The following is a 50423-nucleotide window of genomic DNA, read 5'->3' as shown; positions in this document are numbered from 1 at the left end:
AAGGCGTGGGTCTCGAACAGTTCGACCGGCGGCTGGACGGTGCAGGTGTCGCACACGAGGTCGCGGGTGATGGAGGTGGTCACGCGCGTGCCCAGGACGCGAGCACGACGCGGTCGGTGGCGGCGTGCTGGTCGAGGTGGTCGAGCGCGGTGGTGAGCAGGTCCCGCAGCCGGCGGGCCTGGTCCGGCTCGAACGACAGGTCGCCCCAACCCTCGCTGTCGGTGAACGCGACGTTCACGTAGCCGTAGACGCCTTCCGTCGGGTGGGCGTGGCGGCCGGCCTGGACGGCCGTGCTGTGCGCGCCGAGGTTCATCTGCGCGGCGGTGCCGATCTCGGTGAACGCCGAGCACTCGGCGACCGCGTCGTCGACGCCGAGGTGCCGGCCGTCGCAACCGGTGATGCACCGGCGCAGGGCAGCAGGTATGGAGATAGGGTTCGTCACGGGTCCGCTCCTGTGTCCGCAGGTTGTGGATCAAGGCCCTCGGTTGGTGTGTCAGCACTGCCGGGGGCCGTTTGGTGTCCGGCCTATTTTGTCAACTCAGTTCCGGACATGGTTGACGGTAAGCCTGCCTGGGTGAGACTGTCAACTATGTTCGCAACTCGGTTCGCAAGCAAAGGTCGTGACATGATGCCCGGCGTGGCGCGAGACGAGATCCCCGAACTTCGGGCACTGCGGGACGAGTACGACCGGGCGCGCGAAGCCCTCATGCAGGGGATCGAGAAGTACCTCGCCAACGAGACCAACGCGCGCATCGCGCGGTCCGTCGACTGGACGCGTGAGTACATCGCACGCCTTCGCAAAGAGGCGGGCGAGGGTTAGTCGAGGGGGACCTCGTAGACGAGCTGGTAGCGCTCGCCGTTCATGACCATGTCGTTGATCTCGACTGGGTCGCCGTCCGTCGTGTAGGCGATCCGGGTCACCTCGAACACTGGCGCGCCCGGCTGGACACGGAGCAGCGCCGCCTCGTCGGCCGTGGCCGGACGGGCGGAGACGTACTCGACGCCGTGCTGGAGCCGATGGCCGAGCTCGTCGAGCACCCCGTAGGAGCCGCTCCGGCCGGTGTCGACCTCTTCGATCCGAGATCCTGCGGTGATGCTGCGCGGAAGGCGTGAGGTGGCGAGCTGAACGGGCACGCCGTCCGCGCTCATCACCCGTGATCGGACCACCACCTCCTGTCCAGCCGGGATGCCCAGCGCTGCGGCGATCCGTTCGTCGGCCGGTTCGAACGTCACCTCGGTCTCGCTGGTGGCGGTGAACCCGCTGTAGCGGGCGTCGCCGATGAACGCGCCCTCGCCGGCTTCTCGGTTCGCCCGTCGGAGCCGCTCCAGGCCGCGCCGCTGGACGGTCGGCCGCTCGCGCACGAACACGCCTGCCCCGGCCCGACCCTCGGTGATGCCCTCCTGGTGAAGGAGGTTGAAGGCGTTCTGCACCGTCTGGTTCGACACTCCGTGCGTCTTTTGTAGGGCAGCGGTGCTGGGGAGCTGCTGGCCCGGGCGGTAGTCGCCGCGCGCGATCTGGGCGCGCAGGTCGGCGGCGATTTGGCGCGCGTTGGGCTTGGCTGCCTTGGCGTTTCCGCTGGTGTCTGCTCCCACACGTAGAGCGTAAGGGTGATCTCCCTAGGTAGCTCATGCGACTCCTGAAACTCCTGCTACAGTGCTATGTGCATAGACCTACCCACATAGCTGATAGCGAGGCTCGCATGAGCAGCCCTGGCGAACAGCCGCGGGTCACCGTCGCGGCACTGGCGCGGGAGCTCGGCGTGTCCCGCTCGACGATCTACCGCGCGGTCTGGTCCGGGGCGCTCCCCGCCGACCGCACCGGCGTCGGCCGGGGCTCGATCGAGATCCACCCGGCGGCGTGCGCCGAGTTCAAGAGCCAGTGGAGGCGACCCGCCGCCACCCCTTGACCCGTGTCGCGTCCGGTGACCCCGACCCTGGGCGCGACACGGCCCCACTGATCTACCGGACACCCCACCTGACCTGGAGGACACCGCGATGACCGCCCCAGCCCCGACCGGCCCCGGCTACGAGGCCGCGATCGGGATCGCCGACGCCTACCTGTACTGCCGCACCGTGCTGGCCGACCTGGAGACGACGTGGGCGGGGCTGCGTGACCCGTTCCGGCCGTGGCCGCAGACCGCGATGCGCCTGGCCGACCAGCACGTCGTCCTGCGGTCCGCCGCCGCCGTCGTCCGGCGGGTGCTGGCGGATGCCGCCCGCGCCGATCGGCAGCCCGGGTTCGAGGTCGGCCTGCGGGAGCGGGCCGGTGACCTCGGCGCGCTCGTGACCACCACTCCGGAGGGCACGCGCTACCTCCTCGCGGCCGACGTGGAGCACTACCTGCGGCGCGACGGCTCGACGGTGTGGCGGGTGCGCGACGCCGTCGACGGTCTGATCGACAGCCGCCGCGCCTACATGCGGGATGCGCTCGCCGCGTGCCCGGTCGGACAGGGCGGCTGAGCCGTGGCCGTCAGCGTCCCGTGCACCGCCCGCTACGCCGACCCCGCCCAGATCCGGAGGACATCCCGATGATCGTCAGTTTCGGTTTCGGCCACCACGACGACCTGCCCCGCGCCCTCGTGACCTTCGATCTGCGCGACGAGCTGCGCGACCCGGGCCGCATGTCCGACGACCTGCGCGCCATGACCGGGTTGTGCCCCGGCGTGCAGCGGGTCGTGTGGACCACCCCGGGCGCACCCGGACTGGCCAACAGCATCATCACCGTCGCCCGCAGCCATCCCGGCCGGACGATCCTGGTCGGCTGCGGCGGCGGCCGGCACCGGGCGCCGGCGGTGGCCGAGCTGGTCGCCGCCCACTCCGGCCACGAGGTGCGGCTCCTGCACATCGCCCGGGATCTGCTGCCCCAGTCCGACCGGCCCGGTGGTGCCCGGTGACCGCGCGGCTGGAGGACCGGTTGGCGGCCGCGGCGGCGCGTTGGTCGGCGCACGCGGTGACCGGTGTGCTGCTCGGCCTGCCGGTCGTCGAGGCGTGGATCGGCGTCGACCGGTCCTGGTTCCGACGGCGGATCGTCGGCGGTGTCGACGCCGGCGACCCGCTGGTGGTGTCGGGTGTCGACGCCCGCCTGGTCGCGACGCTGGCCGGGCTGGAGGCGCTGACCCGCCACCGCACGGGCGCGCCGGGCCGGGTGGACGTCCTGGCCGGGCACGCCGAGGTGGCGGCGGCGTGGGCCCCGGCCGGCGACTACGGGCTGCTGGCCGACGCCCACGGTGACGCGGTGCTGCTGCTGGACCGCTACCGGGTCGAGGTGGCGGAGGTCGCGGCGGTGCTGGCTTCGCGGGGTGTGGCCGGCGGCGACGAGATCGACCGGATCCTCGACGGGGGCCGGTCGTGAGCCGCGCCGGCACGAAACTCGACCGGCTGGTCGAGTTGAACGCCGCGTACCACGAGATCGGGCACGCCTTCGCCGCGGTGGCCGGCGGGCTGCGCCTGGTCGGCTGCCGGTTGGCGCGCGCGTCCGACGGGGTGGCCGCGGTCGGGGTCACCGAGATCGACGTGCCCGACCCGGCCGATCCGGTCGAGGTGTGGGACGGGTTCGCGGTGTTCCTGTTCGCCGGGATCGCCGCGCAGACCCTGCATGCCGAGCAGGTCGGGTGCCTGGACCGGGGCGCGGCGCGCCGGATCGAGCAGGCGGCGGCCGGGGACCTGGAGGCGTGGCGGGGCGCTCGCCGGCGCTGCTCGCTGTCCGAACGCGACGCCCGCCGGGCGGCCGGGCGGGTGGTGGGCCGCCGGTGGCACCGGTTCGGCCCGCTCGCGGCCCGCCTCGTCCGCAACCTGTGGCTGCCGGGGAGCGCGCTGTGACCGGGCTGACGATCCGTCTGCGTGCGGCCGGGTGGTGGCTGGCCTACCGCGGCTATCTCGCCGTGCTCGGTGTGCTGGCCGCGCTCCGCTACCTCGCGGTGGCCGCCGCCCTGCTCGCCCACCGCGCCCACACCGCGGTCGCCGCCCACGGCCTGGTCGTCGCGGACACGCTCGACGCCCACGACTTCACCGAGACCACGCGGCCGAGCCCGGAGCGCTACCGCCGCCTCATCCGACTCATCCTCTCCCCGAAGGACTTCTCGTGACCCGCCACCCGTTCGAAGAGCTTGCGGAGATGGAACTCCGCGACCCCGAGGCGCTCTACGCGTTCTGCGACACCGTCCGGGACGCCTGCAAGGGCTTGTCGTGGGCGTTGCAGTTCCAGGCCGAACTGTTGGAGGGCGACCTGTCGACGGTCGCGCCGCCGGGCATGGAACCGGAGTCGATGGCGGCCCGCAAGGCCGCGCGCCGCCGCGCGAAGGCGGTCTCCTGGTGCCTGCGGCAGTCGGCCGACGCGGTGATGCACGCCGGCCGGCTGTCGGTGAAGTGCTACAGCCTGTTCAAGCGCTACTACCTGGTCCGGGACGCGAAGCCGGCGCAGCCGCGTTTCAAGCTGCCCGCCTGATCCCGCCCGCCCGATCCGAACGGGGAGTCCGTGGTGTCCAAGAGCAACGCGGTGGTCAAGGCGACGACCGAGCGCGTGGTCAAGCACACGGCCAGCCGCGCCGGGGTGGCGCTCGGTCCGGTCGCGGCGCTGTCCGGCGAGCTGGGGTTGTCGGTGGCGCTGCACGCCGCGGCCTCGCCGGAGTCGCTGCCGTGGATGACCGCCGCGCTGGCGCTGTCCGACGCGGGCCTGGCGGCGCTGGTGTGGCAGGTCGGCCGGGACCGCAGCGTGGTGGGCCGGGTGCTGTCGGTCGGCACCACCGTGCTGACCGGCGTGCACCTGGTCGCCGCCAGCATCGCCGGGCCGTTCAGCTCGCCGCTGGTCGGCGTGTGGGGATGGCTGGCCGGTACCGCGGCGGCGGCGTGGATCGTGCGGCTGTGGATCGCCCGCGGCAACAGCACGGTGGACGAGGGGAAGCAGCGGGTGTCGCTGTGGGACCAGGCCGCCGGCCGGGTCGGCGGCGCGCTGGAGGGCTCGTCGTTCCGGGTGAAGGAGGCCAGCGGTGACCGGCTGGCCGGTCCGCTGGCGCTGGAGGCGGGCGAGACCGTGGCCGACGCGCAGGCGACATTGCCCCGGCTGGCGTCGGTGCTCGGCCTGCCGCCCGGCGCGGCCCGGCTGACCCCCGACCCCGACGACGCCTCCCAGGGCGAGCTGACCCTGGTCCGGCGGGACATGCTGCGCGCCGACGTGGACTACGCGGAGCCCTCCGCGGTCGGGTCGACCTCGGCGTTGCCGGCCCGGGTCGGGGTCTACGAGCACGGCGGCGAGGCGTGGCTGCACCAGCACCGGCCCGGCTGGGGCGAGGTGCACCTGATCATCATGGGGATGACCGGAGCGGGGAAGACCTACGGTGCCTACACCCTGTTCGGCGAGGACTTCACCCGCGTCGACCAGTACGAGATCTACGTCGACACGGTCAAGGGTGCGCAGAGCCTCGGGCCGATCGCCGCCGGCCTGAAGTGGGTGATCTCCACCGAGGCCGAGGCCTTGGCCCTGATGAGGGCGATCAAGGACCGGCTCGTCCCGGCCCGCGCGAACTTCCTCGGCCGGCAGCGGCTCAAGGCGTGGGAGCCCGACTGCGGCATCCCCCGGATCGTCGTGCACGTCGAGGAGGGCGCGGGCCTGTTCCTCGGGTCCAAGGACTTCATGCGGGTGATGGAGCGGGCACGCTCGGTCGGCATCCAGATCAGGCTCTCGGCGCAGCGGTTCTCCTACACCAGCATCGACGTCGCCGCGCGGTCGCAGTTCTCCGGGGTGTGGTGTTTCGGGGTCTCCGACGACGACGACGCGGCGTTCGCGATGCCCGAGTCGGTGCTCGACGCCGGCGCGAACCCGGCGAAGTGGCAGAACAAGCGGCCGGGCTGCTCCTACCTGGTGGACCCGGTGGTCGACGAGCGCGAGCACACCGTCCCGCTGCGGGCGCTGCGCATGGCCGACGAGCAACTGGAGCTGCTGGCCGAGTACGCCCGGATCCACGGCGCCGACCTGCACCAGATCGACATCGAGGCGTTCGGCGAGCTGTACGCCTCGCGCGTGCCGGTCGAGCAGCTGCTCGCGGAGGGCACCGTGGCGACCGCCCCCGACGAGGACGAGGAGGACGAGATGGTCGACGAGGACGAGCCGTCCCCGCCTCCGGCGTGGAAGCCGGCCGCCGACGACCCCGAGCCCGGCCTGCAGCCCGACATCGACGAGCCGCTGGAGCGGCCGGGCGCGTCGTTCCGGTTCGGCCAGGACCGCCCGGAGCCCAAGCCGACGCCGGAGGAGGCGGCGGCGATGATGACCGCCCGCCTGGTCGCACTCCAGACCGGAGGCGCGACCGAGGTGCGCGCGCCGGACCTGGTCGAGGTCGCGCGGGCGGCCGGGCGGTCGCCGGCGTGGGTCTACAAGCAGCTGCACGCCCGCGTGGACTCGGGCCACCTGGTGCGCACCGACTCGGGGTTCCGGTTCGCGCGGACCCTCACCAGCGCATGATCAACAGCCCGGTGCGGGACGACCGCCGCCCACCCGCAGACCCGTCACCCCCGCCGACAGACCGCGAGTCCCCGGTCGGAGGGGGTGACACCGGGGTGAATCACCCCGGTGACAGCGGGGGTGAGACCGGGGTGACAAAGGGTGAGACGGGGGTGAAACCCCAGGTGAGAAGGGGTGACAGCCGGGGTGATTCACCCCTGCTCACCCCCGCAGGAGACCGGAAGACCGCCACGGAAGGACCCGTCGTGACCACCGCCAACCCCGCCCACACCCCCGGCTGGGCGGTCGCCGTGCTCGGCGTGCTGCTCCTGCCGCTGGCCGGCCTGGGGTTCGCCCTGTCGTTCCAGATGATGCTGCCCGTGATGGTCATCGCCGGCTGGTCGGTGGCCATCGCCTGGGGCGGGCCTGTGCTGGTCGACCTCGCCGCCGCGTCCGGCGCGCTGATGCAGATGGTCAGCAAGGATCCCGGCATCCGCCGCTGGGGAACCGGCGTGCTGGGCTTCAGCACGCTGCTGTCGATCTTCATGAACCTGGCCGGGCACTCGATCGAGCGCGGCGGTCACGCCCTGCCGGCCGAGTACGCGGGGATGAGGCTCGGTGGGGGATGGCAGTGGGTGGTGATCCTCATGAGCATCGCCACCCCGCTGTTCATCGCCGTGCTCGTGCACGCGTTCGGACACGTGCTGATGGCCTACCTCGCCGGACGATCGGGTCGGATCGGGTCGACCCCGATCGAGTCCGCCGACGTCGGGCTCGCCCCGATCGGCCCGTCCGCCGCGGACCCGATCAGGCCCCCGATCGTGGCGACGGATCGACCCCCGGCCGACGCGCTGAAGTCGATCCGATCGACCCCCGATCCCACCCCTGTACTGTCCTCGGTCGAGCTGCCCCGATCGACCCCCGATCGTGGCGACGACCAGCAGGAATCGGACCCGATCGGACCCGATCGACCCGGCCGATCGACCCCCGATCCCGACCCTGTCGCAACCGGATCGACCCCCCGATCCGATCCAACCGGCCGGCCCGATCCGACCACCCGATCGACCCGACCCGATCGACCCGCCACCCGATCGATCGACGACCTGGTGATCGAGGCGCACGCCGCGATCGATCGGGGCGACCTCGATCGGCAACCGTCGGCGGAGTCGATCCGCAAGGCCCTCTCCATCGCCCCCGCACGCGCCCGCGAGGTCCGCGACCGACTTCGCGGAGAACGCCCGCTGCGCGTCGTCGGACTCGACTCCTGACCGTTCCCACCGCTTGGAGACCGTGATGCTCGGCAGGACCCACGCCGCGACCGGGTGGTGCGCCGGGCTCGCCCTCGCCCCGCTGCTGGGCACCCACACCCTGCCCCAGGCGGTGCTCGTCGCCACCGTCACCGCGGGCTCGGCGCTCGTCCCGGACCTCGACCACCCCGGCTCCCGCGCCTCCCGGCTGGTCGGCCCGCTGACCGGCGTGCTGTCCGCGATCGTGCAGCTGTGCTCGCGCGGCCTCTACCAGCTCACCAAGGGGCCGCGCGACGAGCCGGTGTCCGGGGAGCACCGGCACGCCACCCACACGCTGGCGTTCGCCGGTCTGCTCGGCTGGTGGATCAACTGGGCGACCGGCTCGATGGGCCCGTGGGCGGTCGGCGTGGTCCTCGCGCTCGCGGTGCTGCTCGCGGTGGACGCGCTCGGCGACTGGGTGTTCGCCGGGGTCGCGCTCGTCGGGCTGCTGTGGTTCGCCAACGGGACCCCGGAGCAGGAGTTGGCCGCCGTCGCGGGGTGGATCGGGTGGGCGGTCGCGGCGGGGTGCCTGACGCACTGCCTCGGCGACGCGCTGACCCTGTCCGGCTGCCCGTTCCTGTGGCCGATCCCGATCGCGGGGGAGACCTGGTACGAGATCCGGCCGCCCCGCCTGCTGCGCTTCCGCACCGGCGGCCCGGTCGAGCAGTTCCTGGTCCTGCCGACGTGCGTCGTGGCGGGAACGCTCCTGCTGCCCGGCGTGTGGCCCGCCGTCCACGACCTGATCACCTGATCACCTGAACACCGACCGGAAGGACAGTCATGACCCGCAAGCCCGCCAACGGCGACCAGATCGTCGCCGCCGTCAACAAGGCCACCATCCTGATCGCCAACGGGAAGCCCGGCGCGGACGCCGCCGCGCTCTCGGCCGCCGAGGAGATCCGGGCCGCCGGCCACCCCGCGCTGGCCGACGCCATCACGCCCCCGGACCACCGGTAGCCGGCCCCGGCCGGGGCTAGCCGGCGAGTGCGAGCAGGTGCCGGTCGAGGCCGCCCAGGCGCAGCGCGGCGGCCCGGTCGGCGGGCGTGAGGTGCCGCTGGTCGGACTCGGCCCACAGGAGCACGCCGCCCCGGTCCGCGAGTTCGGCCAGGGCGGCGTCGACCACGGCGCGGGAGTGGCCGTAGCCGGCGAGCACCTGGCGCAGGCGGGCGAGGCCGACCGGGGCGCCGGGGCGGGCGGCGAGCAGGGGGTGCAGGTAGCGGATGTCGCGGGCGGCGTCGGCGGGGGTCGTGGCCATCGGGTGCTCCTCGGGTGCGTGCGGTGCGGGGACACCAAGCTAACACCCATGAGTACTAGATAGCAACACCCATGGGTGTTACTGGTTCGAGCACCGCCGACCCACGCCCTCCCCACGATCGACCCACGATCGCGCGGCACGGTGGTCGACATCGGATGGCAGCACGACGAGGGAGGACTCGATGAGGACCACGCACACCACCCCGGTGCCCGCCGCGTGCGACAACTGCGGACACGAGGAGTGCACCTGCGTACGCGAGTGGGTGGACCCGCGCCGGCGGTAGCCCGCCGCGCACAACGAGAGGCCCCGCACCGGAACGAGCCGGTGCGGGGCCTCTCGCCGTCGTGGGCGGTTCAGTCCTCGTCGGGGTCGGACGGGTAGACCTCGTCCTGCTCGTCGTACATCCGGACCGAGCCGTCGTTCACGTCGAGGGTGCAGCCCTCGGGGCCGTCGTGGGTGTCGTGCGAGGGGACGGGGGTCGGCGTGTAGTCCATCGGTCTCCGATCGGGATCGTGGTCAGGGGTGGAGCGGGGGTGAGCGGGGCCCGCCGGGTGGCGGGCCCCGTCCGGTCAGGCGCGGAAGGCGACCAGGTGGTTTGCCTCGCCACCGAGCCTGATCGCGGCCTCGACCTGGTCGACCCGGTTGCGGGCCGGGGTGGAGTCGGAGGCCAGGACGGCCTCCCCGTGGAGGTCCAGGCTCAGCAGGGCGGCATCGACCTGGTCCCGTCCGGCCGGGACCAGGGGGCGCAGGTCCGAGAGGCGTACCCAGTCCTGGGGCTTCGTGGCCAGGCGCAGGTAGGCGTCGCGGACGGCGGCTTCGGTGGCGGTGAGCCGGCGGTCGGCCATGGGGTCCTCCTCGGTGCGTGGTGACACCACCATAGCACCCATGGGTATTAGATGGCAATACTCATGGGTGTTACACTCGGTTCCCTGCACGCCACACACCCGAGGAGCACCGTGACCAGCCCCGACCCCACCACCCCGCTCGACGACGTCCTGCACTGGCTGCACACCCTCGACCCCGTCACCCGCGCCCGCCACCTCACCGCCCTGCTCGACCGCCGCAACCAGACCCTCCTCGCCGCCGTCCGCGTCGCCGCCGTCCACGAGGCCACCCGCACCACCACCCACGCCGAGGTCGCCCGCCACCTCGGTGTGACCCCCTCCGCGGTCAACAAGGCCATCACCCAGCACAACGCCAGGTCGGACTGAGCCGGCCGGGTCATCCGGGGACCGGCACGTGCAGCCCGGCCAGCCGCTCCCGGGCGTCCGCCAGCGTCACGTCGCCGAGCCCGTTGCGGGCCAGCCAGTACCGGGCGAGCGCGTCGACCAGCGCCCCGGGGTTGTCGACCACGCTCCACGGCGTGTCGCACTCCAGGCACCAGTGGTGGCGTCGGCGCGGGCCGGGAGACCAGCCGGAGAGGACCCGGCCCGGGTCGAGTCGGGCGCCGCAGTGCGGGCAGCGGGGCCGGAGGTGCGCGGCCTGGTGGATCGTGCGGCGGCCGTCGAGCGGGGCGGCGACGAGCACGTCGGTGCGGGCGACGCCGGCGACCCGTACCCGCTCGATCACAGGTCGGCCTCGATGTCCACCCTGCGGTACCGGGTCGTGTCGTCGAGGTCGGCCTGGGTGAGGATCGCGGGCTCCGGGTTGCCGCCGGGGCCGACGAAGTACAGGTCGACAAGATCGACCACGCCGGGCAGGACGTACCAGTGGCCGCCGGCGACCGCGACCCGGCCGTCGCCCGGCACCTCGGCCGCGCCGGCGGCCTGGTCTGCGTCGTCTGGCCCGGCCTGTCGGTAGACGGCGGTGGCGGTGTCGAGCCGGGCGAGGACGTCGGCGCGCTGCCGGTCGGTGAGGTGCGTCCACATAAGTCCGGAGTGTAGGTTCGCTCAGGTTTGCGGGGAAGCTGGGCTGTCCGGTCCGGCGCTGGGGGTTCGCCAGCCCGGGCACGCTGTCGTCACCGACATGGTCCCCACCTCCCGTAGTCCACCGACACCCGACCGTAGCCACCGGGACCCGGCGGACGTCACGCCCGATCGGGTAGGCCGCCCGGACATGCCGACGCCCACGCCCCGCCCGCCGGTGGCGGGGCTACGCGGCGGCCAGGACGAAGGTCCGGCCGGCCTCGTAGTCGGTGACCGCGAACCGGTCCTGGCGGAAGGCGGCGGCCATCCGCACCAGGGCCGCCGTCGTCCCGGCCCCCGTCTCCACGACCGCGCCGACCTCGTCGTACCACTGGACCTCCCCGTCGAGCGGCCTCGCCGAGACCAGCCGCGCGGCCCGGCAGCGCCACCCGTCGCCGTGGCCCGCCAGGAGGCGCTCGACCTCGTCGAGCGTGTGCCGGGGCGCGGTCGGCTCGTAGCCCTCCCGCAGACCCATGCCGACCAGCACGCCCCGCCGGGCCGGGTCCCGCGCCGCGCGCCAGCCGCTCTCCCCGGCCAGCCGGGCGGCCAGCGACTCGTACTCGCCGACCGCGGGACACCCGCGGGTGCGGCTGGGGTCGCGCACGAGCAGCAGCTCGTCGACCGGGTCGCCGTCGCCGCCGGACACGTACGCGGTGACCGGCGTGCCGGTGGCCGCGGCCAGGTCCGCCAGCACGGTGTGGACGGTCCCGATCGGGGCTCCCGGGACCAGCAGCCGGGCGCTCCACGCGCCGGGCGCGGAGGCCACCTCGGTGTAGGTCGTCGTGGTCATCGTCGTCCTCCGTTCAGGCGGGGTGGTGCGGGTTCAGGGCCGCGAGCATCCGGTCGAATCCCTCGACGGGCTGGGTGGTGTGGCGCAGATACCGGCCGGAGTCGTCCAGGTATCCCCAGTCGCCCCGGACACCCCGCCCGCAGACCATGAGGCTCAGCGTCCGGCCCGGGTCGTGGATCTCGCGCACCTCGTGGAACACGTGTTTGGCGACACGGTTGGCGGTGCCGGTGGTGTGCCGCGCGCCGAGTTGGTCGACGACGCGGCCGAGGTCGGTCATGTCGCTCTCCGACGCGCTCAGGCGTTGCTGCGAGACCGGGTGCGGGCGTTGCGGCGCTTGAGCGCGCGCCGCTCGTCTTCGCTCATCGCGCCCCACACCCCGTGGTCCTGGCCGGTCTCCAGCGCCCACGCGAGGCAGTCGGAGACGGTGGGACAACGGCGGCAGACGGTCTTCGCCTCGGCGATCTGGAGCAGCGCCGGGCCGCTGTTGCCCACGGGGAAGAACAGCTCGGGGTCTTCCTTGCGGCAGATCGCGCGGTGTCGCCAGTCCATGGTGTCCCTCCTCAGATCAGCGCGGTGAGCAGGGCGGACACGAACAGGCAGGCGAGGTGCAGCGCTTGGTCGAGTGGATAGGCGCCGGTGAACGCGGGGGGCGCGTCGATCGGAACCATGTCGGTCTGGAGTTCGGGGTGGTACTGGCCGGAGGAGGTGGGGACGAGCACTGTGTGGAGGGCCTGCACGGTGTAGTGGCGTGGCCGTCCGCGGTCGTGGAAGGCGGCCTTTCCGGCCAGGTCGGCCAGTACGGCGAGGGTCCACCGCCGGTCGATCAGGTAGTGGGTGATCGCCGACCAGAGCTGCCCGGCGGCGAACCCGGTGGCGGTGATGCGGAGGTCGTCGGCCAGTGACCACAGGGCGGCGACGGCGAGCGCGGTGGTGGCGGTGTAGGTCGCGACGTGGCGTGCGCAGGCCCACTGGCCGGCGCGGTCCCGGTCGCCCTTGTGGGTGGCCTGGTGGTCTGTCTGGACCCAGTGATCTGCGATCCAGTGGGCGGTGAGCAGGGCGGCGAAGACGGCGGCGAAGGTGGCGGTGTGCATGATGGTGGTGCTCCGTCCTGGTGGCGGGGTGGAGGGGCCGGGCCCGGCGGCGGGCTGTCCAGGGACGTCGCCGGGTGCCGGTCAGGGTGCGAGTCGGCGGGCGTGGCGCAGCACGGCGTGCTGGTCGGCGCGGGAGAGCGTCGGCCACACCCGGCGCAGGTCGGGTGTGGGGTCGGGCAGGTCGCCGCCGGGGTCGAACAGGTCTGCCAGGTCGATCCGGTAGAGGCCGGCGAGTGCGGCGAGTTCGATTGCGGCGATGGTGCGGCGGCCGGTCTCGATGTCGCTGACGGCGCTGCGGGGCAGGCCGGTGGCGTCGGCGACGTCTTCCTGGGAGAGCCCGGCGTGGCGTCGGGCGTCGGCGAGGCGTCGGGCGAGCAGGTCGGCCAGTGCCATCAGGCCACGTCCCGGTCGGGCGGGGTGCCGTAGCCGGCGGCCCACAGCAGCGGGACCAGCCCGCCCAACTCCATGCGGACCGGCGCGTCGCAGCGCCGGTGGTCGGCGGCGGCGAGACCGAGCAGCGTGTTCGCGGGCAGCCACACCCACCACCGGCCGGGGTCGGCGTGGCCGCGGCGGCGGACGACGAGCAGCCCGATGTCGGCGGCGGCGTCACGGCGCTGCTGTTCGGTCTCGGCCAGCCAGCTCGGCACGTCTTCCTTCGCGACGTACTTGGCCTGGGTGACGATGCCGGGCATGCCGGTGATGTCGCCGGGGTCGGGGAGGCTGCGGTCGGCGGCGGTGAACGCGGTGCGGACGGCGCGTTCGGCGCCGGGCCAGCCGTGGGCGCGGTACCAGGCGGCGAGGAGGCGTTCGGTGTCGTGGCCTTTGCGGCGGTTGGCGCGGCCGCGAGAGGACGCGGTGGCGGTGGTCATTGCTGCCTCCCTGGTGGGTGGAGACGCCCGAGGGCACGCCGTGCGAGGGCGTCGGGGTAGGGCGTGGTGTCGACGTGGGAGCGGCCGGCGGAGACGTACTCCAGGACGGCCAGCACGTCCGGGTCGGTCGGGGTGCCGGAGGCACCGCCGCGGAGCGGCCCCGCGTCGGGCATGGCGAGCACGGCGCGGGCCACCACCGCGTGACGGCGCGCCCAACTGCTCGCAGTCATGAGGTCGTTCTCGGACCGCACTCGCTCGAATGTGGCGGTGTGGACGATCCACGTGCGGGCCAGGTCGTCGGCGAGTTCGACGGGCAGGCCCTTCGAGCGGGCGCGGGCGATGCCTCGCTGGAGTGTGATGTCGTCGCGGGCGGCGTCGAGGGTGTCCGACTCGACGCGGCCGGGATCGGACCAGTCGAGCGTGATGCCGGCCTTCGCCGCCAACTCGTTCGCGTGCTGCATGAACATTTCGCGGTCTGCTGGGGTGTCAGGGGAAGCGTCAGCCACGGGGCACCTCCCGTGCGCAGCAGTCGGCGATCCAGTTCGAGTCCTCGGCGGACATGCTGCCGATGTCGCCGCGCATCCGGATCGCGGCACCGACGGCGAAGCGCTCGCCGCAGCGTCCGCACGTGCCGGGATACTGGGCGGCAAACCAACGCGGGTCCGGTCCGCCCAGCAGGCGTGCACGGGACCTTGCCTGCTCGGCTTCGGCTTCCTCCTGCGGGGAAAGACCGCCTCGGTGCTCGGTGCAGGCACACTGGGCGACGAGCAGGTCGGTCCGGTCGCAGCGGGTCTCAGGCACGGCCGTCCTCCTCGTCGTACCAGACGATCCGGGTCTTGCCTTCGTGGCCGTGCACGCGCTCAACGGCCTCGATGCCCTTGGGCCAGGAGACCTCGGACGCGTACTCGCCCAACCACTTGACGGTGACGGCCCCGTCCGGCCAGAGCACGCCGTCTGCGACGTGCCCGGTCCCGGAGAAGCCGGTGACGTCCTCTCCGCGCACGAGGCGGAACAGGCGGGGCGGGTTGGGGGTGTGGGGGTCAGTCGGCATCGGACACCGCCGCCGGAGCCGCGTGGGTGATGCCAGCCTGGGCGCAGGTGCAGCCGTCTACCGGCCCCCACGAGGGGCACAGGTTGGTGTAGTCGGCGATGTGCCCGCAGGGCTGGTTGGTGATCGGCGAGTAGGTGACGTGCGTGACCTGCGCGGTGCAGGTGTCGCAGGCCAGCCACGGGTTGGCGAACGTGTCGTCGCCGGGCGGGATGCGGGTTGCGGTGCTCACGTCTGGTTCCTCTCAGTGGGGGCGGGCGGGTAGACGCCGGTCAGCTCGTGGGAGTAGGCGGAGGTTTCGGTGCCGTCGTCGAGTTGCACCAGCCATGCGCCGTCGTCGTACGGGTCGGGTCCGATGACGGTCCCGGCCTCGTTGTGGTCGAGGCGGCTGCCGTCCTCGATGGCGACCCGGTCGCCGCTTCGCCAGGCGGGTGCGGGGTAGACCCAGGTGTCGTCGGCGGTCATCGGTCCCCGCCTTCCCTAGAGGCGGCGAACGGCAGTCCGGCCGAGAGTCGGGTGGCGGTGATCTCGCAGTACCGCTCTTCCAGTTCGACGCCGATCGCGCGCCGGCCGGTGATCTGCGCGGCCAGCAGCAGCGGCCCCGACCCCGCGCACGGGTCTGCGGCGACGCCGGGCGGGCAGGTCTCCAGCAGGTGCACCATCAGCGCCGGGGGTTTCGGGGTGGGGTGGTCCGGGCGGTCGCGGGATTGGGAGTTGTAGCCCGGGATGCCGGTGATCACCGACCCCCAGCGCGCCGGGGTGCCGCCGTCGCGCCGCCGCCCGCCGGGCACGACGGGCGGCCAGGTGCCCAGGACGTAGACTTCCTCGTCGCCCTGGCCGAAGGGGAATGTGAGGTTGCCTTTGCCCGCCCCCTGCATCTTGTCCCAGACGCGTCGGGTGAGGGTGCCAGCCGGGCGGGGGATGTCATGGCGGCCGAAGCAGAGGGCCGGTTTGTCGGGACCCCACATGCGCAGAATGGTGTCCCGGACCGTGGTGTCGGTGTCGCCCTCGATCGTGTGACTGTGGTTGTGGTGGGCGTTGATCCCGTACGGAGGGTCGACGACGAGCACGTCGGCGGCCAGCCAGTCGGTGATCTCTTCGGCGCGCCCGTGGTAGAGGGTGACCAGGGCGTCAGAGTAGTAGGGCTGCGGGGTCACCGGTTCCCGCCTTCCTGGGAGACGGGAGCGGCCTCGAACACGTGCAGGACGAGGTGTTCGCCGTCGAGCAGGACCGTGCCGACGTGGCGAGCCGCCGCGTCCGGCACGAACTGGCCGGTGCCGACGAGGAAGAACGTCCGCTGTTGCACCGGCTGCGCGGGGTCGACACGGACCCAAGCGACGATCTGCCCGTGCTGTTCCGCGACCGTCAGGACTGTGCCGCCGGTAGGGATGTCGATGTCCGTGGCGACGTAGGGCAGTGGGTACTTCCAGATGGTGTCAAGCGTTTCGGCGGCCACGGCTCACGCTCCCTCGGTGTCGGTGGTGGGCAACGGGTCCGGCTGCGGCGTCTCGGCGGCCTCGGTCTCCTTGCCGAACCGGGCGAGGCTCTTGTGCATCCCCGCCCGCCATTCGGCCTGTCGGGTCGAGTGCGGCACGAGGGTGTTGGTGTCCAACTCCAGGACGTCGTTCATCACCTCGGGGTCGCCGTCGACCAGTACGGTCACGGCCATGTCGCGGTGCAGCAGCGACTTGAGGCGGTCCCACCACGACACGTGGAGCGTGAACCTGCCGAACGGGTCGGCGATGGGTTCCTGGAAGGTGACGGTGCGGTCGTCGAGCCGGTAGGTGACCCGGAACCGGGGGCCGGTCCTACGGCTGTCGTAGGTGGGCTGGATGGACTGGCGCATCTCACGCACGGCCGGTCTCCTCTTCTGTCACCGGCTCCCACCGGGTCCTGGTGACCTGGCAGGACACCAGGACCGCTTCGCCGCCGCACATGGCGAGGAGCCGGCGTGCGTCCTGCTCGTCGTCGGCGGGCTGCACCATGCCGCCGCAGGAGTCCGGGAACTCGACGCCCCACTCGGTGACGGTCGTGGACTCAGACACCCGGCACCTCCGAGTTCGCGATGTCCAGCAGCACATCGGCGTGACACGCCTGGTCGAGCGGACACCAGCAGGCAAGATCCCTGCCGGCCAGTTCCCGACGGACGGTCTCCTCCTCGCCGTCCAGCCATGCCCGGTAGAGCGCGACCGCGACCTCTGGTGTCCGCACGATCGCGCTGACGATCAGCTCCGAGGGGCCGAGGACGCGCCCGCCGTTCTTCGCCGGGTCGAGGGCGGGTTCGTGTGTGATCTCGAAGCCGTCGCCGACCGCCCACCAGTTGCCCCATCGGGAGGGTCGGCCGACGTAGACCGTGCCCTCGGGCATGCGCCACCCGGCGGTGCGGCGGCGCTGGATCCGTTGCGGCATCACTCCTCCTCGGTGGTGTCGGTGTGTGCGTGGCCGGCGGGCGCGAGGGTCTTGCAGGTGTCGCACCAGCGGGCCTCAGGCCGGTAGTAGTCCCCGATGGGGTCGACGCTCCCGGCGTCGGTGCGCAGCAGGTATCCGGCGGCACCGAACGCGTCCGGGTCCACCACGGGGTCGTCGGTGTGTGCGGCCAACCCGGACAGGCCGGCGGGCCACCGGTCGTCCGGGAAGACACCGGACAGCGGTTCCGCGTGGGCGACGCGGAAGCAGGTCTTGGGGCAGGAGTGGTGGCAGATGCCACCGTCAGGGCATCCGGTCGGCTCTGCCGGGGCCTGCGGCGCGGCGGGCTGCGCGTGGCCGTACTTGGCGCACAGTCCGTCGGCGCGCACCGGACTGCCGCACGGCATCCACGAGTTCGCCCAGGCGGGGAAGACGTGGATCGGGCACGCAGGGGGCTCGCTGTCCGCTGCGGGTGCCGGGTCCGTGGTGTCCGCCGGCCCGATCTCCAGCTCTCCGACCATGCCCGCCGCTCGCAGTACCCGCTGTGCGACGGATGCGGGGATGTCCGGGATCTGGGAGAGGTCGAGGGTGTAGGTGGGGGCCGGGTCCGTGGTGGGTGTGGACAGCCCGAGCACGTGCGCTCGCCACCACTCCATGCACGCCGCGTGGTTCGTCGGCGTGAGTTCCCCGGACCGCTCGCCGCACTCGCACGCGGTGCTGATCGTCGTGTCGCCGAGCTGCCACTCGGGCCGCTGCGGTCGGTGGCTGGCGTTCGCATGGTCCGGGCAGAGCAGGACGGGCATGCCGGTGCGGACGTAGATCCAACCCTTGCCGTCGACATCGTCGCGCGGTCCGGTCCGAACGTCGAAGCTGCGGAGGCAGTCCGTCCACTCGCACCAGCGCAGGTAGGCCCGCTCGTCCGCGTCGTCGGGCAGGGTGGGTGTGGACTCGGCGACCAGCTCGCGCAGCGCGTCGCGCTCCTCGCTGGCGTCGATCCACTGGTCGCGGACCGCCCACACGCGGCGGGCCATGCCGCGCACCATCAGCGAGAGCGCTGCGGCGCGGTCCCGGTACTGCCCGACTGCGCCCACCAAGTTGTTGGCGGTCGTGCCCAGCCGGACGGCGTCGGCGCGGGCCCGCTCGACGTAGACCTGCTCACGCGAGCCTCGGATGCGCTCCAGCTCGTCGACGGTGCGGGCGTACTGCTGCCGGGACAGAGCGAGGTCCGAGCGCAGCGACGCCTCCCGCCTGCCGATGGCGTAGTGCACGACGCCCATCACGTAGTTGGTGACAGGTTCGGCGGCGCGCGAGTCGTAGTCGGTGTCCCAGTCCTTGATGCCCCGGTGGGCGGCAGCGTGAATCAGGTCCCGGAGCTTGTCCGTGTCGGGAACGGACAGGACTTCCCGCTCGGCCAACAGAGGCACGATGACAGCCTCGACCGCGCGTGCCGACCACGACGACACGGTCTCGGCTGGGCGTTCGTCTGTGCCGTGGTCCCGGTGCAGGACCGAGCCGGGGTCGGAGATGGCCAGCCGGATGCGGTCCCGCAGTCCGTCTGCGTCGGGGACGGACGGAGCGGCGGGCTCGTCCGGTTCCAGCCAGCGGCGCACCGGCTTGCCGATGCGTTCGGCGTAGGCGATCTCCGCTCGGGTCGAGTCGCCGACGTAGTCCCCCGGGCACACGACCAGGACCTCGTCCGCTAGGTCGATCTTCGCCAGGTGCAGCGCGTCCAGCCCGGGTTTCGGGTCTGCGCCGGCGGGCAGGGTGACCGGCAGCGGGCGCTTGAGGTTGACGTGGGGCATCACCACGATGCGGCCCGCCACGGACTCCTCGATCGCGGCGAGGCGCATCTGCTCCTCGAACCGCATGGAGCCGGAGATGCACACGACGTGCGTTCGTGCGTCTGTGGTCTCGGGGTCCGGGGTGGAGGTCACCGGTGGGGTGTCGTCGGCGGCCATCACTCGGCCGTCCAGACGGTGACCGGGGAGTAGCCGGGCTTGCCCGCGTTGGCGTCGAGGTTCTCGGTGGTGTCGACGGCCCAGTCGATCCACCAGTACCCGGGCTGGATGAAGCGGCAGAAGTCGCAGTCCTCCCGCTTGCTTGCCGGGTTGTGGTTCGGGCACGACCACAGCAGCCGTGCCCAGGTGACTTCGGCGTCGTCGTAGTCCGGGTACATGTCCGGGTCGTTGTCGTAGCCCTCCTTGACCAAGAGGAGGGGCAGGAACGCCTTGAACTCGTCGCGGGTCGGGTGGCCGAGGAGGTCCACGAACTCGCCGTCGTCGCCAACCGTGGCGTAACGAAGGCCAGCGAGTTCGGTCGTGACGGTCACGAAAGCCATCGGGTACTGCTCGTAGCCGGGGGTGGGAGCGCCGGAGGCGCGCGGCGAAGCCGCCTGGTCGGTGTGGGTCTGGGTGTCGGGCATGTGGTCCTCCTCAGGCCGCAGCGGCGGCGGACACGTGGGCGAGCAGGTGACGGCCGAGGTACTCGGTGTAGGCGGGCGGGACGGCTTCGTTGAGGTCGTCGATGTCGCGCATCCAGTCGATGCCCAGCGCCAGCTGCGCCTCCACGACCGAGGGTTTGCCGCCGCCCTTGCCATACACGCCGTAGACGGTGGCGCGGCACCAGCGGTCGTGCAGGGGGCAGACGGAGGGTTCCCAGGTGCGCAGGCAGCCGTGGCGCCACCCGGCGGTGAGTTGTCCGCGGTGCGACGGGTGCGCCGGCATCGGCACCGTCCAGCCGCCGAGCTCCAGCGACCGATGGCGCAGAGTGGGCAGGCCGAACATCAGGCCGCAGAGCACGACGTCGGGACGGATGTGCCGCGACGGCCCGTTCTCGATGACGTAAGGGCGACGGGTTGCCTCCAGCGCGGCGCGGGTGTCGGGGAGGAGGTTGACGTGGTCGTCGGTCCAGCCCGGGCGCCCACGGTTGCCGGCGGTGATGGCGATCTGTCCCTGGCAGGGCGGGCCGGCGTGGACCGCGTCGTACTCCCGGCCGTGGGCGAGGATGAACTCGACCGCGTCGGCCTGCACGAACCGTCCGGGGTAGCCGTCGGCGTGGTCCTCGATGTCGACGCCGGTCACGTCCCAGCCTGCGGCGATGTAGCCAGCGGACGATCCGCCTTTGCGGCAGAACGCGTCGAGCAGCCGCGGCCTGGTGCGCGGGTGTGGTGCTCCGGGGAACGGGGGCGGGGTCACGACATGCCTCCGGTCAGTGAGAACAGGTGGGTCTCGAAAGGACGGTTGGACCACAGCACCTCGGTGCGGGCGGACCAGGTGCCGCCCTGGCCGGTGTCGGTGCGGCGGACGGTGGCGTGCCAGCCCGCGTACAGCTCGTCGTAGAGCGGCGAGCGGTAGCCGGACAGGACGACCGCGGCCCGGCATCCGTGCAGCGCGGCGGCGAGCGCCTCGTGCTCGGACTGCGTCTTCATCTCGTGCCGATAGCCGCCGCTGCTGCGGGTCGTCCCGAGGTACGGCGGGTCGACGTAGAGCAGCACCTCGGGGTGGCGTCCGTAGGCGGCGATCACGTCCAAGGCGGGCCGGCATTCCAGCGACACCGAGCGCAGCCGGTCGGCTGCGGGGGCGATGCGGGCGGTGTAGCCGCGCAGGTAGTCCGTCATCGAGGTGGAGCCGACGGGGCGGGAGTAGTGGCGCCACCCGGTGGTCGTGGCGACCGCGCCGCGGCCCTGTGTCAGCTGTACCCACACCCGGCGGGCGCGCTCCAGGTCGGGCAGGCCGGGGGCGTGGGCGCGGACGTCTGCCCCGGCCTGCTCGGCGCGGGAGTGCGGGGTCAGCGCGCACACCCGCTCCAGGTCGTCGGGTTGCTCACGCAGTACCCGCCAGAACGTCACCAGGTCGTGGTCGAGGTCGTTGACGGTCTCGTGCGGGGAGCGCGGTTTGGCCAGCAGCACGGCGAGGGACCCGGCGTAGGGTTCGACGTAGTGCTCGTGGGCGGGCAGGTGCTCGACGATCCACGGGGCGAGCACCTGCTTGCCGCCGAAGTACGGGATCGGCGGGGCCATCCGGGTCACCGGGTCACCGCCTTCGTGACCGGCTGCGGCTCGATCTCGGTGCCGCAGTCCTGCAGGGACACGCCGAGCGCTGCGGCGAGGTCGGCCAGGCGCAGCGTCTTCGCGCCGCGGCGTCGGTCCGTGCCGGACGAGACGACCTCGGTCAGGACTCCGCCGACCACGTCGTCCCAGTCGAGGTTCGGCCACGGCTGTCCGGGCGTCCACGGAGTGATGCCGTAGTCCGTTCCCTCGATGCGACACCAGGCCCACCCTTCCGAGGCGTAGGCGAGGTGGTCGGCTGAGCCGTCCTTGAGCAGCACGTCGCGCGGCGGCTCGGCGTCGTTCTTGCGCCACTGTCGGGGTGCTGGTGGTGTGTCCTGGGAGGACACACCCAGCGCGTCCGCGATCCGCTGCCGTGCCTGTCGCGTGAGTGCCCGCACGATTTCGTAGCGGCCAGCGGTGTCGTCGGCCTCCAGCGCGGACGCCCAGTCGAGCAGCGAGTGGATCGCGAGGCCCAGCTCGGCGGCGTCGTTGAACAGCGGGTCGACGCCGCCGTCCTCCTGCGCGGCGGAGTGTGCGGTCATGTGCTGCCGCACGACGTCGAGCCGGTCGCGGATGGCCTTGTCGAGGTCGCTCATGCCGACACGTCCCCTGCGGGCAGTTGCACATCCACCACGGGAGGTGCTGCGGGCTTCTTCGTGGTGGCGCCGAGCACGGTCAGCAGCGGCTGTGCGGCGTTCCACAGGTCGCGCCGGATGCCGTGCTCGCGGGCCTTCTTCCACGTCCACGGGCCGGTCTCGCGCTTGCGGTAGTCGATGGCGGGGAATTGGAACGCGGTAGAACTGCGGCCGACGTTGAGCAGGAGCACGAGGTCCGACGCGTCGGGGCCGCCGTGGATGGGCAGAATGTGGACGCGGTAGCTGGTGCCGTCGCCCGGGAGCCAGGTGGTCCAGCCCTGGCGGGCGAGCACGGCGACACGGAACGGGTCGCGGTCGAGGTCACTCACCCTGCTCACCTCGCAGGGCGGCGGCGCGCTCGGTCTTGGCGATGCCGTCGGATTCCAGCCAGGTGATCGCGGACAGGAGCCCGGCCGCGAGCTTGTACGCCACGGACGGCGCAACGGCCTTGCCGTGCAGGCGGAGCACCCCGTGGGCGTCCACGCGGACGTCGGTTCCGGCGAACTCGGCGCTGATGACCCATGGGGAGTCGTCGGGCCTGGTGCCCATGACGAAGTCCGGCTCGACATGCATCGGCACGCCGGCGGTCAGGTGCGGGAGGCCGGCGTCCAGCACCCGGTGGGCGGCGTGCCGGTAGGCGTCCTGCTGCTGCGCGGTGAGGAGTGCCCAGGCGAGTGGCTGGGTGTCGTCGTCGGCGTGGAGGAGGAGTGCGCCGGCGAGGACGGCGGTGTCGGTGATGGGGGTGTCAGCGGACATCGGCGTGCTCCTCCTCGGCGAAGTCGGGCAGGTGGACATCGACCACCGCCGGGGGAAGAGCGGACTTGGCCGTGCCAGCGGTCTCTTGCGCGGCCGCCATCTCGGCTCGGTACCGGTCACGCAGGTCGGCCACTCCGAGACGCAGCCACTCGCCTGGGCCCATCGACGACATCTCCAGCACGGCGTCGAGATCGCCAGCAGCCTTGGCGTAGACGGCGGCCCGGGTCCGTGCCGCGATGACACGCTTGGTCTCCTCGGTCATGGCTCAGCCCTCCTTGGTGGGGTTGGTGGCGGGGACGAAGCTCGCGTGCTTCTCGAACCCAGGCGCGGACCAGTCGTCCAGGCGCGGCTCGGAGCAGGACGAGCCGTTCCAGTAGGTGCGGGGCAGGAACGTGCGCTCCCGCTCGTAGGCCGTCCAGTTGTCGATGCCGTGCGTCGTCAGTTCGGCGGCGATGCCGGTGACGGTGTGGCGGAACACGAACGTCCACCGGCCGTCCGTGTCGCACTGGTCGGACGGGGGCACCAGTTCGATGTCGGCCTGCCCGTCCTCGCGCATTCGCGCCAGCCACTCGCGGGCGATCTGCTCGGCGCGGTCGTAGGTGTTGGTCCAGCCCGTCCCGGACGCGGGGACGCCGCCGGAGCCGGGGTTGATCAGCGCGTGCATGGTCAGGACTCCTGGGCGGGGACGTGGCGGTCGTAGTCGGCGGCGGCGCGGACCACCTGCTCCGGATTGCCGTTGGCGCTGATCCACGCGATCTCGTTCACCGCCCGCGCAGCCAGGTCGGTGGCGGTCGCGTTGCCGGGCGAGCCCAGCAGCGGGACCTGGCCGGCCAGACCGTCCAAGGTCGCGGCGATCTGGCGGTGACGGTCGGCGACGCGGAGCAGGCTCTTGGAGAGGAACCGGCCGTAGAGGTCGCGCTCGGTCGGGAGGTTGGTCATCGCGGTCAGTCCCTCTTGACGGAGGTGGTGGCCGGCGCGAGCAGCGGCTTGCATACCCACTCGACGGTCTCGACCTCGCGGGTGATCTCGACTGTCGGCACGGTGGCCAGCACGGCGGGATCGGGGACGGTCTCGGTGATGGTCTCGACGCCGGTGACGACCCGCTCGCACACTTCTTCGCGGTAGGCGACGGCGACGAGCTTGACCGCGCCGAAGTCCGCCTCCAGGTTGTGGAACGTGTCGCCCACGTCCTTGGTGGTGGTCGCGCCGTGTCGGCGGGCGGCTCGGGCGAACTCGGCCTGCTGCGCCGCCTTGTCGGTGCTGTCGAGGTGGACGCTGATCCCCGCGTCGCCGAAGCTGTAGTTCAGCCATCGCGCGAGGTGCGGGTTCTCCTCGATCATCCGCGCGATGGCGCGGAGGGCGGCGGCCTGCTGCTGGGCGAGGGCGTTCGTCACGGTGATCAGTCCTCCAGGGCGGAGTCGGAGCGGGGGTGGTGGGTGCCGTGTTTGCGTTGCGGGGAGCCGCAGTCGGGTGTGTGCCACGGGTGGGGCTGGCCGCAGCGTGGGCAGCGGATCCCGGAGGCGGGCATCAGCCCTGTCCTGCGCCGGCCGCCGTGGCGGCGTCGAGGTTGAGCAGGCCGTGGGCGATCAGCCAGCCGAGCACCTCCTCGGTCGAGGGGCGCGGCCAGGCGCGGATGTCGATGCGCCTGCTGCAGGCGGGGCTGGTGCAGCCGCACAGGTCGTCGTGCAGCCCCTCGGCGTGGGAGTCCTCGATCCGGTCGGCGAGCGGGGCCAGGTGCTCGTAGGTGTTGTCGGGCAGGCCGGCGAGGTCGGGGTTGTCGCGGAACGGGGCGTAGCTCACAGGTCTGCTCCGTCCGTGCAGCCGGGGGTTTGGTTGTCGGGGCAGCAGCAGCCGCACAGCGGGTGGTCGGCGTCGGGCCAGCCGCAGCCCGCGGATCCAGCGGCGCGGTCGATGCGGCACTCGTCGGGGTCGGGCCGGTCGGTGGCGATGTCGGGGTCGGAGCCGAGCTGCACGGCGCGGGCCGCGTGGTACTCGGCGAACGCGGCGAGTTCGGCGCGCATCCGCTCGGCGACGGCGGCGATCTCGTCGGGCCAGCCGGAGGTGGTCGTCTTCTCCAGGTCCCGCATGTGGTCCTGGAGGACGGCGAGGGAGACGGTCACGAGATCTCCAGCGGGGTGGTGGCGGTCATCGCGGTGGTGGCGGGGAGCGGGCCGGGCGGGTTGGGGTCCGGTCGGCAGGCGGTGAGCAGGGCGAGCAGGACCCCGGCGGCTGCGGAGACCGCGACCCAGACGGCGATGCGGGCGGCGGGCGCGCGCAACTTGCCGATCCACTGGACGGGGGCCAGGGCGAGGCCGAGGAGCAGTGCGCCGAGGTCGAGCGCTTCGGCGAGGTGCGGGTGCGCGATCGGCTTGGTGTGTGGGTGGGGTGCGGTCATGACTCGCCTCCGGGGCGGTCGTCGCGGGGCTCGCGGTCGGGGTGCGGTGCGTCCGGGTCCTCCAGCACCGCCCGGAAGCCGGCGTCGGCCCGGGTGTCGATCACGGTGTGGTGGGCGGAGCTGGCGGCCATGGAGGCTCCCGTAGGTCCGGGTGGTGTTCGCGTTGCCCAATTTACGCCCAATTTTGCCCAACTGCAAGCCTGTGGAGGACGGACCACCACAGCGGGCAGCCAATCCGCCAGATGTGACCCACCCTCTGACCTGCGGTTTGCAGGGGATGCAGGGGATGCCCCTGCAAATGCAGGGGATTACGAACGACGTGGAATGAACCTCTGACCTGCGGTTTGCAGGGGATGCAGGGGATGCAGGGGATGTTTCTGACCCTACGCATACACGCGCGCACACGCGCCCGCGCGCACATCTGGCTAACTCCGAACAACCCCCTGCATCCCCTGCATCCCCTGCAAACCGCAGGTCAAAGCGCCTGAAACGTGATCAACTAACCCCCTGCACCATCCCCTGCACCCCCTGCACACGACGACGCCCCGGCAGCCACCAGGCCGCCGGGGCGCACCCCCGTCGTCACACCACGACACCCTCATCCGACCACGACAACCCTGTACCGCCACGTCTTCGTACGATCCTTGTCCCGCACCAGCTTCAGTTGCCCCTCCGTCACCTCGCCGAGCACCGCACCCCTCTTGTCCGACAACCGCTTTCCCAACGCGACAGCCGATGTGAACTGGTCGATACCCAGCGGCAGTTCCGGCACCGTGCTCGACCCGTGCTCGGCCTTCAGCGCTGCCAGGATCTGACCGGCCGTAGCCCCCTCCGGAGAAATCTTGCCGATCTCCTCCAGCGCCGTGTACGCCAGCGCGAACTGCTCCCATGCCTGGGTTTCCTCATCGACTTCGTCGAGCTGCTCGATCCGGCCGTGCATCAGGCCCTCGACGCCGGCGTTGCGGAGGATCCCGTCGATCACCCGGCACCAGGACTCGAACGACGGCAGCACGGCAGTACCGTCCGGCATCCCGGCTACGATCCACGACCTGACCAGGGTCGCCAACGCGGCCTGGATCCGCCCCCGGTGCTGCTTCGCCCACCGGTCCAAGTCTTTGTGCCGCCACGAGGTGTAGTCCCGGGGGTGCGGCTCGATCCGCACGATCATCGAGCGCCGGGCCATCTCCGCCGACATGGACATGCCGTTGCCGGTCACGACCCACGCGGCAGGGCTGGCAAGCTCGATGTTGTCCGAGGTGCCGAGGATCCGGGCCTCCCACGCGGGGTACGCGGTGACGGCGGCTGCGAACGTGCCCGAATCGATGGTGTCCGAGACGTTGTCGAACACCATCACCGCGCGCCCCTTGCGGGCCTGTGACACCAGGGCCTTGCCCCACTCCTCACTGTTGGTGGGCGCCGTAGGCAGGGTGGAGTCACCAACGGCGTGCCCGGTGACCATGCGGGTCAGCTTGGTCTTGCCCGAACCGGCGCTCGGTGCATCGAGCACGTACAGGGGGCGGGGCCCGTTGATCAGCTCGGTGACCATCGGAGTGAGCATCAGGCCGAGCAGGGCTGCGAGGTCCCCTGCGGGGTTGGTCAGTAGGAAGTCGCCGAGCAGGTCGCGCACGAGCAGGTCGAGCGCCGCCCGGACGTCGTCCTCCGTGGGCCGATCAGGAATCCGGGGCGGCTGGACACCGGGTTCGGGCGCGTAGTACGTGGCGGATTCCCAGATATATCCGGGAGTGTCGTGGTAGCCGCCCTCCTTGTCGAAGAGCGGACACATGGTGACCTGCTTGAGCCGGGGTACCTCCAGCGCGTAGGGGCGTTCGTAGAGGCCGGACAGGTCATCGAGGCTGGGCTTGGCGGAGACGGGCTTGCCCTTCTTGGCGTCGACCCGCATGGCCTTGATCATCGCGACGATCCGGGAGCGGAACCCGGATGCGGTCATGTCGCGCAGGGAAGGGGCTTCGCCGTCACGTCCCAGGTCAACTTCGACCAGGCGGCCGGAGCGGATGTAGACCAGCGGGTGGCCGCGCTCGTCGACGTTGCGCTCTTGGATGTGCTTGGCCAGCTCAAGTTCCAGTTCGTGGAGATCTCGGTCGGTGAGCATGACGACTGGCCGCCCTTGGGGGTTGGTGCTGGCGATGTGGAGGGTCATGCGGCACCGACCTCTCGGACGGGGTTCTCGCCGAGTGCGGTGCGGTGGCGTCGCCAGAGGTCACGGAGTCGGTCGCGGTCGCCGAGGACCCGTTCGTAGTCGTCGAGGCTGGCGTCGTGCGCTGCCTGCTGGATACGGGTGGCGTAGTCGATGCCGGCGCGCCGGTAGGCGTCCTCCAAGACGACCCCGGCGAGGTAGTCGGCGTTGGGCAGCGGTGCGCCGAATTTCGCGTCGATGAGGCGCTTGGCGAGGAGTTCGAACTGCGCGCGCGTGGTGCCTGTGGTGCGGGCGTGAGCGAGGACGGTGGCGCAGGTGGGAGTGACGCCGCGGGCTACGAGGTCGCGGATGAGCATGAGGGCGTGCTGTTCCAGCGCGTCTGGGAGGTCGTCGTCGTGGACGAGGTCGAGGATCGGCGCGGCGTCGGTGGGGCTGGCTTGGAGGAGGCAGCCGAGGAGTTCGGTGCTGGGGGTGAGAATGGCTGGCTCCGGGTTGGGGTGGCGGGTGGGGTCGGGGTGCGCGATGGGGCCGTGGGGGTTGGCGGTGTCCCGCGTGGGGGTGGTGCTGTTGGGGCGGGGCACTGCGCACCTCCTGGGTTGGGGGTGCGGCGGGTGTCGGGGCGAAGTCGACACCCGCCGCGTGGGCTAGCTGGTGGCGTCGGGCCGCTCGATGGCGCTGTTGTCGGACATCAGCAGACCTCCTCGAATACCTGGCCCCACACCGCGTGCCGGACGGCGCGCACGGTGCGGACGATCAACGCGACCTGGGGGTGGATCGCTGTGTGACGGGGGTTCGCGCGGTCCCAGAACTCCATCGCGCCGGCGATCTCGGCGAGCGCGCCACGGTCGCCCCAGAACTCCGCCCAGAACCGCTGGTGGTCCTGTGCGGCCTGGCGTCCCCAGCCGGGATGGAACCGCTCGAAGAACCGACAGCGTGGGCAGGTGGGGCACTCCGGGCAGCACGGGCCGCAGTCGTCTTGGTCGCAGCACGCGCCGAGCGGTCCGGCAGCGTGGCTGCCGCAACAGGCCGTCAGGACCCTGCGCGCGCGCCCGTCCGGGCCGGTCGGTATCGCGACGACCCCGGTCATGACGCCTGCTGCGCCAGGTAGCGGCGGATGTCGTCCACCGACGCAGACCCCGGGGCCACCCCGGTGACACGCCCGAAGTCCGCTTCGACGTCCTCTGTGGACCAGTCCTGTGGTGCCTGCTCCAGCACGGAACTCCAGAGCGAATCCGCGTCGGCCCCGTCCGTCTCGACGTGCCCGCGCAGTTGCGCGGCGCGCTGTGCGAACGCCTGTTGCAGCGCGGGCGTCATCTGTGCCCCGGCCCTGGCGGCTCCGTCGTGCACCTCACGGAGCCCGTCCACGGAGGTGGCGGCGGCGATGCTGGCCAACAGCGCGTCCTCGCTCGGCGGGCGGCCTGCGGGCAGCGCTGCCGGGGCGGGCACCCGCTCCAGAGCAGTGGGGGTAGTGTCGGACGGCAGCCCGATCTCCAGCAGCTGCGCCGGGGTGATGTCGATCTCCAGCGTCGGCACCATCCAGTTCCGGGTCTTGCCGTCCCGCTTGGCGGTCCGTGCCTCCAGTGACAGCCAGCCGGAGATGTAGCCGCCGGCGCGCGCCAGGAGTTCGGCGGCCTCGGGGAGTTCGACGGCGGCGTAGTAGCCGTGTGATTCCAGCCGCCAGACGCCGATGCCCTCGACGTCGCGCAGGACGACGTTGAGCCGGGTTGTGGGCTTGCATTCGCGCCGCGTCGGGTCCGGGTCGCACAGGCACGGCTGCTCGGTGAGGACTTCGCGTTCGCCGTCGCAGCGGCGCGCGCAGCCGCCACCGGACCACAGCTCGAACCACTGGGTGATGGGCTGTGGTGGGACGAGGATCGGCAGCCGAGTGGCGGTGGTGACGACCTCCCACTGGTTGGGGCCGCCGCCCTGTGGAGACCACGCTTGGACCCGGCCGCCGTAGAGCGCGGAGACCCTGTCCAGCAGCTCCCGGGAACTGCTGGTGAGGCGGAACCGGTCCAGCTTCTCGGGCCGTTTCCGCCCGTTGCTGCCGGTGGTCGTGACGCCGATGCGGATGCGGCCGAGTTCACGGATCTTCTTCTGCAGCGTGACGATGGGCATCAGGCCACCTCCGGGTATGCGGAGTCGGGTGGGGTCAGCGGGTCGCCGATCGCGCCCCGCGCGAGCGTCTTGTAGGCGTTGGCGGCGTCGCGCGCGGCGAGGAACCAGGCGTAGTACGGGTCGCTGGTGTCGGCGTCGAGCAGTGCGTAACCGCGGTCGGGGTAGTAGTCCGGGCGGATGTGCAGGACCACCGCGTGCTCCGCGCTGGGAGGGGTGACTTCGGTGCCGTCGCGCAGCCACGCGACTGTGCCGCGCCGGTAGGCGGACAGCTGGACGGCCGTCTCCGGATACGTGCCCTTCTTCCTCCGCCTGTCGGGCTTGCCGGTCTTGGAGTCGCCCAGCACCAACACCCGGCCGTGCAGCGGGTGCTGGATCCGCGCCCACCAGTCCCCGGTGCCGCACCAGCGATCCTCCGGGTGGGCGACGACCAGTTCGGTCGCCTCCCACTCCGGCCGCCAGTCGGCGCAGAACCGGTCGAAGGCGTCAAAGTACGGCTGCTGCTCCTCGGACAACTGCGGCCTGGGAGCACCGAGGATGTGCGCGTTGATCGCATCATGGATCGCGGAGCCCTTGTCGGCGGCGTCGTCGCGGATCCGGGTGGCGGCGTCCCGGATCCATTCGAATGCCTCGACCCGCGCGGCGTCCGTGCGAGCCCGCACGAGCATCGGCACGTTGTCCAGAGCGCAGTGCGCAGCTTCGATCCCATGCCAGATCTGGAGTTCCGGCTTGGCGATCCCGCGTTCGATGATCGTGGTCACCGACAAGAACCGGCCGTAGGGGGTGTGGTAATAGCCGAGCCGGTTGCGGCGCGGGGCCTCGGCCAGCGCGGTCATGCGACCGCCGCCTCGGCCAGTCTCAGCGGCCACTGCCGATCGATCTGCACCTCGCTGGCCGCCCGGTCTCCGGAGCCGTCGAGAGCCGGGCCGCATCCGCACAGACCGTCGGGGTCGGCCCAGGTCCGGCACGGCAACCGGTGGCCGGCGGTCGCCCACCACTCCCGGTTGGTCTCGTCGCGCACCAGGCCGCGTCGGTATTCCTCGTAGTGCGCGGCCCACTCGCGGTGCCACGCCCGCTGCGACCGCCACAGGTCGCCGAGGTCCCGACGGCCGACCTTGAACCTGTGACGTCGGGCGATCGCGAGCATGAGCCGTGCGGCTGCTTCGGCGTCGGCCGAAGAGTTGTGGGCATCCTCTTCGGACAGTGGGACGCCGTAGTGTTCGCATACGGCAACGAGTTTGCGGCTCCCTTTGCGGTAGCGGTCCACGCCGCGGTCGATCACGAGCGGGTCGAGTACAGGGCCTGTGATCTCCATCGGGACGCCGGGTTGGCGGCGCAGTGCGCGGTCCAGCACGGTGAAGTCGTAGCTGGCGTTGAATGCGACGACGGGGTAGCCGGCTGTCCAGGTGTTGACGAGGTCGTCGTACACCAGGAGCGCGACGTCGGCGACGGGTTGGCCGTGCGCGCGAGCGTGCTCGGTGGTGACTCCGTGGACCTCGGTGGCCTCGGTAGGGATGTCGATGCCGGGGTCGGCGAGGTAGCTGCGGGTCGAGACGACCATGCCGGTGACCGGGTCGAGTCGCACTAGGTCGGCGGTGACGATGAGCGCGGTGTCCGGGTCGGGCCCGGTGGTCTCCAGGTCGTAGCCGACCAGGTGCCGCTGTTGCCATGAGGTGGAGGTCATCGCTGGCCTGCCAGTTCCGGCGGGACGGTGACGGCGATGCCGCACTGCCGGGCGGTCTTGATAGAGCCGCGCGTACCGCTGGACTTCTTGTGCGGCGACGGGAATCCAACCAGTTCGTCCGCTCCGAGGGCGATCATGTGGGCGTTGCGGCGGGGCCCGGCGGCGGGGCAGTACTCCTGGCCTTCCGGGCTGGTCCGGCGGTGGCCCGGTTCGCAGGTCGGCGTGCAGGGGCCGGACCAGTTCGGGATGTGCACGTCTTCGACGACGTCGGGGTGGGCGCGGCACCACTCGCTGGCGTACCGGTCGGCTCCGGTGCGGCAGCCGCCGTGGCGGACTTCGAGCCACCATCGGGTGCCGTGCTGTGTGTTGTGGCTTGCGACGTGAGCGCGTCGCGTGTCGAGTTCGCGGTGGACGAGGCGGCGGCCGGTGACCTCGTGGAGGCGGCGCGAGCCGGTGACGATCACGACGTATGGGCGTGTGGTGGGGTCGGTGACTTCAGTGGTAATCAAGGATTGACCTCGCGATCGGGTCGGGAGGACGGGGAAGCGGTGCTCAGACGTCGACGAGGACGAGGTACTCGACGACGATGGGTGTGTCGTCGGGCGAGTCGTCCAGGGCGGTGGCGATCGCGGCGGGCGCGTGATGGAGGCAGGTGTAGAGCTGGCCGAACTGGTGGAGCGCGGTCCAGGTGACGGCGACCTGCGCGGCCGCGCCGCAGGTCTCGTCGTCGTGTTCGCAGTCGTACGTGAGCCGGGTGACCTCGACGGTGTGGGGCTTGGTGACGCGCCACTGGCTGGGGGCGAGGTCGGGGACGACTGCGGTGGTCATGCCGTGGTCCGTTGTGTGGCGGTGCTGTCGGTGCCGTCGAGGTAGGTGAGGATGGCGCGTCCGCTGGTGAGTGGCCGGGTGCGTTTGAGGTCGGGGCGGAGTCGGCCGGACCAGGCGAGCCGGTTGGCTGCGTCCTCGGAAATGCCCAGCAGGACGCCGATGTCGACTGCGGTGTAGGAGGCGTCGGCCTGGATGTGGAGCCGGTGGTCGCGCAGGGTGGGGTGCTCGGCTTCCGTGGTGCCGAGCAGGTCGAGCAGGAACCCGCCGGCGATGATCAACCGTTTGCCGGTGTATCGGGCGGGGAAGTCGCCGCAGCGGTAGAGGCGGTGGATCCGGGTGGTGGGGACGTCCAGTGCCGTCGCGGATTCGCTGGCGGTGTAGGCGACGCGAATGGGGGCGACGATGGCGTGTCCGAAGACCAGCTGGCGCACGGCGGCGAGGTCGGCGGGCATCACGCCACCTCCGGGCTGAAGACCTCGGCCTCCAGGCGAGCCACTCGGTTGACGAGGTCGGCATCGCTGGCTTGGAGGACGCGCCGCAACCGCCTGCCTGACCGGGGCGTGACGATGCCGCCCATCTCGATGGAACAGATCGTGTTGCGGGCCAAGTCTGCCAGGTCGGCGAGCTGCTGTTGGGTGAGGTGCGCATCCAGTCGCCGTGTGCGCACCCACTCGCCTGTGATCGTGGCGGGCTCCTCGCTGGAAGCGCCCGCGGCGGGCTGATCGGGTCGCTTGATCATGTGCCCAACTTACGCCCAATTTTGCCCAACTGCAACATTGGTCTTATCCCGTGGGAACCTCATGTTGGTGCCTGATCAAAGGTGCGGAATCATGCGCGTCATGACTCACGGGGAGCGCGACCTCGGTGAGCTGGCTCAACGTCTGGACGCAGCCATGAAGAGTGGCGGCTGGTCGACGAGGAAGCTGGCTGAGGAGGCGGGTGTCGGCCACGGCACCATCGACAACCTGTTGGCCGGACGCAAGACGGGCAGACCTGAGGATGATTGGAGGCCGCGGCGTCAGATCGTGATAAAGGTCGCTCGAACTCTTGAGGCCCCGGTTGAAGCGTGGCTCGAACTGGCTGGCTATCCAGCGTCGGAGCGCAAACGCAGGGGGAGCGACCTCGATGCGAGGATCGCGGCAGGTGCTGCGGAGCTGAACATCTCGGACAAGGAATTCGTGGCGAGGATCGTCGACGTCCTGCGATCCCAAGGGCATGTCGATCCGGCGTCCGGTTCGCGTCCGGCGGGGAACTCGGAGGCGGCGCACGGCCGTGCCCGCGGTGGTGCGCCCGAACGTGGGCGGGGGACCACCTCCGCGGGCGATGATGTGCCCGATGTGGCGGAATCCTGAGCTGCGGCTCAGGCGATGTGGTGGATGTTGTGGTGTCGCTCCGCGCGGGAGTCGTCGAGCGCGTCGGACAGCAGGCCGCGCTCGCAGCTCGGGTCGAGGGCTCCGAGCGGGTAGAGGCGGAACAGGCTGTAGACCGGCTCGCCGGAGATCTCCTCCAGTACCTGGGCGAGGGTGAGTCCACGGACGACGATCATCCCTGGACGCCAGAGCCCGCCTGCGTGGAGTTCATCGCTGATGTGGGCAGACAGTGCGGTGTGTTGCGGGTTGTGGTGGTTGGGTAGCTCCATCTGGTAGGCCCCCCGGCGGCAGCAGCTGGGACGGAAGATTCCACCTAAGCAGGACATTCGGAGGGTGTCTGTGCCCTCGCGAGGGTGATCTCCGTTCGGCCGAATGGCGTCACTCGTTCGGATTATCGCCGTCATGTGAAGACACTTCATGTTGGGGTGATCGTGTCCGAACCGCAAGATTGCGGCCGTAACGTCGGGCGTCCCTGATCGTTGGGAGCGATTCCATGTCACTGGTGGTCACGCTCCGCACGCACCCGCGCCGACCCGTTCCGGCCCAACGGAAACCCAACGTTTTGCCCCACGGGAAGCTGTACGCCAGGCGCGGCACCATGCATCCCCACGCGGCACTGCGCGGTCTATCGTGAACACCACACGGGGTACGACCTGGTGTAGCGCGGCAACCTGAATCCCCCGACGGGGCGGACCCAACACCCGTCCAGTGTCAGTTCGACTCTGACCGGGGGCACCAGAAACCCGCAGGCCGCCTCAGGCGGCAGGATCCCGTTCACGGCCGCAGGCCGGCCGCCGCGCGCGTCGGTGCGCGGGTCGACCATTCCGGGCAGCGGCCGGAAAACGGGCCGCCGCACCACCTTCCCGGCCGGCTCCGTCGCTCCTCGTCGTGTTCGTCGACGACCAGGGCGATGGCGACGCAGCGCGAGCCGCACCCCACCGGGTAGGGCGTACAGGGCGCGCTCGCTGTGAACTTTCCACCTGAGTTCCGGGTTTTCGGTCACCGAGCCGACTTTGTGGCATCGGCCCGGTCGTGGAGTTCCTGCGCCGCGCCGAGCTGATTCGGGCACGATTTCCGGCCGGTGGGCCGACTCGCCGAAGAGTGGGTGCGGGCGCGGTGGTTCGTGATCGCCGGTGGGACGTGGTGGCGTTTCCCGTGCGCCGAGGAGTTCCGGCGGCGGCTACAGGACGTCGTGCGGTTGGAGTTCGACCGGTGGCGGCAGCGGGGTGGCGGGGTCGGCGTGGCCGGCCCGGAACGAGTCGAGCAGGAAGGCCACCAGCCGCCGGGACGCCGCGCCCGCCGTCTCGGGCGGGCCGGTGGCCAGGCCGTTGTTGGCCATGAGCACCAGGAGCAGGTCGGCGGGGGCGAAGTCCGGGCGCAGGTCGCCCGACGCCTTGGCCCGGTCGATCAGCTCGGTGAGGTTCGCCAGGCCCCGGCGGCGTTCGCGCTCCACGTCGACCGCGTGCGGGAACGCGGTCAGGAACGCCGCGCTGAAGCCCCGGTCGGCGATCTGCATGGCGCACACCTCGGTCACGACGGCGCGGAAGCCCCGCCACGGGTCGGGGTCGGCCAGGGCGTCCTCCACGACCGCCGCGCACGCCGTGAACTGCTCCGCGAACACCTCCGTGACCAGCGCCTCCTTGGTCGGGAAGCGGCGGTAGAGGGTGGCCACGCCGACGTCCGCGTGCCGGGCGATGGCGGTCATCGGGACGTCCAGGCCCCGTTGGGCGAACAGGGTCGCGGCCACCCGGACGATCCGGTCGCGGTTGTGCCGCGCGTCCGAGCGCAGGCCCGGTGCGGGCGGGTGCGAGGGCTCGGCGCTCATCGGTCTCCCACCGGGCGAGTGGACGGGGGTGCTCCGGCTCGGGTTGCCCGCCGCCGCTACCGGGACACCCGGCCCGGCTCGGCGGCCAAGGTCTCCCGCAGCCGGGTCAGCGCCCGGTGCTGCGCCACCCGCACGGCCCCCGCCGTCGAGCCCACGGCGTCGGCCGTCTCCTCCGCCGACAGCCCGACGACCACCCGCAGCAGCACGATCTCCCGCTGCTTGTCGGGCAGCACGCGCAGCAGGTCGGCCATCCGGCGGGTCAGGTCGTCGGCCATCGCGCGCTGCTCGGGGCCGAGCCCGGAATCGGGGCCGTCCGGGAGTTCCGCGACCGGCGTGGACCGGTTGCGCGCCGCCGACCGGTGGGCGTCGGCCACCTTGTGCGCCGCGATCCCGTAGACGAACGCGAGGAACGGACGCCCCTGCACGCGGTAGGACGGGAGCGCGCTGAGCACCGCGAGGCACACCTCCTGCGCCACGTCGTCGGCCGTGGCGGACGACCTGCCGTCGCGGCCCAGCCGGGCCCGGCAGTACCGCACCACCAGCGGTCGCACGGCGGCCAGGAGCTGCCCGACCGCCTCGCGGTCGCCGGCCACGGCGGCGGCGACCTGGTCGTCGGACACCAGCGGCGCGGGCGTCGGGCCGGGCGCGGTGGCCGGGTGGGTGTGCGCGGTGCGCTCGACTACCGCGCGGGCCGCGTCCGGCTTCACCCGCGCGGCGATCCCGGTCGAGACCTGATCGGCCACCGACGAGCCGGCCACCTCGGCGGGCGAGGCAATGCGGTGCGTTCCGGACGAGAGGTTCGCCGTCGACATCACCGGTCTCCTTCCAGGATCGACGCGCGGGCCGTCCGCCGGGCCCGGCGCAGCCGTCCCTCCACCGCTCGCGGGGTGAGCCGCAGGAGTTCCGCGATCTCGGCGTGCGAGAAGTTCTGGTCGTGCAGGAAGAGAACGGTACCCGCGTCCTGCCCGAGCCGGTCGAACAAGGCGTCCACGGCCACCCGCTCGACCACCTCGTCCTCCGGCGACCGGCTGCCCTGGTAGCGCTCGACCGGCGCCCAGGCGTCGAGCAGCTCGACGTCCTGCCAGTCCCGCCGGGCGCGCTGCCACTTGCGGTACACGTTGGGGAAGCTGAGCACGCACGCGTTCTCGAAGTACCGCCGCAGCGTCAGCCCGCCGGCCGGCGACCACTGCCGCCCGGCGATCCCGCGCTCGGCGAACAGGGCCAGGCCGTCCTGCACGACGTCCATGCCGAGTTCCTCGGCGTCCTCGGGCAGCACGACCTGCTGGTACAGCCGCCACCCGCGGCGGCGGCAGCTCGCGAAGATCGCCCCGGACTCGATCAGCGGTGTAACGAACCCCAGGCCGTACACGACAAGCCGGGTGCGCAGGGCGTCCCACACGGCGTCGGCGAAGCCCCGTTCTCGGATGTGCCCGACCAGCGCGTCGTCCGAGTCCCCGCGGCGTCGCCGCCGAGGTAGCGCACGAGGTCGGCGGGCAACGCCGAGCCGTCCGGTGCGGAGTCCGGGGGCTCGTCCGGTAAACCCTCCATGCGGCGTCCCTAACGTCAACGACAGATGGTGCCCTTCACCCCTCCCAATGTCACCGCATTCCGCGTTGCCCACGCCGGGATGTCGTTTCCACGCGGGGTGGCATCGCGCTCCGGGGCCGGTCAACTCCGCCGGGTGAGCGGCAGGTGGCGGATCGCGACGAGGAGGGCCACCTGCGCCGCCACGAACGGCAGGGTGAGCGAGGTGATCGTGAAGAGGTCGCCCGCCAGGCCGCTCGGGTCGCGCACCAGGTCCTGGACCGCGTACCAGCGGTGGCCCAGCTGCCGGTCGACCACCCAGGTCAGGGCGAGCGCGGCGGGCAGGCCGACGAGCACCGCGCGGACCGGCACCGACCAGCGGCGGGACGTGCCGAGCAGGGCGGTGCCGATCAGGTAGCCCAGCGGCGGTACCGCGAAGCCGCCCGCGAGGAGCAGCAGGAGGCCGACGACGTCCCTGCGGCGCAGGGGTTGCGGACCTCCGGGCGCCCGGTCCGCGGCGGCCGGTTCCTCGGCCACGATCTCCCGCGGCGTGCCCAGCCGGTCGAGCAGGTCGCGGACCTCGGCCTCGCCGGCCTGCTCCGACGAGGAGAGTTCGAGGTGGGAGCGGATCTCGGCGACCAGTTCGGTGCGGCGCGGCCGGGGCAGGGTCGCCGCCTCCCGGCGCAGTGCGTCGAGGTACTCGCCCACCAGTGGGTGTTCGGTGATGGACCTGTTCACGTGCTCCCGCCTTCCCCCCGGAGGATGTCCGACACCGACGTGCTCAGCGACGCCCAGTCCTCCTCGAAGCGGTCCGTCGCGCGCACGCCGTCCGGGCTCAGCCCGTAGTAGCGGCGGGGTGGGCCGGACCCGCTCTCCCGCCACGTCGTGGTCACCAGGCCGCGTTCGCGCAGCCGGGACAGCAGTGGGTAGATGGTCCCCTCGCCCGCGATCAGACCGTGCCGGACCAGGATCTCCACCAGTTCGACGGCGTAGCGGTCCTCGCCGCGCAGCAGCGCGAGCACGCAGTACTCGACCAGCCCGCGGCGCATCTGCACGAGCGGGCTCCGCGCACCCTCCCCGGTGGCCATGCCCGACATGCTACCTTGCCGCGCAAGGTACTGCGGCCGACCTCCGCCCGAGGTCGGCCGCACCACGACGGCTCAGTTCGTGCGCCGACCCCGGTAGCCGACCGGGCCCTCGTTCGGGAACTGGGCGGTGCCCTCGAAGTTGGTCCCGCCGTCGAAGAACGTGACCGAGCCGTTGCCGTTGGTCGAACTCCAGGTCACCGACGTGCCGGTGGCAGGCGCACCGTGGTCGGGCACGATGTCCTTGCGGTTGGTGATGTTGATCTCCAGGGGGGTGTCCTGCTGCCAGCCGCCGCCGCCGGTGTGGATCTCGGTCTCGTACGTGGCCATGACGCTCTCCTTGTGGTTGTGCGGAGTTCGGCCGCCGCGCCCACCGCCCGGGGGCGGTGGTCCCTGCGGTGCAGCGGCCTCACGTCATCGTTGCCGGCCCGGCGGGAGGTGTTCCAGTCCAAGGTGCGCCGGCCAGCCCGACGGGTGACGGCAACCACCTGCCAGGGGCAACCGACTCGCGGGCGTCCACCGGGATCGGTATGCATCGCGCGCGTACCGGGTCGGCGCCCCCGCCCGCGAGCGGGCCGGGGCACGTCAGCCGGCCACTCCCTGGAGCCTCCGGGAGATGGCGGCGTGCTGGGCCAGGCGTTCGGACAGCGCGGGCAGGCGCAGTTCGCCGTCCTCGACCACCGGGTTGCCGTCGACCACGGTGTGCCGCGCGGTCGAACCGCCGCAGCGCAGCCACGCCTCCACCAGGTCGGTGTGCGCGCCCGCCAGGGACAGCGGCGGCAAGGTCCACGCGACCAGGTCGGCGGGTGCGCCCACCCGGATCCGGCCCAGCTCGGGGCGTCCCAGGCAGGCCGCCGAGCCGGTGGTGGCCATCTCCAGCACGTCCCGCCCGGAGATCGCCGCCGGGCCGGACCGGCCCTTGGCCGCCAGCAGCGCGGAATGCGCCTCCAGCCACATGTTCGAGTGCACGGAGTGCGTGGACGCGTCGGTGCCCAGCCCGACCCGGACGCCGGCGGCCCGCAGCTCGACCACGGGGGTCGGGCCCGCGCCGCGCATCAACGTCGGCGTCGGGCAGTGCGCGACCCCGGTTCCCCACCGCGCGAGGCGGGCGATCTCGTCGTCGTCGGGGAAGCAGCAGTGGCCCACCCACGAGCGGTCGGTGCCCCAGCCGTACTCCTCGAACAGCTCGATCGGCCGCCGCCCGTACACCTTGAGGCAGTAGTCGTCCTCGCTGCGCGCCTCGGCGAGGTGGGTGTGCAGCCGCACGTCCAGCCGTTCGGCGAGCAGCGCGGTCTCCCGCATCAACCGGGGTTCCACCGTGGGCAGCGAGCACGGCGCGAGGCCGATCCGCACCATCGACCCCGGGCGCGGGTCGTGGTAGGCGCGGACCAGCCGCTCGCTGTCGAGCAGGATCTCCTCGACGGTCTGCACCACGGCGTCCGGCGCGAGGCCGCCGTCCTTGTGGGACAGGCTCATCGAGCCCCGCGTGGGGTGGAACCGCAGGCCGACCTCGCGGGCCGCGCGGATCTGCGCGTCGATCAGGTTGGGGCGCGGGTGCACGTAGAGCTGGTCCATCGTCGTGGTGCACCCGCCGAGCGCGAGTTCGGCCAGCCCGACGTAGGTCGAGACCTCGATGGCCTCCTCGTCGATGGCCGCCCACATCGGGTACAGCGCCCGCAGCCAGTCGAACAGGTCGACGTCGAGCGCGGCGGCGTTGGCCTTGGTGAGGTTCTGGAAGATGTGCTGGTGGGTGTTGATCAGGCCGGGCGTGACCAGGTTCCCCTTGGCGGACAACGTGCGCGCGGCCGGCGGCTCGCTGCCCGCCGGGCCGATCGCGGCGACCGAGTTGCCGGCCACCGCGACCCAGCCGCCGGGGATCTCCTCGCCGTCCATCGTGACGAGGAGTTCGGCGTCGCGGACGATCAGGTCGTTCATGAATCCACTCCGTCTCCGGTTGAGTCCACTGTGGACTCGTAGAGGTGGCAGGCCACCCGGTGGCCGGGCCGGGCCAGGTCCAGGCGCGGTTTCTCCGCCGCGCACACCGGCATCGCGTGCGGGCACCGGGTGCGGAACCGGCAGCCCGACGGCGGGTCCAGGGGGCTGGGCTGCTCGCCGCCCATCGGCTCGGCGGCGGTCTTCGCGTCCGGGTCCAGGCTCGGGATGGCCGAGAGCAGGACCTTCGTGTACGGGTGCAGCGGTTCCCGGTAGAGCTGGTCGGCCGGGCAGGACTCCACCACGTGCCCCAGGTAGACCACCAGCACGTGGTCGCTCATGTACTCCACCACGTTGAGGTCGTGGCTGATGAACAGGTAGGTCAACCCGAGCCGGTCCTGGAGGTCGTCGAGCAGGTTCACCACCTGCGCCTGCACCGACTTGTCCAGCGCCGAGACGGACTCGTCGCAGATCACCAGCTCCGGCTCGACGCTGAGCGCCCGCGCGATGTTGACCCGCTGGAGCTGGCCGCCGCTGAGCTGGTGCGGGTAGTGCGACGCGTGGTCGGGGTGCAGGCCGACCTGGCCGAGCAGGTGCCGGACCCGGTCCTGGATCTCCGACCTCGGCCGGCCCTGCATCCGCATCGGGAAGCCGATGCCCGCGCCGACCGGCATCCTCGGGTTCACCGAGGAGTACGGGTCCTGGAACACCATCTGCATCGCCCGGGGCAGGGCGAGCCGGTCGCGGGCGGCGATCTCCGCGACGTCCTCGCCGTGCAGCCGGACCACGCCGGTGTCCGGCTTGATCAGCCGCAGGATCAGCCGGGCCAGGGTCGACTTGCCCGAGCCGGACTCGCCGACGATGCCGACCGTCTGTCCGGAGTGGACGGTGAACGAGACGTCGTCCACCGCCGACACCGCACCCCGGCGCAGCGCCCCGGTCTTGACGTGGAACCGCTTGCCGATCCCGCGCACCTCCAGCAGTGGTTCGCTCATCGCGTCACCTCCGTACGTCCAGCGCGTCGCGCAGGCTGTCGCTGAGAATGTTGAAGGCCGCCGAGGCCAGGAAGATGAACAGGCCGGGCAGCGCGACCACCAGCGGCTGCACGTAGACCGAGTCCCGCAGGCTGCTGAGCATCGCGCCCCACTCGGCGGTCGGCGGCGGCGCGCCCAGGCCGAGGAAGCTCAGCCCGGCCCCGACGCTGATGCTCAGCCCGACCATGCCCGAGGCGTAGACGAAGATCGGGCCGAACACGTTGGGCAGGATCTGGGCCACGATGATCCGGCCGCCGCGCGCCCCGGACAGCCGGGCCGCCTCCACGTACTCCTCGACGACCACCTGGCGGGTGGCCGATTCGGCGACCCGGGCGATCGGCGGGACGAACGCGATGCTCAGCGCGATCACCGTGTTGGCCACGCCGGGGCCGAGCGAGGCGGTGACCGCGATGCCGATCAGGATCGCCGGGAACGCGTAGGACATGTCCAGCACGCGGCCCAGCGCGCTGCTCACCCAGCCGCCGACGTACGCGGTGACGGTGCCGATCGCGGTGCCCAGCGCGGCGGCCACCAGGATCGGCGCGATGCCGGTGGTCAGCGACAGCCGCGCGCCGTGGATGAGCCGGGAGAGCATGTCCCGGCCCAGCTCGTCGGTGCCCAGCAGGTGCCCGGGCGACCCGACGGGCAGCAGCCGGCTGCCGACCGACGCCGCGTCCGGGTCGTACGGGGCGATCAGCGGCGCCGCGACGGCGGCGACCACCAGGACGCCCAGGACCACCAGGCACACCAGCGCGGCCTTGTCGCGCAGCAGCCTGCGCCGGACGTCGGCGGCGTACGCGCGCGGCACCGGGACGTCCACTTCCTCGGGTGGGACAAGGGTTGCGGTCATCGGTCGGCCCCTCGGCGCAGACGTGGGTTGACGACGGTCTGGAGCAGGTCCACCAGCAGGTTCATCACCACGAACGTCACCGCGATGACCAGCACGGAGCCCTGGACCACGCGCAGGTCGCGCTGCGCGATGGCCTGGTACATCAGCTGCCCGAGCCCCGGCCAGCCGAAGATCGTCTCCACCAGCACGGAACCGCCGAGCAGGTAGCCGATCTGGAGCCCGGCCACGGCCAGCACCGGCGGGGCCGCGTTCTTGGCCACGTGCCGGATCACCCGCCCGCCGGACAGCCCCTGCGCCCGCAACGTCTGCACGAAGTCCTGGCCCAGCGACTCCAGCAGGCTGGCCCGGGTCATCCGCGCGGTCAGCCCGGCGGTCACGCCGGACGCGGCGACCGCGGGCAGCACCAGGTGCCGCAGCAGGTCCAGGGTGCCGCCGCCGGCGCTCTGCAGGCCGCCCGCGGGCAGCCAGCGCAGCGCGGCGGCGAACACGATGACCAGCAGCACGGCCAGCCAGTAGTTCGGCACGCTCAGGCCGAGCACCGCCCCGGTGGACACCACTCGGTCCGGCCACTTCCCGGCCCGCGCCGCGGCCAGCGAACCGAGCAGCAGGCCCAGTCCCAGCCCCAGCACGGCGGCCGCCGCCGCGAGCAGCAGCGTGTTCGGGAACGCGCCGCCGATCAGCTCGGCCACCGGCCGGCCCTTCGGCAGCGAGAAACCCAGGTCCCCGTGGAGCAACCGGGTCAGCCACAGCCAGTACTGCACCGGCAGCGGCTGGTCCAGGCCGAGTTCGCGGGCCAGGTCGTCGCGGTCGGCCTCGGTGGACGTCGGGCCCACCAGCCCGGCCAGCGGATCGCCGGGCAGCACGTTGAGCAGCAGGAAACTCACCGCGGACACCCCGAACAGCGCGGGGACCGCCATCGCGAGGCGTTTCAGGACGATCGTCAGCATGGTCCACCTCCTCGGGTCCGGTCAGGACTTGATCCAGACCTGCCGCAGGTCCACGTACCAGGCCTGGGGCTGCACGAACCCGCGCACCTTCGGCGAGAGCACCCGCACGTTCAGGTCGTGCACGATGAAGGTCACCGGCGAGTCGGCCGCCGCCATGCCCAGCGCCTTGGCCATCGCCGCGTCGACCTTGGCCGGGTCGAACTGCGCGGCCACGTCCCGGAACGCCTGGTCCACGGCGGGGTTGCGGTACGCCTCGGGGTTGCAGCAGCCGCCGGGCGGGATCCGGCTGGAGGAGAACCGGTCCGCGAGGAACGGCGCACCCCACGAGATCGCGCCGTACACGGCGTCGTACTGGTCGTTGCCCGCCGGGGTGAACCCGGCCCGGCCGATCTGGAGCACCAGGTTCCACTCCAGCGGCGCGATCGTCAGCTCGACGCCGACCGCCTTCAGGTTGGCCTGCACCAGCTGCATCATCGGGCCGGGCCACATGTTCCCGGACCCGCCGGTCGGCGTGGCCACCTTGATCGCCAGGCCGCCGGGGTACCCGGCTTCGGCGAGCAGCCGCTTGGCCCGCTCCGGGTCGTAGTGGAACCGCTCGCCCAACTCCTTGTCGTACCAGGGGTGCCCTTCGTAGGCGAGCTGGCTCGCCGGTGCGCACAGGCCGCTGAGCAGGTTGTCGCACATGGCTTTGCGGTCGATGGCGTACTGGAGCGCCTCGCGCACCTTCGGGTTGTCGAACGGCGCGCGGTTGAGGTTGAGGTAGAACGCCATGGTGTGCGGGTACGGGTGGGTCAGCACGGAGTAGCCGCCGCTCTTCAACCGGGGCACGGCGTCCGGCGGCGGCACGTCCGCCCAGTCGATGTCACCGGACTCCAGCGCCGCCAGCCGCGCCGCCGCGTCGGGCATCAGCCGCAGCCGGATCCGGTCCAGCTTCGGCCGCCCGGCCCAGTACGCGGTGTTGGCCTCCAGGTCCATCTCGGCGCCCTGCACGTACTTCGCCATCTTGAACGGCCCGGTGCCGACGGCGTGCATCGGGTAGTCGGCGTTGCCGTACTGCTTCACCGCGGCCGGGCTGGGGAAGTACACCGATGTGAGGTCCCACGCCAGCAACGAGTACGGCTCGGCCGTGGTGATCTCCACGGTGGTCGGGTTGCGCGCCGCGTACGAGGTGATCGCCTGGGTGTAGAACCGGTTGGCGGTGAACAGGGCCTGGCTGAAGTACGGCGAGTCCTTGCGGGTGATCCGGTCGAGCTGGAACACCACCGCGGCGGCGTCGAAGTCGGTGCCGTCGTGGAACTTCACGCCGGTGCGCAGGGTGAACACCCAGGTGCGCTCGTCCGGCGAGACGGTCCACCGCTCGGCGAGCGAGGGCTGCGGCGACGGCGCGCTGTCGGCCTGGTCGAGGTTGAACGCGGTGAGCGAGTCGTACACGGAGTTGCCCACCCAGCGCACGCCCTCCGCGCCGTCGCTGGGCGGGGTGTCCGGGATCGGAACGTTCGCCGCGGTCATCCCGATGGACAGGGTGCCGCCGGACCCGCTGCGGTCCCGCGCGGCGGAATCCGCCGATTCGTTCTCCGGCACGGCCCCGGCGCAGGCGCTCAACGCGGTGAGCGCCGCGCAGACCAGGGCCGTGGTCCTGGTGCGGTGTCGCATGGTCAACCATCTCCTCTGCGGTCCCCAGTGGTGTGGGCCGGCCGCACGCACCGCGCCCGCCGCCCGTCGCCGACCTCGCGCAGCTCGGGCACGGCGGCCCGGCAGTCGGGGCCGGCGGACGGGCAGCGCGGCGCGAACGAGCACCCCTCGGGCAGGTTCGTCAGGTGGGGCGGTGAGCCGGGGATCGCGGCCGGGCGCTCGTGCTGGCCGGGCCGGATGTTGGCGGCCAGCAGGCCGACCGTGTAGGGGTGCCGGGGCGAGCGCAGCACGTCCCGCGCCGTGCCGGTCTCCACGACCCGCCCGGCGTACATGACCATGACGTCGTCGGCGATCTCCGCCGCCACGCCGACGTCGTGGGTCACCAGCACGACGCTCGTGCCGAGTTCGGCCTGCACCGAGTCCAGCAGGTCCAGGATCCGGGCCTGCACGGTGACGTCCAGCGCGGTGGTCGGCTCGTCGGCCAGCAGCACGGAGGCGTTGCACGCCAACGCCATCGCGATCGCCACCCGCTGCCGCATGCCGCCGCTGAGTTCGAACGGGTACGCGGTCAGCCGCCGCTCCGGCGACGAGATCTGCACCAGCCGCAACAACTCCAGCGCGCGGGCGCGGGCGCGCGCCTTGGACATCCCGGTGTGCCGGCGCAGCGGTTCGACCAACTGGTCCTGCACGGTGAACACCGGGTCCAGCGCGGTCATCGGGTTCTGGAAGACCATCGAGAGCCACGACCCCCTCGTCGCGGCCCGGTCCTTGGGGGACATCGCGATCAGGTCCTGCCCGCGCATCACGGCCTGGCCGCCGACCCGCGCCGACGGCGGCTGGATGCCGATCAGCGTGCGCAGCAGGATGCTCTTGCCGGACCCGGATTCGCCGAGCACCGCGAGCACCCGGCCGGGGGCCAGGTCGAACGAGATGCCGTTGACCGGGCGCAGGCTGGTGTCCCCGTCGCGCAGCTCCACGGTCAGGTCCCGGACCGACAGCACGGGCGTGGTCACGGCCGGCACCCGGAGCGCGCGACGAGTTCGCCGCCCACGTAGACCCGCTCGGGCGGGAACCGGTCCAGTTCGTGCAGCAGCACGACGTCGGCCAGCCGGCCGGGCGTGACGCTGCCGATCTCGTGCTCCACGCCGTAGTGGGTGGCCGCGTTCAGCCCGGCCAGCTGCACCGCCGTGCCCGGGTCGATCCCGGCCCGCAGCGCCGCCACCAGACCGAGGTGCACCTGGCCGTCCGGGCGGCCCAGGCACAGGTGGCGACCGTCCAGCGCGCCGGCGGCCACCCGGTCGAGCACCGTGCCGCCCCCGGTCCACGGCGTGGTGTCGGAGACCACGACGGTCCGCCCCTGACGCAGCGAGGCGACCACGTCCGCGCCCTCGGCGAAGGCCAGACCGGGTCCGTGCGGCGCGGGCACGAACCCGGTGGCCGTCTCCTCCTCCACCCCGTTCGGCCCGCCGCGCCGCACCAGCCCGGCGGCGGTCGGCTCGAACAGCCGGCCCGGCAGGTCGAGGCGGGCCACGCCCGCGCCGCCGCCGAACTCGGTGCTGAACAGGGTGGTCGTGCCGTTGGACACCGCCGACCAGATCGCCTCGGCCCACCGGCCGCGCGGCGGCGCGAACAGGTGCGGCTCGATCAGGCCGGGCAGCGCGTACAGGCCGGAGCAGTCCACGTCCGAGCGCGCCTCGCCCTCGTAGCCCTCGCGCACCGCGACGATCCGGTCGCCGAGGATCACGACGTCCGCGGTGTGCACCAGCAGTGCGTGCGGGCTGACCACCTTGGCGTTGCGCAGCACGAGATCGGCCGGGTGCTGGGCGAGGGCGACGCGGATCCGGCGCTGGACCGCCGCGACCCGGTCCGGGATGGCGGTCATCGGGAGGCTCCTTCCGAGGGGATGATCACCGGGACGAACGCCCGGCCGGCCACGTCGACCAGGCCGAGGTCGGTCATGCCGTAGTCCGGCAGGGTCGGCAGCACGGTCGCGGTGAGCGCGCGCAGCGGGTTGACCATGGCGCACGAGAGCGCCTCGCCGGCCACCGCCTCGGCGTTGCGGATGGCCTCCACGACCCGCTCGAACGGCTCCTCGGAGATGATCCCGCCGACCGGCAGGCGCACCTCGGCGAGCAGTTCGCCGTCCGCGACCACCGCGTACCCGCCCTGCATCGCCTCGACGTGCCGGATCGCCGCCCACAGGTCGGCGTCGTCCACCCCGACCGCGACGATGTTGTTGGACGGCACGGAGACCGACGTGGCCAGCGCGCCCCGGCGCAGCCCGAAACCCTGCGCGAAGCCCAGCGCCACGTTGCCGTTGCGGTTGTACCGCTCGACCACGCAGAACTTCAGCACGTCCTGCGCCGGGTCGGCCCGCACCAGCCCGTCCACCACGGGCAGCACGGCGGTCGCCGACTCGTTGAGCGCGGCGTCCTGGTCGTTGGCCCGGATCACCCGCACGGTGACCTCGCCCGCGCCCTCCGGCGCGGGCAGCCCCAGCCGGTGCGACCCGACCGAGGGGTGCAGCCGGATGCTCTCCCGGTAGGCGTCCGGGAAGGACGGCTCGGGGCCCGCGTCGAGCAGCCTGCCCTCCCGCGCGACGATCCTGCCGTTGGTGACGACGAGGTCGGGCGGGAACGCGGTCAGGTCCTCGACCAGCAGCACGTCGGCCAGCCGGCCGGGGGTGAGGCTGCCGACCAGGTGCGACTTGCGGTAGTGCTGGGCGGTGTTGAGGGTGCCCATCCGGATCACCTCGATCGGCGGGAGGCCGCCGTCGATGGCCACCCGGACCGAGCGGTCGAGGTAGCCGAAGCCGTCGCCGACCATGCTCATCACGGTGATGTTGTCGATGCAGAAATGCAGGTGCCTGGTCGGCGTCCGGGACTCCCGCAGGTAGTCCACGAGCCCGTTGGTCAGATTCTCCCGGCCCGCCGACTCGACCGTGAACTGGGCTATTCCGCGGCGCAGCCGGGGTGGGATGTCGGCCGGTTTCATCACGCAGTGGTCGTCCCGCACGCCGGCCGTCACGTAGGCGTCGAAAACCTCTTCCCGGCCCGGCGGGAGATCGCCCCCGTGGCCGCTCACCCGGTGCCCCTTGGACAGGCACAGCGCGATTCTGGACAGGTATTCCGGGTCCGCCGCGAGGATCTTCGAGGAGACCGTTTCACCGATGCTCACCGACTCCGGCCAGCTCAGCATCCGGTCCAGGTCCGCCAGCCGCATCTCGTAGGCCACGGTCTCCCGCGAGGCGTCCAGCGGCGAGTACGACGCCATCGCGAAGAACGCCCGCAGGGGCAGTCCCGCGAAGGAGTCGATCAGCCCGCGCACCGCGTCCGGGCCGCCGGTGGTGATCACGTTGGTGGCGTCCACGACGACCGTCGTGGTGCCGAGCGGCACCAGCACCCGGGCCAGTTCGCCGGGCCACAGCGAGGTGGTGTCGACGTGCATGTGCGGGTCGATCAGGCCGGGCAGCGCATAGCGCCCGGCGCAGTCCACCACTTCGTCCGCGGTTTCCACCTCGCCCTGTTCGATGGATGCGATGCGGTCGCCCCTGATGGCGATGTCCGTGCGGTAGATCTCGCCCGACCAGACGTTGACCAGTCGGCAATCCCGCAACAGCAGGGAATGAGTTCCAGGCACTGCGACGTCCCTTCTCCACGACCGTGCGACCGGTCCGCCCGGTGCGTTCCCGGGAATACCGCCGGTGCGTAACGTGAAATGGCCACTGCGTGCGTTCGCCGCGTCCGCCGGGCCGGTGGTGGGGGTGGCCGGGCCGGCTTTCGGGCTTGCGGTCGGGCCAGTAAAACAACGTAGGATCCTCCACACAGCGGCTGGAAACACGAAGTCCTCCGCGATCCGCGACCCGGTTTTCGGAGGAACCTCCGAACGGGCCCGGCGGCGGGGTGGGAAGGGAGCGGCCTGGTGCTGGTCCGGGACCTCTTGGCGGTGACCGCCCTGCGGATGACGTCGTTGACCGGCGACCGGGGCCTGGAGCGGCCGGTGCGCTGGGTGTGCACGTCCGACCTGCCCGACCCGCGCAACCAGCTCTCCGGTGGCGAACTGGTGCTGACCGGGCTGATGTGGCGGCGCACCGCGGCCGACTCGACGGCGTTCGTGGCCAAGCTGGCGTCGCGGCAGGTGGCCGCGCTCGCCGCGGGCGACGCCGCGTACGGCACGGTGCCCGAGGACCTGGTGGTGGCGTGCCGGGAGTACGGCATCCCGCTGCTGGAGGTGCCGGTGGACGTGTCGTTCTCGTCGATCACCGAGCACGTCGTGACGGCGCTGACCGCCGAACGCCAGGAGGACCTCGCGGGCCTGCTGCGGCGGCGCAGGCGGATGGTCACGTCGGTGGCCCAGCACGCCGGCCTGGACGCCCTGCTCGCCCTCTCGGCGGCCGACGCCGAGGTGCCGTGCCGGCTGCTCACCGCGACCGGCCGGGTACCCGCGATGGCGCCGACCGCCGTGGACGCCGCGCTGTCCGCCCGGCTGGCCAAGGAGTTCCTGGTCGCCGAGCAGTTCCCGGCGGTGGCCCGGATCGGCCGGGGCGGTGCGAAGAGCACCTACTCGCTGTTCCCGATCGGCGAGGACCTGCGGCCCCGGGTCGCGGGCTGGTTCCTCGGCTGCGAGGGCGACCACCGGCAGTGGACCGCCGAGGTGCGGGAGTCCGTGCTGGAGCTGGCGGACCTGGTCAGCCTGGAGCGGGAGCGCCGCGAGCAGGACCGGCGGACCGCGCGGGCCGCCGTGGAGCGCCTGCTGCGCTCGGCGCTGGCGGGCGACGGGCCCGAGGTCGCGGCGCGGTTCCCGGCCACCGGCCTGGACGACCGGCGGTACGTGGCGGTGGCCGCGACGGTCACCCCGTCACCCGGCGGCGCGCTGGCCCGGACCATCCTGGTCGACCTGCTCGCGCCGATCGCGGGCGCGCCGACCCGGATCGTGCAGGCCGCCACCATCGGCAGCGAGGCGATCGGCCTGGCCCCGGTGGACGACGACCCGGCGCTGGTCACCCGGCGGCTGCGCGAGCTGACCCCGCTGCTGTCCACCGGGCTGGGCGGCCACCGGCTGCACCTGGGCACCAGCCTGCCGGCGAGCGGGCCCGGCGGGCTCGGCGCGGCGGTCACCGAAGCCCGGCTGGCGCGGCGGATGGCCGAGCTGCGGCCCGAGCGGGTCGCGCTGGTGTCCTCCGACGAGATCGACTCGCACACGCTGCTGCTGGCGGCCGTGCCGGAGGAGGTGCGGCTGGCGTTCCGGGCGCGGGTGCTCGGCCCGATCGTGGAGTACGACCGGGTGCACGGCGGCGACCTGGTCGCCACGCTGGCCGCTTTCCTGGAGACGTCGTGCTCGTGGACGCACTGCGCGGAGAAGATGCACCTGCACGTCAACACCCTGCGCTACCGGATCCAGCGGATCGAGGAACTGAGCGGACGATCACTGTCCACTTTGGATGGTCGGGTCGATTTCTACCTGGCGTTGCGCACCGGTTGACGGAGGGGTGCCCGGACGACCTGTCGGCGGAGTCGACCGGCGCGGCCGGCCCGCAGCACGGTGCTGCTCGCGCGTTGCCGGACGAAGAGGTGGTCGGCCGCACCGCGTCCGCCGTGGGGACGCGGTGCGGCCGGGTGGCGGTCAGCTCGGCGAGGAGCGCCACAGGTCGTCGTCGGTGGGTGGCGAGGGGACCCGGGCGAACGTGAACGCGGGCGCGGTGGTGGCCCGGCCGCGCAGTTCGCGCGGCACGCCGTCCGTCGCCTCCGCCTGCCGCTTGGAGGTCCGGGAACGCCCGGCCTGCGCGGCCTGCGCCGGCCGCAACGTCCCCTGCTGCTGGTGCCGGCCGTGCGGCGGCATCATCGGGGGCGTGCCGGGCGCGCCGGACTGCTTGGCGGACACCGTGCCCAGGCGGGATTCCGGCGTCGGCCGGCGTGCTCCCGAGCGGCCCACCGCCGCCGTCGAGCCCGTCGCGACGGGCGTCGTGCCGGACAGGCCCATCGCCACCGGCGGTCCCGAGAACCCGGACGGGGAGCCGCCCGCGCCGACGTGGCCGGTGGGCGGCGTCGGCGTCGGCGTGCCGATCGCCCCGGCCAGGCTGGTGCCGCCGGGCAGGCCGCCGGTCGTGCCGTCGGGCAGGTCGACCTGCGGCAGCGCGCCGCCGCCGCCACCGCCCTGGAGCGCCGTGGAGGCCAGGCTCCCCACCGCCGTCGCGGCGTCCACCGAGGCCGTGGCGGCTTCGAGGATCTCCTTGGTGGAGCTGCCCTTCGTCTCCGGCAGGACGTCGCCGGGGGACTTGATCCCGGCGGCGGCGCAGACCTTGAGCATGGACATGTCGAACTGCGCGCCCAGCGCGGTGAGCTGGGTGCCCGCCGCCTGCTGGAACATCACCGCGCCGGCGGCGGTGAACGGGTTGGACAGCGCGGCCAGGTAGCTCTGGTACAGCCCGGACACGGTCTGGAACGCCTGCGGGATCGCGGACGCGAGCGTGGTCAGGGTTTCCACCACCTGCGCGCCGTCGATCCGCTCGCCCCACATCTTCAACTCG

80 protein-coding genes (2 of these 80 cut by a window edge) are annotated in these 50423 nt (G+C 72.3%); 15 read left to right on the top strand and 65 right to left on the bottom strand.

The features are described 5' to 3' along the window. Positions 1–83, bottom strand: the 5' end (the start) of a protein-coding gene (locus tag AC0HI0_RS25155; protein ID WP_480925967.1) for a hypothetical protein. Its footprint begins 244 nt before the window's first position; 83 of the gene's 327 nt are visible here — the first part of the coding sequence; the start codon lies at positions 81–83; its stop codon lies beyond the left edge, outside the window. Next, positions 80–442, bottom strand: a complete 363-nt coding sequence (locus AC0HI0_RS25150; protein ID WP_480925966.1) for a hypothetical protein — start codon at positions 440–442, stop codon at positions 80–82. The genes AC0HI0_RS25155 and AC0HI0_RS25150 overlap by 4 nt, the downstream gene beginning before the upstream one ends. Before the next feature lie 195 nt (positions 443–637). Between AC0HI0_RS25150 and AC0HI0_RS25145 the strand changes: the two genes are divergently transcribed. After that, positions 638–820, top strand: a complete 183-nt coding sequence (locus tag AC0HI0_RS25145) for a hypothetical protein (protein ID WP_480925965.1) — start codon at positions 638–640, stop codon at positions 818–820. On the opposite strand, the gene AC0HI0_RS25140 is transcribed toward AC0HI0_RS25145, so the two are convergent. Beyond that, positions 817–1593 (bottom strand): GntR family transcriptional regulator, encoded by a 777-nt coding sequence (locus AC0HI0_RS25140; protein ID WP_480925964.1) that lies wholly within the window; start codon positions 1591–1593, stop codon positions 817–819. The two genes, AC0HI0_RS25145 and AC0HI0_RS25140, sit on opposite strands and share 4 nt — an antisense overlap. A gap of 107 nt (positions 1594–1700) precedes the next feature. Here AC0HI0_RS25140 and AC0HI0_RS25135 point away from each other — a divergent pair, with 107 nt between their 5' ends. From AC0HI0_RS25135 to AC0HI0_RS25085, 11 genes are all read left to right on the top strand, one after another. After that, entirely contained in the window at positions 1701–1907 is a 207-nt protein-coding gene (locus tag AC0HI0_RS25135; protein WP_480925963.1) for a helix-turn-helix domain-containing protein, read from the top strand. A gap of 88 nt (positions 1908–1995) precedes the next feature. Continuing rightward, entirely contained in the window at positions 1996–2460 is a 465-nt protein-coding gene (locus AC0HI0_RS25130) for a hypothetical protein (protein WP_480925962.1), read from the top strand. Between the two features lie 68 nt (positions 2461–2528). After that, positions 2529–2894, top strand: coding sequence for a RapZ C-terminal domain-containing protein (locus tag AC0HI0_RS25125; RefSeq protein WP_480925961.1), 366 nt, complete (start codon positions 2529–2531; stop codon positions 2892–2894). Further along, positions 2891–3352 carry a hypothetical protein gene (locus tag AC0HI0_RS25120; protein WP_480925960.1) on the top strand — a complete coding sequence of 154 codons (462 nt, stop codon included), beginning with the start codon at positions 2891–2893 and terminating at the stop codon, positions 3350–3352. The genes AC0HI0_RS25125 and AC0HI0_RS25120 overlap by 4 nt, the downstream gene beginning before the upstream one ends. Beyond that, entirely contained in the window at positions 3349–3819 is a 471-nt protein-coding gene (locus AC0HI0_RS25115; protein WP_480925959.1) for a hypothetical protein, read from the top strand. Before AC0HI0_RS25120 ends, AC0HI0_RS25115 begins: the two co-directional genes overlap by 4 nt. Further along, positions 3816–4085 (top strand): hypothetical protein, encoded by a 270-nt coding sequence (locus AC0HI0_RS25110; protein ID WP_480925958.1) that lies wholly within the window; start codon positions 3816–3818, stop codon positions 4083–4085. The genes AC0HI0_RS25115 and AC0HI0_RS25110 overlap by 4 nt, the downstream gene beginning before the upstream one ends. Beyond that, complete coding sequence (locus AC0HI0_RS25105; RefSeq protein WP_480925957.1) at positions 4082–4444, top strand: hypothetical protein; 363 nt, start codon at positions 4082–4084, stop codon at positions 4442–4444. The genes AC0HI0_RS25110 and AC0HI0_RS25105 overlap by 4 nt, the downstream gene beginning before the upstream one ends. A gap of 33 nt (positions 4445–4477) precedes the next feature. Beyond that, complete coding sequence (locus AC0HI0_RS25100) at positions 4478–6454, top strand: hypothetical protein (protein ID WP_480925956.1); 1977 nt, start codon at positions 4478–4480, stop codon at positions 6452–6454. 245 nt (positions 6455–6699) lie between these two features. Then, positions 6700–7701, top strand: coding sequence for a hypothetical protein (locus AC0HI0_RS25095; RefSeq protein ID WP_480925955.1), 1002 nt, complete (start codon positions 6700–6702; stop codon positions 7699–7701). 25 nt (positions 7702–7726) lie between these two features. Next, positions 7727–8470, top strand: coding sequence for a metal-dependent hydrolase (locus AC0HI0_RS25090; protein WP_480925954.1), 744 nt, complete (start codon positions 7727–7729; stop codon positions 8468–8470). Positions 8471–8499: 29 nt separating this feature from the next. Continuing rightward, entirely contained in the window at positions 8500–8676 is a 177-nt protein-coding gene (locus AC0HI0_RS25085) for a hypothetical protein (RefSeq protein WP_480925953.1), read from the top strand. A gap of 16 nt (positions 8677–8692) precedes the next feature. Here the strand turns inward: AC0HI0_RS25085 and AC0HI0_RS25080 are convergent, their stop codons facing one another. The 3 genes from AC0HI0_RS25080 to AC0HI0_RS25070 all read right to left on the bottom strand — a co-directional run bounded on the left by AC0HI0_RS25080 (position 8693) and on the right by AC0HI0_RS25070 (position 9819). Further along, positions 8693–8974, bottom strand: a complete 282-nt coding sequence (locus AC0HI0_RS25080) for a hypothetical protein (protein WP_480925952.1) — start codon at positions 8972–8974, stop codon at positions 8693–8695. 353 nt (positions 8975–9327) lie between these two features. Beyond that, the gene (locus AC0HI0_RS25075) at positions 9328–9468 is read right to left on the bottom strand and encodes a hypothetical protein (RefSeq protein WP_480925951.1); all 141 of its coding nucleotides are present in this window, start codon (positions 9466–9468) and stop codon (positions 9328–9330) included. Between the two features lie 75 nt (positions 9469–9543). Further along, complete coding sequence (locus AC0HI0_RS25070) at positions 9544–9819, bottom strand: hypothetical protein (RefSeq protein ID WP_480925950.1); 276 nt, start codon at positions 9817–9819, stop codon at positions 9544–9546. A 111-nt stretch (positions 9820–9930) separates the two neighbouring features. On the opposite strand from AC0HI0_RS25070, the gene AC0HI0_RS25065 reads away from it, so the two are divergent. Next, a complete protein-coding gene (locus AC0HI0_RS25065) occupies positions 9931–10185 on the top strand; it encodes a hypothetical protein (RefSeq protein ID WP_480925949.1) in 255 nt (84 codons plus the stop codon). A gap of 10 nt (positions 10186–10195) precedes the next feature. Here the strand turns inward: AC0HI0_RS25065 and AC0HI0_RS25060 are convergent, their stop codons facing one another. From AC0HI0_RS25060 to AC0HI0_RS24850, 43 genes are all read right to left on the bottom strand, one after another. Next, positions 10196–10543, bottom strand: coding sequence for a hypothetical protein (locus AC0HI0_RS25060; protein ID WP_480925948.1), 348 nt, complete (start codon positions 10541–10543; stop codon positions 10196–10198). After that, positions 10540–10842, bottom strand: a complete 303-nt coding sequence (locus AC0HI0_RS25055; protein WP_480925947.1) for a hypothetical protein — start codon at positions 10840–10842, stop codon at positions 10540–10542. The genes AC0HI0_RS25060 and AC0HI0_RS25055 overlap by 4 nt, the downstream gene beginning before the upstream one ends. Before the next feature lie 223 nt (positions 10843–11065). Then, positions 11066–11668, bottom strand: coding sequence for a hypothetical protein (locus tag AC0HI0_RS25050; protein ID WP_480925946.1), 603 nt, complete (start codon positions 11666–11668; stop codon positions 11066–11068). Positions 11669–11681: 13 nt separating this feature from the next. Next, positions 11682–11945, bottom strand: a complete 264-nt coding sequence (locus AC0HI0_RS25045) for a hypothetical protein (protein WP_480925945.1) — start codon at positions 11943–11945, stop codon at positions 11682–11684. A gap of 17 nt (positions 11946–11962) precedes the next feature. Next, positions 11963–12217, bottom strand: coding sequence for a WhiB family transcriptional regulator (locus tag AC0HI0_RS25040; protein ID WP_480925944.1), 255 nt, complete (start codon positions 12215–12217; stop codon positions 11963–11965). 11 nt (positions 12218–12228) lie between these two features. After that, the gene (locus AC0HI0_RS25035; RefSeq protein WP_480925943.1) at positions 12229–12759 is read right to left on the bottom strand and encodes a DUF3307 domain-containing protein; all 531 of its coding nucleotides are present in this window, start codon (positions 12757–12759) and stop codon (positions 12229–12231) included. A gap of 81 nt (positions 12760–12840) precedes the next feature. After that, complete coding sequence (locus AC0HI0_RS25030) at positions 12841–13152, bottom strand: helix-turn-helix transcriptional regulator (RefSeq protein ID WP_480925942.1); 312 nt, start codon at positions 13150–13152, stop codon at positions 12841–12843. Then, positions 13152–13628: a hypothetical protein gene (locus AC0HI0_RS25025; RefSeq protein WP_480925941.1), complete on the bottom strand. Its 477-nt coding sequence runs from the start codon at positions 13626–13628 to the stop codon at positions 13152–13154. Before AC0HI0_RS25025 ends, AC0HI0_RS25030 begins: the two co-directional genes overlap by 1 nt. Then, complete coding sequence (locus tag AC0HI0_RS25020; RefSeq protein ID WP_480925940.1) at positions 13625–14089, bottom strand: hypothetical protein; 465 nt, start codon at positions 14087–14089, stop codon at positions 13625–13627. Before AC0HI0_RS25020 ends, AC0HI0_RS25025 begins: the two co-directional genes overlap by 4 nt. 37 nt (positions 14090–14126) lie before the next feature. Further along, positions 14127–14429, bottom strand: a complete 303-nt coding sequence (locus AC0HI0_RS25015) for a hypothetical protein (protein ID WP_480925939.1) — start codon at positions 14427–14429, stop codon at positions 14127–14129. Next, positions 14422–14679, bottom strand: a complete 258-nt coding sequence (locus tag AC0HI0_RS25010; protein ID WP_480925938.1) for a hypothetical protein — start codon at positions 14677–14679, stop codon at positions 14422–14424. Before AC0HI0_RS25010 ends, AC0HI0_RS25015 begins: the two co-directional genes overlap by 8 nt. Then, positions 14669–14908, bottom strand: a complete 240-nt coding sequence (locus tag AC0HI0_RS25005; RefSeq protein ID WP_480925937.1) for a hypothetical protein — start codon at positions 14906–14908, stop codon at positions 14669–14671. The genes AC0HI0_RS25010 and AC0HI0_RS25005 overlap by 11 nt, the downstream gene beginning before the upstream one ends. Then, positions 14905–15141: a hypothetical protein gene (locus AC0HI0_RS25000; protein WP_480925936.1), complete on the bottom strand. Its 237-nt coding sequence runs from the start codon at positions 15139–15141 to the stop codon at positions 14905–14907. Before AC0HI0_RS25000 ends, AC0HI0_RS25005 begins: the two co-directional genes overlap by 4 nt. Beyond that, positions 15138–15833 (bottom strand): DNA methyltransferase, encoded by a 696-nt coding sequence (locus AC0HI0_RS24995; protein ID WP_480925935.1) that lies wholly within the window; start codon positions 15831–15833, stop codon positions 15138–15140. Before AC0HI0_RS24995 ends, AC0HI0_RS25000 begins: the two co-directional genes overlap by 4 nt. Beyond that, a complete protein-coding gene (locus AC0HI0_RS24990) occupies positions 15830–16132 on the bottom strand; it encodes a DUF7352 domain-containing protein (protein WP_480925934.1) in 303 nt (100 codons plus the stop codon). Before AC0HI0_RS24990 ends, AC0HI0_RS24995 begins: the two co-directional genes overlap by 4 nt. Before the next feature lie 3 nt (positions 16133–16135). Further along, positions 16136–16531: a hypothetical protein gene (locus AC0HI0_RS24985; RefSeq protein ID WP_480925933.1), complete on the bottom strand. Its 396-nt coding sequence runs from the start codon at positions 16529–16531 to the stop codon at positions 16136–16138. Beyond that, positions 16524–16721, bottom strand: a complete 198-nt coding sequence (locus AC0HI0_RS24980) for a hypothetical protein (RefSeq protein ID WP_480925932.1) — start codon at positions 16719–16721, stop codon at positions 16524–16526. Before AC0HI0_RS24980 ends, AC0HI0_RS24985 begins: the two co-directional genes overlap by 8 nt. Next, a complete protein-coding gene (locus AC0HI0_RS24975; protein ID WP_480925931.1) occupies positions 16714–17085 on the bottom strand; it encodes a DUF4326 domain-containing protein in 372 nt (123 codons plus the stop codon). Before AC0HI0_RS24975 ends, AC0HI0_RS24980 begins: the two co-directional genes overlap by 8 nt. Next, complete coding sequence (locus tag AC0HI0_RS24970) at positions 17085–19040, bottom strand: hypothetical protein (protein ID WP_480925930.1); 1956 nt, start codon at positions 19038–19040, stop codon at positions 17085–17087. The genes AC0HI0_RS24975 and AC0HI0_RS24970 overlap by 1 nt, the downstream gene beginning before the upstream one ends. Then, positions 19040–19504: a hypothetical protein gene (locus AC0HI0_RS24965; RefSeq protein WP_480925929.1), complete on the bottom strand. Its 465-nt coding sequence runs from the start codon at positions 19502–19504 to the stop codon at positions 19040–19042. The genes AC0HI0_RS24970 and AC0HI0_RS24965 overlap by 1 nt, the downstream gene beginning before the upstream one ends. Positions 19505–19514: 10 nt before the next feature. Then, a complete protein-coding gene (locus AC0HI0_RS24960) occupies positions 19515–20276 on the bottom strand; it encodes a class I SAM-dependent methyltransferase (RefSeq protein ID WP_480925928.1) in 762 nt (253 codons plus the stop codon). Further along, positions 20273–21100 (bottom strand): DNA adenine methylase, encoded by an 828-nt coding sequence (locus AC0HI0_RS24955; RefSeq protein ID WP_480934379.1) that lies wholly within the window; start codon positions 21098–21100, stop codon positions 20273–20275. The genes AC0HI0_RS24960 and AC0HI0_RS24955 overlap by 4 nt, the downstream gene beginning before the upstream one ends. Positions 21101–21105: 5 nt before the next feature. Further along, positions 21106–21726 carry a hypothetical protein gene (locus AC0HI0_RS24950; protein WP_480925927.1) on the bottom strand — a complete coding sequence of 207 codons (621 nt, stop codon included), beginning with the start codon at positions 21724–21726 and terminating at the stop codon, positions 21106–21108. After that, positions 21723–22094, bottom strand: coding sequence for a hypothetical protein (locus tag AC0HI0_RS24945; protein ID WP_480925926.1), 372 nt, complete (start codon positions 22092–22094; stop codon positions 21723–21725). Before AC0HI0_RS24945 ends, AC0HI0_RS24950 begins: the two co-directional genes overlap by 4 nt. Beyond that, positions 22087–22521: a hypothetical protein gene (locus tag AC0HI0_RS24940; protein ID WP_480925925.1), complete on the bottom strand. Its 435-nt coding sequence runs from the start codon at positions 22519–22521 to the stop codon at positions 22087–22089. The genes AC0HI0_RS24945 and AC0HI0_RS24940 overlap by 8 nt, the downstream gene beginning before the upstream one ends. Further along, positions 22511–22783 carry a hypothetical protein gene (locus AC0HI0_RS24935; protein WP_480925924.1) on the bottom strand — a complete coding sequence of 91 codons (273 nt, stop codon included), beginning with the start codon at positions 22781–22783 and terminating at the stop codon, positions 22511–22513. The genes AC0HI0_RS24940 and AC0HI0_RS24935 overlap by 11 nt, the downstream gene beginning before the upstream one ends. A 3-nt stretch (positions 22784–22786) precedes the next feature. Continuing rightward, a complete protein-coding gene (locus AC0HI0_RS24930) occupies positions 22787–23185 on the bottom strand; it encodes a hypothetical protein (protein WP_480925923.1) in 399 nt (132 codons plus the stop codon). Positions 23186–23187: 2 nt separating this feature from the next. Further along, positions 23188–23460 (bottom strand): hypothetical protein, encoded by a 273-nt coding sequence (locus AC0HI0_RS24925; RefSeq protein WP_480925922.1) that lies wholly within the window; start codon positions 23458–23460, stop codon positions 23188–23190. A gap of 5 nt (positions 23461–23465) precedes the next feature. Beyond that, the gene (locus AC0HI0_RS24920) at positions 23466–23915 is read right to left on the bottom strand and encodes a hypothetical protein (RefSeq protein ID WP_480925921.1); all 450 of its coding nucleotides are present in this window, start codon (positions 23913–23915) and stop codon (positions 23466–23468) included. A gap of 133 nt (positions 23916–24048) precedes the next feature. Beyond that, positions 24049–24321, bottom strand: coding sequence for a hypothetical protein (locus AC0HI0_RS24915; RefSeq protein ID WP_480925920.1), 273 nt, complete (start codon positions 24319–24321; stop codon positions 24049–24051). Next, the gene (locus AC0HI0_RS24910) at positions 24318–24641 is read right to left on the bottom strand and encodes a hypothetical protein (protein ID WP_480925919.1); all 324 of its coding nucleotides are present in this window, start codon (positions 24639–24641) and stop codon (positions 24318–24320) included. Before AC0HI0_RS24910 ends, AC0HI0_RS24915 begins: the two co-directional genes overlap by 4 nt. Next, positions 24638–24916 (bottom strand): hypothetical protein, encoded by a 279-nt coding sequence (locus AC0HI0_RS24905; RefSeq protein ID WP_480925918.1) that lies wholly within the window; start codon positions 24914–24916, stop codon positions 24638–24640. Before AC0HI0_RS24905 ends, AC0HI0_RS24910 begins: the two co-directional genes overlap by 4 nt. Next, positions 24913–25047 (bottom strand): hypothetical protein, encoded by a 135-nt coding sequence (locus tag AC0HI0_RS24900; RefSeq protein ID WP_480925917.1) that lies wholly within the window; start codon positions 25045–25047, stop codon positions 24913–24915. Before AC0HI0_RS24900 ends, AC0HI0_RS24905 begins: the two co-directional genes overlap by 4 nt. A gap of 467 nt (positions 25048–25514) precedes the next feature. Further along, the gene (locus tag AC0HI0_RS24895) at positions 25515–27074 is read right to left on the bottom strand and encodes a hypothetical protein (protein ID WP_480925916.1); all 1560 of its coding nucleotides are present in this window, start codon (positions 27072–27074) and stop codon (positions 25515–25517) included. Beyond that, positions 27071–27652, bottom strand: a complete 582-nt coding sequence (locus AC0HI0_RS24890; RefSeq protein WP_480925915.1) for a hypothetical protein — start codon at positions 27650–27652, stop codon at positions 27071–27073. The genes AC0HI0_RS24895 and AC0HI0_RS24890 overlap by 4 nt, the downstream gene beginning before the upstream one ends. A 107-nt stretch (positions 27653–27759) precedes the next feature. Further along, complete coding sequence (locus AC0HI0_RS24885; protein ID WP_480925914.1) at positions 27760–28158, bottom strand: hypothetical protein; 399 nt, start codon at positions 28156–28158, stop codon at positions 27760–27762. After that, positions 28155–29189, bottom strand: coding sequence for a recombination directionality factor (locus AC0HI0_RS24880; protein ID WP_480925913.1), 1035 nt, complete (start codon positions 29187–29189; stop codon positions 28155–28157). Before AC0HI0_RS24880 ends, AC0HI0_RS24885 begins: the two co-directional genes overlap by 4 nt. Continuing rightward, complete coding sequence (locus tag AC0HI0_RS24875; protein WP_480925912.1) at positions 29189–30022, bottom strand: hypothetical protein; 834 nt, start codon at positions 30020–30022, stop codon at positions 29189–29191. The genes AC0HI0_RS24880 and AC0HI0_RS24875 overlap by 1 nt, the downstream gene beginning before the upstream one ends. Further along, positions 30019–30870: an exonuclease domain-containing protein gene (locus AC0HI0_RS24870; RefSeq protein WP_480925911.1), complete on the bottom strand. Its 852-nt coding sequence runs from the start codon at positions 30868–30870 to the stop codon at positions 30019–30021. The genes AC0HI0_RS24875 and AC0HI0_RS24870 overlap by 4 nt, the downstream gene beginning before the upstream one ends. Further along, positions 30867–31334, bottom strand: a complete 468-nt coding sequence (locus tag AC0HI0_RS24865; RefSeq protein ID WP_480925910.1) for a hypothetical protein — start codon at positions 31332–31334, stop codon at positions 30867–30869. The genes AC0HI0_RS24870 and AC0HI0_RS24865 overlap by 4 nt, the downstream gene beginning before the upstream one ends. An 88-nt stretch (positions 31335–31422) precedes the next feature. Beyond that, on the bottom strand, positions 31423–31698 hold the full coding sequence (locus tag AC0HI0_RS24860; RefSeq protein ID WP_480925909.1) for a hypothetical protein: 276 nt from the start codon (positions 31696–31698) through the stop codon (positions 31423–31425). Beyond that, on the bottom strand, positions 31695–32150 hold the full coding sequence (locus AC0HI0_RS24855) for a hypothetical protein (RefSeq protein ID WP_480925908.1): 456 nt from the start codon (positions 32148–32150) through the stop codon (positions 31695–31697). Before AC0HI0_RS24855 ends, AC0HI0_RS24860 begins: the two co-directional genes overlap by 4 nt. Then, positions 32150–32437, bottom strand: a complete 288-nt coding sequence (locus AC0HI0_RS24850; protein WP_480925907.1) for a hypothetical protein — start codon at positions 32435–32437, stop codon at positions 32150–32152. The genes AC0HI0_RS24855 and AC0HI0_RS24850 overlap by 1 nt, the downstream gene beginning before the upstream one ends. A 91-nt stretch (positions 32438–32528) precedes the next feature. Between AC0HI0_RS24850 and AC0HI0_RS24845 the strand changes: the two genes are divergently transcribed. Further along, the gene (locus AC0HI0_RS24845; protein ID WP_480925906.1) at positions 32529–33050 is read left to right on the top strand and encodes a helix-turn-helix domain-containing protein; all 522 of its coding nucleotides are present in this window, start codon (positions 32529–32531) and stop codon (positions 33048–33050) included. 8 nt (positions 33051–33058) lie between these two features. Here AC0HI0_RS24845 and AC0HI0_RS24840 read toward each other — a convergent pair whose 3' ends face one another. The 15 genes from AC0HI0_RS24840 to AC0HI0_RS24770 all read right to left on the bottom strand — a co-directional run bounded on the left by AC0HI0_RS24840 (position 33059) and on the right by AC0HI0_RS24770 (position 47536). Then, positions 33059–33244 (bottom strand): hypothetical protein, encoded by a 186-nt coding sequence (locus AC0HI0_RS24840; RefSeq protein WP_480925905.1) that lies wholly within the window; start codon positions 33242–33244, stop codon positions 33059–33061. A gap of 1004 nt (positions 33245–34248) precedes the next feature. Beyond that, a complete protein-coding gene (locus AC0HI0_RS24835) occupies positions 34249–34893 on the bottom strand; it encodes a TetR/AcrR family transcriptional regulator (RefSeq protein WP_480925904.1) in 645 nt (214 codons plus the stop codon). A gap of 56 nt (positions 34894–34949) precedes the next feature. Beyond that, complete coding sequence (locus AC0HI0_RS24830) at positions 34950–35651, bottom strand: sigma-70 family RNA polymerase sigma factor (protein WP_480934378.1); 702 nt, start codon at positions 35649–35651, stop codon at positions 34950–34952. A gap of 53 nt (positions 35652–35704) precedes the next feature. Beyond that, positions 35705–36292, bottom strand: coding sequence for an RNA polymerase sigma factor (locus AC0HI0_RS24825; protein WP_480925903.1), 588 nt, complete (start codon positions 36290–36292; stop codon positions 35705–35707). 269 nt (positions 36293–36561) lie between these two features. Further along, entirely contained in the window at positions 36562–37155 is a 594-nt protein-coding gene (locus tag AC0HI0_RS24820; RefSeq protein ID WP_480925902.1) for an HAAS signaling domain-containing protein, read from the bottom strand. After that, on the bottom strand, positions 37152–37505 hold the full coding sequence (locus tag AC0HI0_RS24815) for a PadR family transcriptional regulator (protein ID WP_480925901.1): 354 nt from the start codon (positions 37503–37505) through the stop codon (positions 37152–37154). Before AC0HI0_RS24815 ends, AC0HI0_RS24820 begins: the two co-directional genes overlap by 4 nt. Before the next feature lie 72 nt (positions 37506–37577). Further along, complete coding sequence (locus AC0HI0_RS24810; protein WP_480925900.1) at positions 37578–37832, bottom strand: hypothetical protein; 255 nt, start codon at positions 37830–37832, stop codon at positions 37578–37580. A 255-nt stretch (positions 37833–38087) separates the two neighbouring features. Beyond that, positions 38088–39437: an amidohydrolase family protein gene (locus AC0HI0_RS24805; RefSeq protein WP_480925899.1), complete on the bottom strand. Its 1350-nt coding sequence runs from the start codon at positions 39435–39437 to the stop codon at positions 38088–38090. Next, positions 39434–40429: an ABC transporter ATP-binding protein gene (locus tag AC0HI0_RS24800; protein ID WP_480925898.1), complete on the bottom strand. Its 996-nt coding sequence runs from the start codon at positions 40427–40429 to the stop codon at positions 39434–39436. Before AC0HI0_RS24800 ends, AC0HI0_RS24805 begins: the two co-directional genes overlap by 4 nt. Positions 40430–40433: 4 nt before the next feature. Beyond that, a complete protein-coding gene (locus AC0HI0_RS24795; RefSeq protein WP_480925897.1) occupies positions 40434–41318 on the bottom strand; it encodes an ABC transporter permease in 885 nt (294 codons plus the stop codon). Further along, entirely contained in the window at positions 41315–42265 is a 951-nt protein-coding gene (locus tag AC0HI0_RS24790; RefSeq protein WP_480925896.1) for an ABC transporter permease, read from the bottom strand. The genes AC0HI0_RS24795 and AC0HI0_RS24790 overlap by 4 nt, the downstream gene beginning before the upstream one ends. A 21-nt stretch (positions 42266–42286) precedes the next feature. Next, on the bottom strand, positions 42287–43918 hold the full coding sequence (locus AC0HI0_RS24785; protein WP_480925895.1) for an ABC transporter substrate-binding protein: 1632 nt from the start codon (positions 43916–43918) through the stop codon (positions 42287–42289). 2 nt (positions 43919–43920) lie between these two features. Continuing rightward, a complete protein-coding gene (locus tag AC0HI0_RS24780; protein ID WP_480925894.1) occupies positions 43921–44910 on the bottom strand; it encodes an ABC transporter ATP-binding protein in 990 nt (329 codons plus the stop codon). Next, a complete protein-coding gene (locus AC0HI0_RS24775) occupies positions 44907–45779 on the bottom strand; it encodes an amidohydrolase family protein (protein ID WP_480925893.1) in 873 nt (290 codons plus the stop codon). Before AC0HI0_RS24775 ends, AC0HI0_RS24780 begins: the two co-directional genes overlap by 4 nt. Then, positions 45776–47536 carry an adenine deaminase C-terminal domain-containing protein gene (locus tag AC0HI0_RS24770; RefSeq protein WP_480925892.1) on the bottom strand — a complete coding sequence of 587 codons (1761 nt, stop codon included), beginning with the start codon at positions 47534–47536 and terminating at the stop codon, positions 45776–45778. Before AC0HI0_RS24770 ends, AC0HI0_RS24775 begins: the two co-directional genes overlap by 4 nt. A gap of 282 nt (positions 47537–47818) precedes the next feature. On the opposite strand from AC0HI0_RS24770, the gene AC0HI0_RS24765 reads away from it, so the two are divergent. Beyond that, positions 47819–49378, top strand: a complete 1560-nt coding sequence (locus AC0HI0_RS24765) for a PucR family transcriptional regulator (RefSeq protein ID WP_480925891.1) — start codon at positions 47819–47821, stop codon at positions 49376–49378. 141 nt (positions 49379–49519) lie between these two features. Here AC0HI0_RS24765 and AC0HI0_RS24760 read toward each other — a convergent pair whose 3' ends face one another. Beyond that, positions 49520–50423, bottom strand: partial view of a hypothetical protein gene (locus AC0HI0_RS24760; protein ID WP_480925890.1) — the 3' portion only. Its footprint extends 227 nt past the window's final position; 904 of the gene's 1131 nt are visible here — the last part of the coding sequence; its start codon lies off the right edge, out of view — the gene reads right to left on this strand; its stop codon occupies positions 49520–49522.

Source organism: Saccharothrix sp. NBAS 001 (genome assembly GCF_056640475.1).
Note: the sequence above shows the minus strand (reverse complement) of the source record. Positions and strands in the feature narration are given on the sequence as shown.

What these genes read in the sequence shown, in the direction of transcription:
- AC0HI0_RS25135 (WP_480925963.1), top strand. Translation starts at nt 1,701, where the DNA reads ATGAGCAGCCCTGGCGAACAGCCGCGGGTCACCGTCGCGGCACTGGCG.
- AC0HI0_RS25130 (WP_480925962.1), top strand. Translation starts at nt 1,996, where the DNA reads ATGACCGCCCCAGCCCCGACCGGCCCCGGCTACGAGGCCGCGATCGGG.
- AC0HI0_RS25125 (WP_480925961.1), top strand. Translation starts at nt 2,529, where the DNA reads ATGATCGTCAGTTTCGGTTTCGGCCACCACGACGACCTGCCCCGCGCC.
- AC0HI0_RS25090 (WP_480925954.1), top strand. Translation starts at nt 7,727, where the DNA reads ATGCTCGGCAGGACCCACGCCGCGACCGGGTGGTGCGCCGGGCTCGCC.
- AC0HI0_RS25085 (WP_480925953.1), top strand. Translation starts at nt 8,500, where the DNA reads ATGACCCGCAAGCCCGCCAACGGCGACCAGATCGTCGCCGCCGTCAAC.
- AC0HI0_RS25080 (WP_480925952.1), bottom strand. Translation starts at nt 8,974, where the DNA reads ATGGCCACGACCCCCGCCGACGCCGCCCGCGACATCCGCTACCTGCAC.
- AC0HI0_RS25075 (WP_480925951.1), bottom strand. Translation starts at nt 9,468, where the DNA reads ATGGACTACACGCCGACCCCCGTCCCCTCGCACGACACCCACGACGGC.
- AC0HI0_RS25070 (WP_480925950.1), bottom strand. Translation starts at nt 9,819, where the DNA reads ATGGCCGACCGCCGGCTCACCGCCACCGAAGCCGCCGTCCGCGACGCC.
- AC0HI0_RS25055 (WP_480925947.1), bottom strand. Translation starts at nt 10,842, where the DNA reads ATGTGGACGCACCTCACCGACCGGCAGCGCGCCGACGTCCTCGCCCGG.
- AC0HI0_RS25050 (WP_480925946.1), bottom strand. Translation starts at nt 11,668, where the DNA reads ATGACCACGACGACCTACACCGAGGTGGCCTCCGCGCCCGGCGCGTGG.
- AC0HI0_RS25045 (WP_480925945.1), bottom strand. Translation starts at nt 11,945, where the DNA reads ATGACCGACCTCGGCCGCGTCGTCGACCAACTCGGCGCGCGGCACACC.
- AC0HI0_RS25040 (WP_480925944.1), bottom strand. Translation starts at nt 12,217, where the DNA reads ATGGACTGGCGACACCGCGCGATCTGCCGCAAGGAAGACCCCGAGCTG.
- AC0HI0_RS25035 (WP_480925943.1), bottom strand. Translation starts at nt 12,759, where the DNA reads ATGCACACCGCCACCTTCGCCGCCGTCTTCGCCGCCCTGCTCACCGCC.
- AC0HI0_RS25030 (WP_480925942.1), bottom strand. Translation starts at nt 13,152, where the DNA reads ATGGCACTGGCCGACCTGCTCGCCCGACGCCTCGCCGACGCCCGACGC.
- AC0HI0_RS25025 (WP_480925941.1), bottom strand. Translation starts at nt 13,628, where the DNA reads ATGACCACCGCCACCGCGTCCTCTCGCGGCCGCGCCAACCGCCGCAAA.
- AC0HI0_RS25020 (WP_480925940.1), bottom strand. Translation starts at nt 14,089, where the DNA reads ATGCAGCACGCGAACGAGTTGGCGGCGAAGGCCGGCATCACGCTCGAC.
- AC0HI0_RS25010 (WP_480925938.1), bottom strand. Translation starts at nt 14,679, where the DNA reads ATGCCGACTGACCCCCACACCCCCAACCCGCCCCGCCTGTTCCGCCTC.
- AC0HI0_RS25000 (WP_480925936.1), bottom strand. Translation starts at nt 15,141, where the DNA reads ATGACCGCCGACGACACCTGGGTCTACCCCGCACCCGCCTGGCGAAGC.
- AC0HI0_RS24975 (WP_480925931.1), bottom strand. Translation starts at nt 17,085, where the DNA reads ATGCCGCAACGGATCCAGCGCCGCCGCACCGCCGGGTGGCGCATGCCC.
- AC0HI0_RS24970 (WP_480925930.1), bottom strand. Translation starts at nt 19,040, where the DNA reads ATGGCCGCCGACGACACCCCACCGGTGACCTCCACCCCGGACCCCGAG.
- AC0HI0_RS24965 (WP_480925929.1), bottom strand. Translation starts at nt 19,504, where the DNA reads ATGCCCGACACCCAGACCCACACCGACCAGGCGGCTTCGCCGCGCGCC.
- AC0HI0_RS24955 (WP_480934379.1), bottom strand. Translation starts at nt 21,100, where the DNA reads ATGGCCCCGCCGATCCCGTACTTCGGCGGCAAGCAGGTGCTCGCCCCG.
- AC0HI0_RS24950 (WP_480925927.1), bottom strand. Translation starts at nt 21,726, where the DNA reads ATGAGCGACCTCGACAAGGCCATCCGCGACCGGCTCGACGTCGTGCGG.
- AC0HI0_RS24940 (WP_480925925.1), bottom strand. Translation starts at nt 22,521, where the DNA reads ATGTCCGCTGACACCCCCATCACCGACACCGCCGTCCTCGCCGGCGCA.
- AC0HI0_RS24935 (WP_480925924.1), bottom strand. Translation starts at nt 22,783, where the DNA reads ATGACCGAGGAGACCAAGCGTGTCATCGCGGCACGGACCCGGGCCGCC.
- AC0HI0_RS24930 (WP_480925923.1), bottom strand. Translation starts at nt 23,185, where the DNA reads ATGCACGCGCTGATCAACCCCGGCTCCGGCGGCGTCCCCGCGTCCGGG.
- AC0HI0_RS24925 (WP_480925922.1), bottom strand. Translation starts at nt 23,460, where the DNA reads ATGACCAACCTCCCGACCGAGCGCGACCTCTACGGCCGGTTCCTCTCC.
- AC0HI0_RS24905 (WP_480925918.1), bottom strand. Translation starts at nt 24,916, where the DNA reads ATGACCGCACCCCACCCACACACCAAGCCGATCGCGCACCCGCACCTC.
- AC0HI0_RS24900 (WP_480925917.1), bottom strand. Translation starts at nt 25,047, where the DNA reads ATGGCCGCCAGCTCCGCCCACCACACCGTGATCGACACCCGGGCCGAC.
- AC0HI0_RS24895 (WP_480925916.1), bottom strand. Translation starts at nt 27,074, where the DNA reads ATGACCCTCCACATCGCCAGCACCAACCCCCAAGGGCGGCCAGTCGTC.
- AC0HI0_RS24885 (WP_480925914.1), bottom strand. Translation starts at nt 28,158, where the DNA reads ATGACCGGGGTCGTCGCGATACCGACCGGCCCGGACGGGCGCGCGCGC.
- AC0HI0_RS24880 (WP_480925913.1), bottom strand. Translation starts at nt 29,189, where the DNA reads ATGCCCATCGTCACGCTGCAGAAGAAGATCCGTGAACTCGGCCGCATC.
- AC0HI0_RS24875 (WP_480925912.1), bottom strand. Translation starts at nt 30,022, where the DNA reads ATGACCGCGCTGGCCGAGGCCCCGCGCCGCAACCGGCTCGGCTATTAC.
- AC0HI0_RS24870 (WP_480925911.1), bottom strand. Translation starts at nt 30,870, where the DNA reads ATGACCTCCACCTCATGGCAACAGCGGCACCTGGTCGGCTACGACCTG.
- AC0HI0_RS24860 (WP_480925909.1), bottom strand. Translation starts at nt 31,698, where the DNA reads ATGACCACCGCAGTCGTCCCCGACCTCGCCCCCAGCCAGTGGCGCGTC.
- AC0HI0_RS24855 (WP_480925908.1), bottom strand. Translation starts at nt 32,150, where the DNA reads ATGCCCGCCGACCTCGCCGCCGTGCGCCAGCTGGTCTTCGGACACGCC.
- AC0HI0_RS24850 (WP_480925907.1), bottom strand. Translation starts at nt 32,437, where the DNA reads ATGATCAAGCGACCCGATCAGCCCGCCGCGGGCGCTTCCAGCGAGGAG.
- AC0HI0_RS24845 (WP_480925906.1), top strand. Translation starts at nt 32,529, where the DNA reads ATGCGCGTCATGACTCACGGGGAGCGCGACCTCGGTGAGCTGGCTCAA.
- AC0HI0_RS24840 (WP_480925905.1), bottom strand. Translation starts at nt 33,244, where the DNA reads ATGATCGTCGTCCGTGGACTCACCCTCGCCCAGGTACTGGAGGAGATC.
- AC0HI0_RS24835 (WP_480925904.1), bottom strand. Translation starts at nt 34,893, where the DNA reads ATGAGCGCCGAGCCCTCGCACCCGCCCGCACCGGGCCTGCGCTCGGAC.
- AC0HI0_RS24815 (WP_480925901.1), bottom strand. Translation starts at nt 37,505, where the DNA reads ATGGCCACCGGGGAGGGTGCGCGGAGCCCGCTCGTGCAGATGCGCCGC.
- AC0HI0_RS24810 (WP_480925900.1), bottom strand. Translation starts at nt 37,832, where the DNA reads ATGGCCACGTACGAGACCGAGATCCACACCGGCGGCGGCGGCTGGCAG.
- AC0HI0_RS24805 (WP_480925899.1), bottom strand. Translation starts at nt 39,437, where the DNA reads ATGAACGACCTGATCGTCCGCGACGCCGAACTCCTCGTCACGATGGAC.
- AC0HI0_RS24800 (WP_480925898.1), bottom strand. Translation starts at nt 40,429, where the DNA reads ATGAGCGAACCACTGCTGGAGGTGCGCGGGATCGGCAAGCGGTTCCAC.
- AC0HI0_RS24795 (WP_480925897.1), bottom strand. Translation starts at nt 41,318, where the DNA reads ATGACCGCAACCCTTGTCCCACCCGAGGAAGTGGACGTCCCGGTGCCG.
- AC0HI0_RS24790 (WP_480925896.1), bottom strand. Translation starts at nt 42,265, where the DNA reads ATGCTGACGATCGTCCTGAAACGCCTCGCGATGGCGGTCCCCGCGCTG.
- AC0HI0_RS24785 (WP_480925895.1), bottom strand. Translation starts at nt 43,918, where the DNA reads ATGCGACACCGCACCAGGACCACGGCCCTGGTCTGCGCGGCGCTCACC.
- AC0HI0_RS24775 (WP_480925893.1), bottom strand. Translation starts at nt 45,779, where the DNA reads ATGACCGCCATCCCGGACCGGGTCGCGGCGGTCCAGCGCCGGATCCGC.